A 57,671-nucleotide genomic window follows, 5' to 3' on the forward strand; every position below is an offset into this window, starting at 1 on the left:
CCAAAAGTGAATCCTACAATGATAGGAACCAGTAATGCTATCGCACCAGGCATCATCATTTCCCGAATAGAAGCTTTGGTTGAAATAGCAACACATTTGTCGTATTCCGGTTTTGCTTTATATTCCATAATACCAGGAATTTCACGAAACTGACGTCGAACTTCTTTTACCATTTCCATAGCAGCTCGACCTACGGCAGAAATACAAAGAGCAGAGAAAATGAAAGGGATCATTGCACCAACAAACAAGCCTGCTAATACATCTGCATTATAAATGTCAATTTTGTCTATACCGGCCAATCCAACAAAGGCAGCAAATAAAGCAAGAGAAGTTAAAGCTGCAGAAGCGATAGCAAAACCTTTTCCTGTTGCTGCTGTAGTATTTCCAACTGCATCTAAATTGTCAGTACGATTTCTTACTTCATCAGGTAATTGACTCATCTCAGCAATACCTCCAGCATTGTCAGCAACTGGACCAAAAGCATCAATAGCTAATTGCATAGCAGTAGTAGCCATCATTCCGGCTGCAGCTATTGCAACGCCATAAAACCCTGCGAAATGATATGAACCGTAAATACCCCCGGCTAAAACTAAGATAGGTAACACGGTTGATTCCATTCCCACTGAAAGTCCGCCAATTATATTGGTTGCATGACCGGTAGAAGACTGTTTAATGATTGATAATACAGGTCTTTTCCCCATAGAGGTGTAATATTCTGTAATGATGCTCATTAAAGCACCTACGATTAAACCTACTATAATAGCTGAAAAAACATCTGTACTGGTAAACTCATAACCTCTTAATACCATATTTTCTGGCATAATCCATTTAACGGCGAAGAAAGAAGCTATTGCAGTTAATATAATGGATGACCAGTTTCCTAAATTCAATGCATTCTGAACGCTATCAGTCTCTTGTTTTATACGAACAAAAAATGTAGAAATAATAGAAAAGATAAGACCCAAACCGGCAATAACCATAGGAAGTAAAATAGGAGCGATTCCACCAAAGTTGTCAATTGATTGTATCTCGCGGCCTAAGACCATTGTGGCAAGTAATGTAGCAACAAATGATCCGAATAAATCAGCTCCCATTCCTGCAACATCACCTACGTTATCACCAACATTATCTGCAATGGTGGCTGGGTTCCTAACATCATCCTCCGGAATTCCAGCCTCAACTTTACCCACTAAATCTGCACCAACGTCGGCAGCCTTTGTATATATACCACCACCCACACGTGCAAAGAGTGCTATTGATTCAGCTCCTAATGAAAAACCCGCTAAAACTTCTAAAGCTTTTTGCATGGCGAGTCCGTTTACTTCTCCACCGGTATTGATAACATAAATCTGATAGAAAACAATAAACAACCCTCCGAGGCCTAAAATGGCTAATCCTACCACTCCGATACCCATTACGCTTCCAGCAGTGAATGAGACTTTAAGCGCTTTTGAAAGACTTGTTCGGGCAGCTTGTGTTGTTCTAACGTTAGCCTTAGTTGCTATATTCATCCCAATATAACCTGCTAAAGCTGAAGTAAAAGCTCCAATAATGAAAGACACTGCTATTACCCAACTAGAGGTTTCTATTAAAGTACCGGAGTAGGCAAGTAATACAGCTGCTATAACTACAAAATATGAAAGTACTTTCCATTCCGCTTTTAAAAAAGCCATTGCTCCGTCTGCAATATATCCTGCAAGAGTTTGCATATTTTCGTCTCCTGCGTCTTGCTTGTTTATCCAAGCACTTTTTGAAGCCATTATCAATAGGGCGATAATGCCGATAATTGGGATAAGGTAAATAAGGTTGTTTTGTAAGAGTTCCATCAATCGATTATTATTTAGAGTTAATATTGTAGGATAAATTGTTGTTCATAACTTCCATCAGGAATTAGTCAAAAGTAGCACGGTTATTCTAATTATCAAATTTATTTTAAACTAAATGTTATTAAATCATTTTTCCTATCATGTTGACCATTAAAAGGTAATGAATTTAGAGTAGTTTCTTTATTAGAGTAGTTTCTTTAGGGGGTTCTTGAGTTTATTCCTTAATAAGGAGTTGGTTTCTATTAATATTTTATTTTATGCTTGCTATATAAAAGGATTTGATATATCTTTGCAGTCCTAAAAAAGTATAGAATTAATAAATTAAAAAAACACTAAATGCCTACTATTCAACAATTAGTAAGAAAAGGTAGAGTAGCTTTGGTTGACAAGAGTAAGTCGCCAGCCTTGGACAGTTGTCCGCAGCGAAGAGGTGTATGTACACGTGTGTACACCACTACCCCAAAAAAGCCTAACTCGGCAATGCGTAAAGTTGCACGTGTACGTTTAACAAATGGAAAAGAAGTGAATGCGTATATTCCAGGAGAAGGGCATAACTTGCAAGAGCACTCCATTGTATTAATTCGTGGTGGTCGTGTGAAGGATTTACCAGGAGTAAGATATCATATTATTCGCGGAGCATTGGACACTTCCGGAGTAGCAGGTCGTAATCAACGTCGTTCAAAATACGGAACGAAACGTCCAAAACCAGGACAAGCAGCAGCGGCGCCAGCTAAGGGTAAAGGAAAGAAATAATTAAATTAGGAGATATTAAAAAATGAGAAAGTCAAAACCAAAAAAACGAATCATTTTGCCTGATCCGAAATTTAATGATGCTCAGGTAACACGTTTTGTAAATAATATGATGTATGACGGTAAGAAATCTATCGCATATTCAATATTCTATGATGCTGTACAATTAGTTGAAGAAAAAACTAGTGAGAATGGCTTAGAAGCTTGGAAAAAAGCTTTGAACAATGTAATGCCTGCAGTTGAAGTTAAATCTCGTCGTGTTGGGGGAGCTAACTTTCAGGTTCCAACTGAAGTGCGCCCTGAACGTAAAATTGCTTTAGGCATGAAATGGTTAATCACTTATGCACGTAGACGCGGTGAGAAAACTATGCATGAAAAATTAGCAGGTGAAATTATTTCAGCTTCAAAAGGTGAAGGTGCAGCTGTTAAGAAAAAGGAAGATGTGCATAAGATGGCAGAAGCTAACAAAGCATTCTCTCACTTCAGATTCTAAGATTAATACCATGTCTGATATAATTACACCGATAGTTTTTCACTGAGAATAACTATCGGTGTAATATTTTTGACGAAAAACGATAAAATATAAATAATGTCAAGAGACTTAAAGTATACTAGAAATATTGGTATCGCAGCCCATATCGATGCCGGTAAAACCACAACTACGGAACGTATCCTGTATTATTCAGGGACGAATCACAAATTGGGTGAAACCCACGAAGGGTCGGCGACAACTGACTGGATGGCGCAAGAGCAAGAACGCGGTATTACAATTACCTCTGCTGCAGTAACTGTTGATTGGAAATACAGAAACAACTTATACCATATTAACATTATAGATACTCCTGGACACGTTGACTTTACGGTTGAAGTGAATCGTTCTCTTCGTGTATTAGATGGATTGGTGTTTTTGTTTTCTGCTGTAGATGGTGTAGAGCCTCAATCAGAAACCAACTGGAGACTTGCAAACAACTATAAAGTTCCTCGTATTGGTTTTGTTAATAAAATGGACCGTTCTGGAGCAGATTTTCTTAAGGTTGTAGGGCAAGTAAGAGAAATGCTTGGTAGCCACGCAGTCCCTCTTCAATTACCTATTGGTTCTGAAGATACCTTCAAAGGAGTTGTTGATTTAATTAATCACCGAGGTATCGTATGGAATGAAGCAGATAAAGGAATGACCTTTACTGAAGTGCCTATACCTGATGATATGTTAGAAGAATCGGCGCTTTGGAGAGAGAAATTATTAGAAGCAGTAGCTGATTATGACGACACATTGATGGAGAAATTCTTCGATGATCCAGAGTCAATAACTGAACGTGAAATTCTAGATGCGCTTCGTAAGGCAACTTTAGACGTTAAAATCGTACCTATGGTTTGTGGTTCATCTTTTAAAAATAAAGGTGTACAAACCATGTTAGATTATGTGATGGAGTTACTGCCTTCACCTCTAGATGTTGAAGGTATTACAGGAACAAATCCTAAAAATGATGAAGAAATAGTTCGTCAACCAGATGTAAAAGAACCTTTCGCCGCATTAGCATTTAAGATTGCAACCGATCCATTTGTTGGACGCCTTTGCTTTATTCGTGTATATTCTGGAAACCTTGATGCTGGATCATATGTTTATAATGCACGTTCGGAAAATAAAGAACGTATTTCACGTATTTTTCAAATGCACGCTAATAAACAAAATCCGATTCCTAACGTTGGAGCAGGAGATATTGCTGCAGTTGTAGGTTTTAAGGACATTAAGACTGGAGATACTCTTTGTGATGAAAAGAATCCTATTATTTTAGAATCAATGGATTTTCCTGATCCGGTAATTGGTTTAGCGATTGAACCAAAAACGCAGGCTGATGTTGATAAGCTAGGTATGGCTTTATCGAAATTAGCTGAGGAGGATCCAACTTTCCAAGTGAAAAGTGATGAGGAGACTGGACAAACAGTAATCTCTGGAATGGGTGAGTTGCATCTTGATGTATTAATTGATCGCTTGAAACGTGAATTTAAAGTTGAGATTAATCAAGGAGCTCCGCAAGTAGCTTACAAAGAAGCAATCACAGGAACGGTACAGCATCGTGAGACCTACAAGAAGCAAACTGGAGGTCGTGGTAAATTTGCTGATATACAAGTTGTAATATCACCAATAGACGAAGGAAAAACCGGTCTTCAATTCGTTAATGAAATTGTTGGTGGTGCTATTCCTCGGGAATATATTCCATCTGTACAGAAAGGATTTGAATCCTCTATGAATAATGGTGTTTTAGCTGGATATCCATTGACTGATATGAAGGTTCGCCTAATTGACGGATCATTCCATGCGGTCGATTCAGATTCTTTATCATTCGAAATTGCTGCTCGCTCTGCATTCCGTGCAGCATTGCCAAAATGTTCGCCTGTGTTAATGGAGCCTATAATGAAGATTGAGGTACTTACACCAGAAGAAAATATGGGTGATGTAATGGGTGACTTAAACCGTCGTCGTGGTCAATTACAAGGTATGGATACCCGTAATGGTGTTCAAGTAATTAAAGCGCTAGTTCCTCTTTCAGAAATGTTTGGTTATGTAACTCAGTTACGTACTATCACTTCCGGTCGTGCAACTTCTACTATGGAGTTTGATCATTATGAAGCAGCACCTAGAAATGTACAGGAAGATATCGTTTCTAAATCAAAAGGAAAAGTTAGCGCTTCTGAATAATAAGTAAAATTAACCATCGGCTATTAAAAATAGCTCTAATAGCTGATATAACTAAATAATAAAATGAGCCAAAGAATTAGAATTAAATTAAAATCGTACGATTACAACTTAGTTGATAAATCGGCCGAAAAAATTGTAAAAACTGTAAAACCTACAGGAGCGGTTGTTAGTGGACCTATTCCATTGCCAACGGAGAAAAAGATCTATACAGTTTTGCGTTCTCCACACGTAAATAAGAAAGCGCGTGAGCAATTTCAATTATGTGCATACAAACGTTTATTAGATATTTATAGTTCAAATTCTAAAACTGTTGATGCTTTAATGAAACTTGAATTACCTAGCGGTGTTGAAGTAGAAATTAAAGTTTAACTACAGGAAAATTATTAAGAAAGAGGCCAATTGTGTAATGCATATTGGCCTTTTTTGTTGCCTATTATTGCGAAAAAAATCTACTCATTTTTCGTTCTTCTATTATAAAAAACCGACTTTTGTAATTGTCCCATCATATTTTATGTAAAGCCCAAAATTACTTCGTATGGATGAAATGAAAGTGTTGACAGATCAAATCGAATTGTTGATTGCCGAAGGAGACCCTGTTAAGCTTAATGAGTATTTAGATAATCTAAACATTTCTGACGTAGAGGGTTTAATCGATGAACTTCCCGAGTACGCTGACACATTTATTTCAACGTTAAGTATTAATCGTGCCGTCAATGTTTTTAGAATTCTTGATTTTCCTACTCAAGAAAGAATTGTTAAAAAATTATCAGGACCTAAGCTTGCAGAATTAATTAATGAGTTACCTCCAGATGATAGAACATCTTTTTTTAGTGAATTGCACGGAGATGCCGTAAAAAAGATGATTATTCTGCTTCCTCCGGCAGATAGAAAGGAGGCTCTTTCTTTATTAGGTTATCCCGAAGAAAGTGTTGGAAGGCTAATGACACCTGATTATATTACTGTAAAGGAGCATTGGAGTGTTGGGAGAGTTTTGGATCATATTAGAAAATATGGTAAAAATTCCGAAACGATTGATGTACTCTATGTAATTGATAGTAATGGAATACTCTTAGATGATATTAGAATTCGAGAGATTCTATTGGTTAAACCAGATATTCTAATTAGAGATCTAATGGATAATCGTTTGATTTCTCTTAAGGCTAATGATCCCCAAGAGGAGGCCATCAATATTTTCCGAATGAACAATCGAGTTGCTTTGCCAGTAACCGATGATCAACAGATTATGCTGGGTATTGTAACTGTTGACGATATTCTATGGGTCGCCAATGAAGAATATACCGAAGATATGCAACGTATCGGGGGTACTGAAGCATTAGATGAACCTTATATGGACATGTCCATTATTAACCTTGTCAGGAAGCGAGCTGGCTGGTTGGTTCTGTTATTTTTAGGTCAATTGTTTACTGCTTCTGTAATGGGTCATTTTGAGGCTCAGTTAGCTGGAGCCTTAATTTTGGCAATCTTTATCCCACTAATTATGTCGAGTGGGGGGAATAGCGGTTCTCAGGCTTCTACACTAATTATACAGGCAATGGCATTGGGTGAAGTTTCATTGGTAGATTGGTGGCGGGTAATGAAAAGAGAGATACTGTCAGGGTTATTACTCGGAGTAATTTTAGGTGTCTTAGGCTATTTAAGGTTATATGTTCAACATGTAGCATTTGGAGATTTAGGGGAGCATTGGAATTTAATTGCTCTTGTAGTGGGACTATCATTATTAGGAATCGTAACTTGGGGTTCATTAATGGGTTCGATGCTGCCTTTTATTCTTAGAAGGTTTGGAGCAGATCCGGCAACATCATCAACTCCATTTGTTGCAACTTTAGTAGACGTTACTGGATTAATTATTTATTTCTCGGTAGCAACCTATATTCTCAAAGGTACCCTATTTTAACTTTTTTAGTAGTCGGATTGAGGAATAATATAACTTAGTTTTTTAATTGAATTTGTATGGAAACGGAAAAGCGAAGGATTGCAGTTATTGGAGGTGGAAGTTGGGCAACTGCAATCATTAAAATGCTAAATGATAATATTTTACCCAAAAAGATATTTTGGTGGATGAGGAATGAGGAAACTATTCGAATTATCCAAAAAGACCACCGCAACCCCAATTATTTAAGTGCTGTAAAGCTGAACTTGGAACCAGATAATATCAGTACAGATATTCATTATATTTTAAAGAATTCTGATATCGTTATATTGTGTGTTCCGGCGGCTTTTTTAAGGGATGCTCTCACAGGAATTACAAACGAACAATTAGTGGATAAGATTATTATTTCTGCAATCAAAGGGATTGTTCCTGAAGATAATCAGATTGTTGGAGAATTTCTGCAGGTTAATTATAATGTGTCTGTAAATGAAATTGCTGTAATAAGTGGTCCTTGTCATGCAGAGGAGGTTTCCCAAGAAAAGTTATCCTTTCTGACAATTGCCTCTCAGTCACTTGAGGTAGCAGAGTTTGTGGCTTCCTATTTAAATACCAATTATATTAAGACGAATATCTCTGACGATATATACGGAACAGAATATGGAGCTGTTTTAAAGAATATTTACGCGGTAGCAAGTGGTATCTGCCATGGAATAGGATATGGAGATAACTTTCAAGCTGTTCTGATATCGAATGCTATCCGCGAAATGGCTCGTTTTCTTTCTGTAGTTCATCCAATTCAACGAGATATTAAAGAATCTGCTTATTTAGGAGATTTATTAGTTACCTCATATTCTCAATTTAGTAGAAATCGAACTTTTGGAAACATGGTAGCCAAAGGTTATACTGTGAAATCAGCGCAATTAGAGATGAATATGATTGCAGAAGGTTACTATGCTAGTAAATGTATTCATCAAATTAATAAAAAACACAAAGTAGATCTTCCTATTTGTCGGGCGGTTTATTCTATTTTATATGAAAAACACTCCGCCCTATTAGAAATTAAACTCCTGTCAGATTTATTATCATAATATGAAGCATTTTCGGTCTATATCCTTTATTAAATCAACAATTCTGATTTCCTTGATATTTACGAGTACGTCTTGTTCTCTTTTTAAGAAGTTGGAAAATGCTTCGGTTGAACCTTTATCTGAAGAACCATCCATAAATTATAAAAACGGTTTAGTTGTATCAGCGCATCCAATTGCCTCCGAAGTTGGAGTGCAGATTTTAAAAAAGGGAGGGAACGCTATTGATGCAGCTGTTGCTGTACAATTTGCTTTAGCCGTTGTATATCCTGGTGCAGGAAATATTGGAGGAGGAGGTTTTATGGTATATCGTTCTGCAAAGGGTGAAGCGACAAGTTTAGATTTTAGAGAAACTGCTCCTTTAGAAGCAAGCCAGAATATGTATCTTGATATGTACGGACAGCCAATAAACGATCTTTCACTGCAAGGGCGATTGGCATCAGGTGTGCCGGGTTCTGTAGATGGAATGGTAAAGGCACATGCAAGATATGGTAAGTTAGACTGGAAAGTACTGATACAACCGGCTATTGATTTGGCAAAGAATGGGTTTCCAATTACTGCTGCTCAGGCAAGCGAGCTCAATTCAAAAATTGGAGTTTTCTTAGAGTATAACCCTCAGGGAGTTTCTTTTACAAGTAAGACATCTTGGAAAGCTGGAGATATTTTAATCCAGCAAGATCTTGCCACTACACTTGAATTGATTCGAGATAAGGGTCGTGCAGGCTTTTACGACGGAGAAGTAGCTGCAAAGTTAGTTGCTGAAATGAAGCGTGGTAATGGAATAATTAGTTTAGAAGATTTAAAGAACTATGAAGCGAAATGGCGAACCCCTGTATTAGGATCTTATCGTGATTATAAAGTTATTTCAATGCCTCCCCCTTCTAGTGGAGGCATAGCATTAATTCAATTACTGCACAGTGTGGAAGAATTCCCGTTAAAGAAATGGGGATTTCAGAGCGATTCCTCTGTTCAGGTAATGGTTGAAGCAGAGCGAAGAGTTTATGCCGATCGTTCTACCCATTTAGGCGATCCGGATTTTTATCAAGTACCTCAAAATGCGCTATTGAACCCCAAGTATAATGCAATTCGTATGAGTGATATGAATTTTGATTATGCAACACCAAGTAGTTCTATTAAAGCAGGAGACGCAGGCAGCAATATAGAAAGTGAAGAAACAACCCATTTCTCAATCGTTGATAGAGAAGGAAATGCTGTTTCAATAACAACAACATTAAACGGTTCTTATGGTTCCTTGGTTGTTGTGAATGGTGCAGGATTTTTGTTGAACAATGAAATGGATGATTTCTCTGTAAAACCGGGTTCTCCAAATATGTACGGTTTAATTGGAGGTGTTGCCAATAGCATTGAACCAGGGAAGCGAATGTTGAGTTCAATGACGCCAACTATTTTAGAGAGAAACGGGAAGCTTTTTATGGTTCTTGGATCACCGGGAGGAGCCACGATTATTACTTCAGTTTTTCAAACAATATTGAATGTTATTGATTGGGATATGGATATGCAGGAAGCTGTTACCCGGCCGCGTTTTCATCATCAATGGTTTCCAGATGAAATTGCCGCTGAAAGAGAATCGTTCAATTCAGAGTTGCGCAATAAATTAAAGGCTAAGGGGTATTCTATTGTTGATCGGAGTGCTATTGGAAGAGTAGACGCAATTCTTGTTTCTCCATCGGGAGAGTTAACAGCAGGTGCCGATCCTCGGGGTGATGATGCAGCAGCTGGTTATTAATACATTTTATATATATAATAAAGAAGGGATCTCAATTTGAGATCCCTTCTTTATTATATATATATTTAGCTTACCAACGTTTTTTAGATTCGCTTCTGCTTCTTCCCGAGAAGTCGCGAAATCCTGAATCTTGTTTTTCACGTGGGCGACGGCTGCTGCTATCGCTTGAACCAGCACCACCCCTATAATTACCATTGCTTCCTCCAGTACGAGGTCGTGAATGGTTTGAGCTGCTGCTACGGTTACGGTTACCGCTTCTGCCACCAGATTCTCTTTGTCTGGCTCCTGCATTTTCTATACGAACTTCACGACCGTTGAACTCTACCGTTTTAAAGCCGGTATATACTTTTTCAACCAGATCATTTTCTACTTCAAAGAAAGAGAAAACACCTTTTAAATCGATCTTTCCGATAGATTTTCCACTAATTTGCGTGTTGTTGCAAATAAAGCCTAAAAGGTCACCTCGGTTAAATTCATCAACTGAACCAACATTAATAAATAATCTTGTATATCCAGCTTCAGTTTCATCACGTCTTGAACGCTCAGGTCTTCCATTACGTTCGTTAACAATGTTATTAGTATCTACGTTTAAGTCTTTCGAGTTTTTATAGTACTCTAAAAAGCGATTGAACTCAACAGAAGCAAATTTCTTTATTAGTTCTTCCTTGCTTAATTCACCAAATTCTTGCATGATACGTGGCATATAAGGAGCAATTTGTTCCTCATTTACTGTAACGCTATGCAATTTGTTAATCATTCCGAATAACTGTTTTTCAACAACATCAAAACCGCTAGGAACAACAGCTTTTACAAACTTTTTGCCCAATGTGCGTTCTATCTGACGAATTTTACCTAATTCTTTCAGGTTAATGATAGAAATAGAAACTCCAGACTTCCCTGCACGAGCTGTACGCCCACTACGGTGAGTATAGCTTTCAAGTTCATCGGGTAGAGAATAGTTAATAACGTGAGTTACGTCCTTAACATCAATTCCACGTGAGGCTACGTCTGTTGCGATTAACAATTGAATGCTTTTATCACGATATTGCTTCATTACTTTATCACGTTGTTGTTGCGATAAATCACCATGTAAAGCATTGGCATTGTAACCATCTTTAATTAAGGCTTCAGCGATATCTTGTGTTTCAATTTTTGTACGGCAAAAAACAATCCCAAATATTCCGGGAGTGAAATCAACAATACGTTTAAATGTTGCAAATTTATCAGATGCGCGGACAACATAGTATTCGTGATCGATGTTTGCATTTCCAGTATTTTCAGTACCCATGGTTAATTCCACGGGGTCAGTCATATACTGTTTTGCTATTTTGCGCACTTCACGTGGCATGGTTGCAGAAAATAACCAAGTTTTCTTTGTGTCTGGTGTGGTAGACAGGATATTGTTGATATCCTCTTGGAAGCCCATATTTAACATTTCATCGGCTTCATCCAACACAACGTATTTTACATGCGAGAAATCAATGGCATTACGGCCAAGGATGTCAAGCATTCTTCCTGGAGTTGCAACAACAATTTGCACACCACGACGAATTTGACGTAGTTGATCGCTAATGCTTGCACCACCGTAAACGGATACAACATTAACATTGTTCAGATTCTTTGCGTATTTCTTAATATCGTTAGATATCTGAAGACACAATTCACGTGTTGGACACAAAATTAAGGCCTGTGGGTGTTTTTCTGAAAAGTCGAGTAATTCTAATAAAGGCAGGCCAAAGGCTGCTGTTTTTCCGGTACCGGTTTGGGCTAATCCGACAAAGTCGTTGCTGCCTGCAAGTAAAACGGGAACGGACTGTTCCTGAATGGGAGTAGGTTTTTCAAAACCTAATTCTGTTAAGGCATTAACAATATCATGACGGATCCCCAGTTCAATAAATGGGTTCATGATGTAATAAATACGATAGGCCTAATTGCCTAAGGCGGCGCAAAGATAAGACTATTTTTTGTAATTATTATTAATTAGTTATTTTTATTTTATTTGTTGTCTGTCAGTTTATCCGCGCAGACGGTCCACAGATTTGATGAGTTTTTCATCATTTCGTATGCCTTTTGCTGCTAAAAAAAGGAAGACAATATCTAATGGTGCCAAAAGCGCTCCAATCCCGATATTCTCTAATACTAAATTTTTGTTTAGCTCTATTACTGCATTGTTGGAAGATACATAAAACCAAACAGCTAAAAGAATTACAAGAAAAATATTCAGATAGATTGTTTGAAGCTGCTTCTTTCGGTTTTTGTAATAAAAGATAGTTACAAGTGGTACTAAACCTAATATTACGGTTACGATGGTTTGTAGAATAAATGATTTGACTTGTACAACGCCTTCTGAAACACCTTGATAGATTCCGGTGACTTTTATACTCATCGCTGTCCCGAAATTATCGAAATACTGTAAGTATGGAAATAAGAATAATAAAAAAAGCGTTATGCTGGCAAGTAGCAACCAAACTGTTTGAATTCTCTGAATCATTCTATTTTAATTTTTAACAAATATACATAAATCCCCTAATTCCTTATCTTTGCTTTAGTGGGAAATGCAAATCAAAGATATTTTATCGAGTTAATTTTTAATGGAACCGGCTATCATGGCTGGCAAATCCAAAAGAATGCTATTACAGTTCAATCAGTGGTAGATGAGGCATTAAGTATGATTCTGCGACAAGAGATAAAAACACTTGGTTGTGGACGTACAGATACAGGAGTTCATGCCAAACAGCTTTATGCACATTTTGACTGTCCAAAGACAGATGTAGAAAAACAGTCAAAAACCATTATAAAGAGTTTAAATGCGGTTCTTCCCGATGATATCGCAGTTAAAAGAATAATCCCCGTGTCCAATGATTCCCATGCCCGTTTCACGGCTCTATCTAGAAGCTATGAATATTATATACATTTTGAAAAGAACCCTTTTCTTCAAGATTTGTCTTGGCAATTAAAAGACAAGCCGGATCTCATTAAAATGAATGAAGCTGCAAAAATTATGATGGAATACCGAGACTTTAGTTGCTTTAGTAAATCACACACTCAGGTCATGACTAATAACTGTGAGATTTATCAAGCTGAATGGAGTTGGATCAATGATGAGCGCTTAGTGTTTAATATTTCTGCTAATCGTTTTCTGAGAAATATGGTTCGTGCTATTGTAGGTACATTAATTGAAATTGGTAATGGAAGGAATACAATCGAGTCGATTCGTTCAACGATAGGAAGTAAAGATCGCTCCGAGGCAGGAACATCTGTCCCAGCGTGTGGCTTATATTTAAGTCAAGTAGTATATCCTGATTTAACTTTTGAAAAATGAGTCAAGATAAACCAAGCGATAGCTCATACGATATAAAATTACTGAAACGGATATTGGTTTATGTGAAGCCCTATCGTAGCGCTTTTCTATGGTCAGTTATCCTAACTGTAACGATGGCTGCAACAGCTCCGCTAATGCCTGTGCTGATTGAGTATACATTGGATAATTATATTTTAAAAGGCGATACCAGTGGCTTAGGGATGATGGCTTTATTGATGTTAGCCTTTTTGGTATTAGATACCATGGTTCGGTATTTTCAAACTTTATACACAAACATTTTAGGTCAATCTGTAATCCGTGATTTACGAAGCAATGTTTTCGATCATATTAGTCACTTGCGTTTAAAGTATTTTGACAGAACACCTCTTGGCCGCCTTATTACCCGAACTGTTTCTGATTTGGAAACCATTTCCGATATTTTCTCCCAGGGAATTATTCAGATTGTCGGAGATATTCTGCAGTTAGTAGTGATCATGGGCGTTATGTTCTATACAGATTGGCGTTTAACGTTAATTGTGCTTTCATTGATGCCGGTTATGTTAATTGCCACTTACTTTTTCAAAAGAGCAATGAGGTCCTCTTTTCAAGATGTACGCACCTGGGTCTCTCGTTTAAACACCTTTCTTCAAGAGCATATTTCAGGAATTAGTGTTATCCAGTATTTTGCCAGAGAAAAGCAGGAGTATAATAAGTTTATAGGAATTAATGCGCAACACCGAAATGCACATATACGCTCTAACTGGTATTTCTCTATCTTTTATCCCGTTATAGAAATTATCATGGCCCTTGCTTTGGGACTTGTGGTTTGGTATGGTAGTAGATCAGCATTAGAGGGCCATACTACTTTGGGAGTAGTAGTTGCCTTTATAATGTATATTAATATGATATTTAGGCCTTTACGAGAATTGGTCGATAAGTTTAACACTTTGCAAATGGGCATAATTGGTGCTGAACGAATATTTTCTGTATTGGATACCGACGAGAAAACTGTTAACGAGGGTACAGCGAAGCCTGTAAAGTTAGAGGGTAAGGTAACTTTTGAAAATGTCTGGTTTGCTTACGATGATGAAAACTGGGTGTTAAAAGATATTTCTTTTACACTCGAAGCCGGTCAAACTTTGGCACTCGTGGGTGCTACCGGTGCAGGTAAATCCTCTATCATTAATCTTTTGAGCAGGTTTTATGAAATTAACCGAGGAGTCATAAAGATCGATGGGATGGATGTTCGCAAGTTCGATTTAAATTATCTGCGTAAAAGTATTGCAGTAGTTCATCAAGATGTATTTCTATTTTCTGATAGCATTACCAATAACATTAATTTATTGGATACAGCGATTACAGATGAGCAGATAGAGGCAGCTGCTAAATCAGTTGGTGCTGATGTCTTTATTGATCAATTGCCTGACAAATATAATTATCAGGTGCAGGAAAGAGGAGCGACCCTTTCTTCCGGACAAGCCCAGATGATCTCTTTTATCAGAGCTTTGGTGCATGACCCCAAAATTCTTGTTCTGGATGAAGCAACCTCTTCCGTTGACACTGAAACGGAAGAACTAATTCAAAAAGCAATCGAGAAATTAATGCAAAACCGAAGTGCAATCGTAATTGCTCATCGGCTTTCAACCATCCAAAAGGCTGATAAAATAATCGTACTTGATAAAGGTGAGATAAAAGAGATTGGAAGCCACCAGGAACTATTGAAAATGAATGGTTATTATAAACGTCTATATGATCTTCAATTCCACTCAGTTGGTATTTAGTTAGTTTTCTTACTAGCTGATAATCCTTTAGATTATATTTGATACTCTCTCTGCTATTCATTACTTTTGCAAAACAAAAAAATAGCCCATGAGTGTACTTGTAAACAAAGATTCAAAAGTTATCGTTCAAGGATTTACCGGGAACGAAGGCACCTATCATGCATCACAAATGATTGAGTATGGAACTCAGGTTGTGGGTGGTGTAACACCTGGAAAGGGTGGTCAAACACATTTAGATCGACCTGTATTCAATACTGTTCAAGATGCTGTTGAGAAAACCGGAGCCAATGTATCCATTATATTTGTTCCCCCTGCTTTTGCTGCCGATGCAATTATGGAAGCTGCAAGTGCAGGTATAGCAGTAATCGTTTGTATTACAGAGGGCATCCCAACGAAAGATATGATTCAAGTAAAATCGTACCTAAGTGATAAAAATTCTCGTCTAATCGGACCAAATTGTCCAGGAGTTATAACTGCAGATGAAGCTAAGATTGGTATTATGCCAGGCTTTATATTTAGAAAAGGAAAGGTTGGTGTAGTTTCAAAATCTGGAACTTTAACATATGAAGCGGTTGATCAAACCGTAAAAGCTGGTTTAGGTATCAGTACGGCTATCGGAATTGGTGGCGACCCAATCATTGGTACTACTACAAAAGAAGCTGTAGAATTGCTTATGAACGATCCTGAAACCGAAGGTATCATTATGATCGGTGAAATTGGTGGTGGAATGGAAGCTGAAGCTGCTAAATGGATTCAGGCAAATGGAACAAAACCAGTTGTAGGATTTATTGCCGGACAAACAGCTCCTGCTGGTCGTCGTATGGGGCATGCTGGGGCAATTGTCGGAGGTGCTGATGATACAGCAGCAGCAAAAATGAAAATCATGCGTGAGTGTGGTATTCGTGTTGTTGAATCTCCTGCAGAAATTGGAAAAGCAATGGCTGAAGAATTAAGCAAACTTGTAAAATAGTTACAATATTTTTACAATAAAAAATGCCTGATGAAAAATAACGTCAGGCATTTTTCGTATATTGTTATATGTCTTATTGATTGTAAGATTGTTAATAGAACGAAATTCGCAATATACTCAAGAAATAAATGAAACGTTTAATTCAATTAAGTTTAGCAGGCATAAGTTTCCTCATTATTATAAGTGCATGTGGCTATACAAATGCCAAGGTTGCTCCACAGGAAGAAACTAATAAAAGTTTAACAACATATAATACAACGAAAATGGATACTACCAAGTACAATACATTAACAGCTGAAGAAAAGTATGTAATTCTTCAAAAGGGTACAGAACGCCCTTTTACAGGTGACTTATTAGAAAATAAAGCAAAAGGAACATATACATGTAAACAGTGTAATGCACCCTTATATAGATCTGAAGATAAATTTGAAAGCGAATGCGGATGGCCGAGTTTTGATGATGAAATTGCAGGTGCAGTAAAACATATACCTGATGCAGATGGTGTGCGTACTGAAATTGTATGTGCAAAATGTGGAGGTCACTTAGGTCATGTCTTTGTTGGAGAGCATTTTACAGATAAGAATACACGTCATTGTGTGAATTCAGTGTCTATGAACTTTGTTCCGATGCAATAGCATAAGACAATTACAGAGAGATACACAGCTTATCTTTTTTAAAGAATTCCGTACTTTTAGAGATCTAATAAGTACGGAATTCTTTTTTTTAGCGTTTTGTTTTAATTGTAATAGATAAAATAAATTTGTTTTGAGATATACACTCCTCTATTTTATAATAAGCCTTTTTGTTTTTAATAGCTCTCTTGCTCAGGAAAAACTGACATCTTATGTTAATCCGCTTATTGGAACCGATGGTCAGGGCTATACTTTCCCCGGTGCAATGGTACCTTTTGGGATGGTCCAGTTAAGTCCCGATAACGGACAAACTACAACTTCACCGAGTGGCTATCTTTACAGTAATACTGAGATCGCAGGATTTAGTCACATGCATTTAAGCGGTTCTAATATCAGCGAGTGGCTCGATATTTCTGTAATGCCATTGCTAAATCCATTAAAAGATCAGGATACCATTTTTAAAGCAGCAAGTTTTTCTCATCAAAATGAACAAGCTTCACCAGGCTATTATGCAGTTAAATTAGATAATGGAATTCAGGTAGAGTTAACCGCAACAGAGCGTGTTGGCTATCATCGTTATACTTTTCCTGCTCAGGCCAATCCTACAATCCGTTTCGATCTTGCTTTTCATCAAGGACTCGATTTACCAACAGAAACATTCATTGAAAAGGTGAATGATTCAACAATTGTAGGTTACCGATATTCTAAAGGTTGGTCTAATAACCAAAGAGTTTATTTTGCAGCAAAAACTTCTGAACCCGTAAAAGAGGTTTACTTAAAAAGCGAAATAAATATAGAAGTAGGCGACATAAGTATCGGTCTCAAATCAAATGAAGAAGGAGAGGGTGTTGTTTCTCAGCTAACCTTTGATCATACCGAGATGCCTAAAACTATTGAACTAAAGGTAGCACTTTCTATGACTAGCACAGACAAAGCTTTGCTTGCCTTAAATGAGATACCTGAATGGAATTTCAATGCAATAAAAAATCAAGCAGATACAAAGTGGGAAAGAGAACTCGAAAAGATAAAAATAACAAGCAATGATTTACCATTAAAGCATATTTTCTATACGGCTTTATATCATACCTCACTTGCTCCAACTTTGTATTCAGACGTAGATGGCGAATATAAGAATGCGCAAGGTGATACAATACGGATGGCTAATGGGGAGATGCGATACACATCTTTTAATTTAGAGGATACTTACAGTGCGTTAAATCCATTGTTTACCATTATTCAGCCAACGCGTTATACGGCAATGTTAAATAGCATTTTGGCCTTCTATGATGAAAACGGATCGTTGCCTGTCTGGGATCTAGGTACATCAGAAGTTGATACAGTTGCTATATTTCCATCTATACCCGTATTGAGTGATGCAATACTGAAAGATTGGCCAGGATTAAATGCAGAAAAAGCTTATGAAGCTATGAGAAAAAGTGTCTTACAAAGAAGAGATACCCTCAAGTTTGCTAAACAATATGCCTTTTACGATTGGAGCATAGGAGCTGTGGCAAAGAAATTAGGAAGGCTTAGCGATTTTCAACAAACCTTTAATCTGCCAAGAGATACTACTTTTAAATCAAGCCTTCAAGGTAAGCCCTGGGAAACTCAAGTTTTGGTACGTCAGTTGTTTAATGCCAACTATCGGGATGGGGTAAATGGCTATGCCGACAAGTTAAGTTCTGCGCAGACCAATGCTTGGATAGTTTGGAATGCCATAGGACTTTATCCTGCTAATCCTGTTGGTGGCGAGTATATGATTGGGAGCCCTTTAGTAGACGCAGCTACATTGCAATTAAAAGATGGTGCAAAATTAGAGATTGAAGTAATTAACAATAGTGCTGTAAATAAATATGTTCAATCTGTTAAGTTAAATGGCTTGATCTATAAAAAGAGCTACTTTTCTCATAAAGATCTTATCCATGGAGGTAAAATCACAATTCAGATGGGGCCGGAAGCTAATCTCGAATGGGGTTCAAATAAATCATGGTTACCAGCTTTTACTTCTCAACCTGCAGATGTTAGCTCGGATAAAGGTGCAGCCAAAAAGGATATATTTGAAAGTATTTCAGAATTCTTTAAGAACCTTTTTTAATAAGAGCTTTCACCAACCAAGATAGAATAAGCTAAACCTTTGTTAAGAGTGGTAAATCTTCGATGAACTGATAGGTTTTATTTTCGAAATCAACCTTGCAGTAATAATGGGTTAAGCCATTGCTTACTAATAATAGAGGGATTTTATAAACAAAATTATAGCGCGCAATTTGGTCAAATACAGATTGTGTTATTTTAATCTCAGGAGCTTTAAATTCTGCGATCAAAACACGTTCTCCTGTAGTATCAAATACCACAAGATCCGTTCTTTTTTGTAGGTCATTTAACTTGAGCCCTCCTTCTGATTGGATTAGTCCCTTTGGAACTCCTTTTTGATTAATTAAATGCTGTATCCAATGTTGGCGAACCCACTCTTCCGGAGTAACAAGAAGGTACTTTTTCCGTAGTTCATCAAAAATATAAATTTTCTCATCCCTCTTTTGAAGTTGAAAAGGGTACGGTGGTAGATTTAACGGAGTTCCTTTAAACATCTTTCAAAAATATGCTTAATTTTGAAAGATTCCATACATAAGAAATCAACATTCGATTATTGACCCATATGACTTTTCAACAGCTAATAACCGATTTAAAAAACCGAAAATTCAGCCCCATTTATCTTTTGCACGGCGAAGAGTCCTATTATATCGATGCTGTAAGTAATTATATTGAAAAAAACGCCCTTTCAGAAGCAGAAAAGGGTTTTAATCAAACGATTCTTTATGGGAAGGAAACAGATTTTATAACCATCGTCAATAATGCCAAACGTTATCCGATGATGGCAGAGAAGCAGGTGGTTCTGGTTAAAGAAGCACAAAATTTAGAGTGGAATAGAGACAGTGCTGAAATACTACAGGCCTATCTGGAAAACCCGCTGCATAGTACCATTTTAGTGCTATGCTATAAATATGCAAAGTTTGATAAGCGGAAGAAAAGCTATAAGTTAATGGATAGCAAAGGTGTTGTCCTCGAATCAAACAAGATTTATGATAATAAGGTAGCCAGTTGGATTACAGATTATACACAGAGTGCCGGACGTAAGATCCATCCTGCGGCTGCTTCCTTAATGGCCGAATACCTGGGTACGGATTTGTCAAAATTGGTCAATGAACTGGATAAAATCTTTTTAAATGTTCCGCAAGAACGTGAAATAAATAACGAGGACATTCAAAATAACATTGGGATTTCAAAAGACTTCAATGTGTTTGAGCTAAACAAAGCATTAGCCTACAAAGATGTACTTAAAGCAAACCAGATTGTTGATTACTTTACGGCAAACCCACGTTCCAATCCTGTACCTTTAGTATTTGGTGCTTTAGGAACCTACTTTATAAAAATATTGAAATGCCATTATGCTGATGATAAAAGCAAGGCAGGCATTGCCAAACTAATTGGAGTAAATACCTTCTTTGTAGAAGAATACCTGGTTGCCGGTCGTAACTATAACAAATGGAAAACTTTTCAAGTTATCAGTCTTTTGCGTGAGTATGACCTGAAATCAAAGGGTGTTGATACAGCAAATAACGATATAGGCCCTTTGTTAAAAGAACTGGTATATAAAATATTGCACTAATTTAATTATACTTCGAGTATGTAAAAAGGAAGATTTGTATTGACTGCGTTTAATACAGGTAGGGCAACATTGAACACCTTAACTCCGCCAGAAGTTGCTCCTTGAAATTTTCCAGCATGCGCATGACCATGAAAAGCTGCAAATACCTTTCTTCGATGCAGTGGTTCAACCAGTCTCGATGACCCTAGAAACGGATAGATTTGCTCAGGTTCTCCAATAACAGTTTCTTTAATTGGTGAATAGTGCAATAGTACGACCTTGATAATATCAGGAAACTCTTGTTCCAATCTTGCTAGTGCACGGTCAAGTTGTAAAGACTCATCTACCGCTTCCTGCACAAAGGCTTTCATTGCATCTTCACCAAACATAGATAGCATGTGATTATCAAAGCCTCCTCCAAACCCCTTAACACCAGCAAAGCCAATATTCTCTATAACAACAGATTCCCCTTCTAAGATCGTTACATTATTTTCTTGAAGAATTTGTCTGATAAGTTTCTGTCTCCCTTTTTCAAAGTCGTGATTTCCAAGAACCGCAAGAACAGGAATGCTACACGCTTTCAATTCTTCAGCCAATACCTGTGCTTCTTCCTCATCACCCGAATCGGTTAAATCACCGCATATCAATAGAACATCAGCTTTCTTCGAAATCTCTGCAAAATGAGCTGTCCATCTTCCTTTATCATTAACCCTGGTATGAAGATCTCCAACAGCCGCTATTTTTATTTTGGTTTTAGCCATAATTAAATTGTTGTTATTGTAGAACTTTTATAATTCCACTCTTTAATATCAATTTCATATTGAGTTTGATCAATGAGAGGACCTCTGCAAACCTTTTCTACGGGTGGTGGTAAATCATATTGTTCATTCGCACGGCGCATGAGTTCATCAAATAACCACTTCGGAATAATTTCTCTGTAATCTGCTGGGTACACAAATTGGAAGGTTAATATCTGGGACAGTAAAAGATGCCAGTGTTGATCTAATCTTCTTAATAGGAGATGCCAATCCAGGTGTTTCCCATACTTTAACAGCGTATGATTAATATCTGCATTATCATTCCTTTCCCGGTTTTGCACATAAATTTTACACCAGATCAATTCTTCTGGGGGTATAAATTTGACAGGAATACCAATAAACTCTCCAATAGAGGCCCGTTCATACCAGGTATCATCTACCGTACAGATATTATTAACAGTATCGAATATAATATCAATAAAGTAATCTCCCTTAAATATTTTGGCCAGCCACCTTACATCGGTTACCTCGGTTTTATAACCATGTTTTGCAAAGTGCTTGAGTATTTTAGGAAACTCGTTTGATTTACAGAAAATATCTAAATCTTTAGTGTTTCTAAAAATTCCCGTATAATTAAACATGGCAAAAGCACCGCCCAACATAAAATCAGACTCGCTGCTATTAAGTAATTCAAGAGCCTCCTTGAAAAAGGCATTCGAGATATCCTTTTGTTCCTGAGTTTCGATCATAAATAATTAAATATATCACTAACACCTATTGTTGAAGAATAGTTAATCCCCCTTCACGATATTCTTTCAAACACATATTTTTCTTTTATTTTTCGATTAAAATAAATACCCTTCGACCTTGATGCTTTCATTTCTTCATAAATATTAACAGGTACATCGGAATAGATATATTTCATTCCTGAGACAAAAAGAATCTCTAGTTTCGACTTGTTTCTATCATAATGAAAGGACGCAATTACGGATGAAGGCACAATGATTTCAATTAATTGTGTATTACATTATACATTCATACAACACTCTGTATACTTTTTTGTTTATAATGGAAATCTGCACTATGATGGGAAAACTACAACATTCTGTATACGCATTGTTATTTATTTCTTTAAGCGTTACTATATTATATGTCTCTCGCGAATTTCTAATTCCTTTAACTTTAGCAGGCATTCTCGCTATGCTGTTTGTCGGTTTATGTGATAAATTAGAGAAAAAAGGAATAAGTCGAGCACTTTCGGCCCTCATTGCAGTAATTTTATTACTACTAGGAATTGGTACCATTGTTTTTTTGCTTACCTGGCAGCTTAATGACTTAACTACCAATATAGATGGTATGAAACAACGATTGATATCACTCTTCCAAAATTTGAAAGATTGGATCAATGAGAGTTTCGATATATCTTCAAACCAACAAGATGAAATCATCAAAGAACAGGGAGGCAGTTCTGAGGGAGCTGGAAGTATGCTGGCTAGTTTTGCAACGGGTATGCTTGATGCCTTAGTTAATATGATATTGATAATAGTATATATTTACTTGTTCTTATACTACCGTTCCCGTATTAAAAAATTTATATTAAAACTTGTACCTTTTAATCAAGAACAAAAGGCTAAGAAGGTACTTCAGCAATCTACCCGGGTTTCTCAACAATATCTGAGTGGATTAGCTCTTATGATCCTTGCTTTATGGATTATGTATGGCATCGGATTCACTCTTGTAGGTGTAGAGAATGCATTGTTCTTTGCAATTCTATGTGGCATATTAGAAATTGTTCCCTTTGTAGGCAACATAACCGGTACATCTATTACTGTTCTTGCAGTTATAGCGCAAGGCGGACAAACTGATCAGATTATTGGTGTTATTGTAGTATATTTAATTGTTCAGTTTCTTCAGACTTATATATTGGAGCCATTAATAGTTGGTGAACAGGTAAATATTAATCCACTTTTTACGATTATGGTTTTAGTATTGGGAGAATTAATCTGGGGTATTGCAGGAATGGTATTGGCTATTCCTTTGCTTGGTATCGTTAAGATAATTTGTGATAATATCCCTGCTCTAATGCCTTATGGCTATTTGATAGGTACAGATAGGAAGAAGAAAACAAATCTTATCGATAAGATAAAAAGTAGCTTTTCGAAGTAGGAGTTATTACCTTGTCCTATCTACTAAACCTTCAATCAAACTCTTCCATTGAGAGAAAGATAATCCGAATTTAGCAGCTAAACCCACAATAATATTTCGAAGTCTATTTGTCAGTTTGCTTGCATCTTCATTTATTAACTCGTTTCTGCCATGGTATTCTGCCTTCACAAGTAGGTTCTGCCGTTTAACTAATAATGTAGAAGTTGCCATACTTTTAAAAAAATGCGCTATTTCATCATTATCCTCTTCTGGGTTTGAAGTCGGACGCAAAGTTATTGAGCAAAGCTCCTCATTTTGCAAGGCATTTTTTTCTTCTGTTATTTCTTCAACTTTGACCCAATCAAAACCACTACCTGATGAGTTTCCCGGCCCGGGTATATCAATGCGAATCAAATCGTTTTCCCGCATTTCTCGTAATATTTCTCGACCGATACCATCTGTTAAAACAAAAGTAGCCGCTGGTATTTTAGCAATATCATACCATTCAAAAGACCTTAATAAACGTTTTCTAACGATTTTAAAGAATTCCTTTGATTCCTGATCATTATCAAATGACGTTTCAGCATGAAGGTCTAATTGTTTTCCTGTGTATTGTGGTGGAGTTGGATCTTCCATTGTAAATAAAATTATATTAATTCCTCATTATGAGATTTGGTTCTTTAATAACTTGTAAAGAAGGGTTTGGTTTCTCTTTTTAAATAAATTAGGTATTTATAAAAAATGGTACAGTATTTTATACTCATCCATGTGGTAAATACCCCTTTTTGAATATTAATATAACCTATTGATACAATGCGTGTTACTAATTTATTATTAATTTAAAACTAAATAAAATGAAAAAATTAGTCTTATGTGCAGTAATTGCTGCTTTTGCCTTCAGTATACAAGCATGCAATAGCACAAGTCAAAATGATGATGGAATGAATAATTCAGATAGTCTTTATAATAATGATAACATGAATGTGCCGCCAGCGGATACAACCGGTATGGGCTCTATGCAAGATTCAATAGACAGTACCAACCAATTGGATACAATTGGAAGGGGCTTGTAGGGTTGAAGATGAAGAAAACAGAATAAAATTGGAGAAAGCAATCTTTCCATGTTTTATTCTGTTTTCTTATTACGATAAAACATTCTTACATGGAGATTGTTCATTACCTGTGAATAAAAACAATCGTTTTTAAAAATCAGGAGTGGCTAAACAACGTAATATTTCAGCAGAGGAAATTAGGGCTATGTTATTAAAGAAGTCCGAAAATAAAGAACATAACCACACTGCGGTTGGCAATATAAACAGGATTTTATCAGAAGAGGAGATTTCTGTACTTTTAAAAAAGCTTAATGTTTATCAGGTTGAACTAGAAATGCAGAATAGTGAACTCCAGGTTTCCTATGATACACTTGATGCCGAGCGTGAGAAGTTTGCTAGTTTATATGATTCTGCTCCGATAGGCTATTTTATTATAGATCATTTAGGGATGATAGAGGAGGTTAATCAAACAGGCATTAATTTTCTTGGTCTTTCTAAGTTTATTTTAAAAAATAAACGGTTTCAAAGCTTTGTCTGCCCTCAGCATCTCGAAAAGTTTTATGACTTTTTGAATAAAATGCAAAATTCAAATGAGAAGATAAACACTGAGGTTAAATTAATGTTGGCTAACCAGCGAGTTTTATATGTCCGGTTAGAAGGAACAATTATCCCGAATGTTACTACTTCCACTATTAAATATTATATAACCGTAATTGATATTACTGAAAGCCGCAATGCTCAACAATTGTTAAATGAAACAAAAGAACGGCTAGAGATGGCTCTGAAAGCCTCCTCAATGGGAATCTGGAGTATTAAGAATGCTAGCGGTAGAATTGTACTGGATGAATACAGTCATAAAATATTAGATTTAGACCCTTGGCAATTTAATGGAACATTAAAATCATTCTTTTTATTAATTCATCCTGAAGATCACCAAAAGGTTAGTAATAGTTATATGTACTGTTTGAATAACTCCACCGAAATGGATCTTGAATTTCGGGTAATTACACAAAATGGTACTATAAAGGATATAGCAACCAAAGGTCAGCAAATAATTGTTTCTGAAGAGAATAAATTTTTTGCTGGTATTATCATGGATATTACCGAGCGCAAGCGATTGCTAAGAGAAGCTGAAAATTTAAAATTAGAGCAACAAAGAACGATACTTTCAGCAACATTAGATGCACAGGAAAGAGAGCGCTTCAGAATTAGCAGGTCACTTCATGATAGTGTTTGTCAGGTACTGTATGGTATCCGGTTAAACTTACAAAGTCTGGAGTATTATAAAAGGCATAAAAAGGAATTCGAAAATGTAGATCAGCTAATAGATCAGGCTATACGGGAAACTCGTGAGATTTCCTATGAACTCACCCCGTCTGTGCTTAAAGACTTTGGTTTCTACGCGGGTATCAAAGAAATGACTACTCGCTTAAGTACACCGGAGTTTTTAATCAAAGCTAACATCAATAAAAATATCGATCAAAGTCATCCAACTATTCAGTTGTATGCCTTTCGAATTATACAGGAATTAATAAATAACTGTATAAAGCATGCTCACGCAACAGTAGCAGAAATAGCCGTTCGTCAGCGGAATGATTTAATAACTATCGTTGTATCCGACAACGGAGAAGGTTTTACAACTGATTTAGCAGATGCCTTAAGAAATGGCTCAGGTCTACGAGGAATTAAAAATCAGGTATTCCTTTTAAACGGTAATATAGATTTTAAAACAACTGACAGTGGTACAACTATAACTATTGTATTTAATAAAAACATTTACCTGTCTGAATAGGTATATTAAAGAGGGTTGCACGAACTACAAAATATAGAAGAAAGATGTTAAAAATTATATTAGCAGAAGACCACAATATTGTTCGTAACGGAATAAGAGCTTTATTAGAATCCGAGGGCGGTATTAAAGTTGTAGGAGAAGCAACAAACGGCCAGAAGGTTCTTAATATAATCGCAAAAGAGGACCATATTGATCTGGTGCTGGCAGATATTAATATGCCTGTGATGGATGGGATTGAACTGATTAAAAATCTGAAAGCAAACTATCCTAAAATTCGATTGGTTATTCTATCTATGCTTGACAATGAAAAATATGTGGCTCAAGCATTTTCCGAAGGAGCCTGTGGATATCTGCTTAAGAGTGTAAGTGCAGATGAATTAATTTTTGCTATAAAGCATGTAAGTGGCGGAGGTAGGTATTTATGTTCAGAATTATCCATAAAAATGCTCGAAAGGTTGATGCATTCTCCTTTATCTAACCAAACAGTATTTGAAGATGCAATAGATTTTTCTTCCCGTGAAATTGAAGTTTTAAATTTAATTGCAGAAGGCTTGACCAATCATGAAATGTCCGAAAAATTGTTCCTTAGTAAACGAACAATTGAAGGCCATCGGCAAAGCTTGATAGAAAAAACCGGTTCTCGAAATACGGCTGCACTGATTCGCTATGCTGTGTTAAACGGATTAGTCCAATAAATACGTGCATCACTGAGTTTTTCACCCGTATTTTCTGTAATAAATACGTGAAAACACACCATTAAAGCCTTTAAATAATGTTTTCAGCGCTCCGTTAATTGCTACGGCATAATCTTTGGTATTTATAATCTTGTAAAACCTAAATTATGAGAGTTCAAACTATCAAGGATTCAGAAGTATCAGAAAAGAAAAAAATAGCCATTGCGGCGAGTCTTACAGCTGTGGTTGTTATCCTCGTTATAGCCTATAAAAAATTTCAACCTAAACTTCTTAAATTTCTTGGAACTAAAAAATATCATAGTAATAAAAGAAACCGAGCTTTTAATGACGAAGTAGACTATAATGAATACATCGAAATGATGCTTGAAAGACAGGAAAATTATGAAAACCAGGCAAGTTTATGGATTTAAGCTTTGGTGTTAATAGGTATAATAAAATTGAAAGTTGAACCTTGATTCACTTCACTCTCAATGAACAACTTCCCTTGGTGACGTTTTAAAATCTCAGTTGCGATAAATAAGCCAACCCCCAGTCCGGGAAAACGCATGGTGTTATCTATCCGGTAATAGCGTTCAATAAGACGTTCCAAAAATTCTGCAGGAATTCCGATACCATAATCTTTCACTGAAACTATTAGATTATTCCCTTCTTTTACTGATTTAACTTCCACTTTATCAGCATCAGGTGAGTATTTTATCGCATTGGTCAGTAAATTATTCACCACCTGTTCTAATCGTACTTGGTCTCCCAATAGCAATACATCAGCTGTGTCTTTAACAATGATTTGATGAGTACTTGATAGGAATTGAACATTTCTGACGCTTCTTCTTATAATATCATTAAAGTGGATAAGCTCCATATTATAAGGAAGTTTTCCCGCCTTAATTTTAGAAACATCCAATAGATCGTTTATTAGGTTCTCTAAACGAGAAATGCTTTGCAAAGCGCGTTTTAGAAGATCTTCTTCTCTGGGACTAACATCTAAAGCTTTCCCAAGAAGCTGTATATAGGCTTTTGCACTTGTTAAAGGTGTTTTTAACTCATGGCTGGCAAGGCCCATAAACTCATCTTTCTGTTGATTAAGAATCTCAAGTTCCTTAGTATATTTCTTTATTTTGTTTCTTGAAGCAATCTGTTCGCTGATATCGCGCGCAATTTTAGAAGCACCGATTATCACTCCTTCACGATTTTTTATTGGAGAAATCGTAAGCGAAATTTTGATGATCTTTCCGTCTTTTCGTAGCCGGTCGGTTTCATAATGACGCACCTGCTCTCCTCTGCTTATGCTTGCAAGAATCTCATCCTCTTCATTGTATCTATTCTTGGGAATTAGTAATTTAATGGATTTGCCAATGATTTCTTCAGGTTCATATCCAAACATTTTTGTTGCTGATTCATTCCAGCTGGTAACTATTCCCTGTAGAGTTTTACTGACTATAGCGTCATCTGAAGAAGTAATGATATTGGCCAGCATGGATTGCATAGCCTCGTCATTTTTTTGTTTTGTAATATCTACCAAGGTATTATTGGCACCAATAATATTATTGTTGACATCAAAAACAGGTTGAGGGTATACTAAAACATTGCGAAAGCTATGATCCGGACGTTCTATAATGATTTCTACATCTTTATAAGTTTCTCCCAAATGGAGACACATGGCCATCGGGCAAATTTCCAATGGCATGGAAGTGCCGTCGGGGTAATATTTTTTCATTGAGCCGCACCACATATCTACTCCAATTTCAGGAGTTCGGCCCCAGAGCTCTACAGCTGCTTGGTTAAAAAAAGTAATGTAACCCTCAGCATCACATGTGTAGAAGGCTATTGGTAGATGTGAAAATAAAGATATAGGTTGTAAACCAGCAAATTCTACAGTTTGTGGTTTATGACTCGGTCCATCTTGACTGATTTTGGCATCTTTTTCCATGTATAGACATCTTCACGTAAGTTTAAAAAATATTATCAAAAGAAAAAAATAAATTTAACATCGTGTCAACCTTCATCTTCTCCACGATCGCTCAGATCTTCTCGATTACGTTCTGCATCCTTTAAATTGGACTCTCTACCCTTAGCTGTACTTTCTTGTCCATTCTCACCATCCTCATTAAATGGTTCAGTTTCATCCTCCCTTTTGTTTAAACTTTCTGTTGCATTCATGTCTTGATTGCTGATATTACGTTCTTCTTGATCATCCCATTCCTGTTTTTTCTGTTCCATAAATTTGTGTTTATTGTTATTTAAAAAGGAACACGTATGGGAGAATGAAGTTTTAAGTTTTAATTTCTTTTTTATTCACTCAATAAAGCCGTTCCCAGATAAATGCTATCTGCTTGCCTGCTTCCATCCATCGCAAAAGGTGCTGTATAAACATGATAATAAGATTTGCTTTTCCGGAATGAAAAAACAAAGCAGTTAAGCTGTTGTTGTTTTTTTAATAAATGAAGATTATCATGGCAAAAGAAAATAAACAACCACAAGAATCACATGGACGTGATATACGCTTACCTAAAAACCCGGAATCAAGGGAAGAACAACATGAAAAGTCTGTTAAAAATACTGAAAAAAGATACGAAGCGGAGAGTCCGGCCGATCCTTATGAAGAGCCTTCAGAAGAAATTCAAGATAGAGCGCAGGATAATATCGACTATGTAGAAAATGATATGAATGAAGACGACCTTCCGTAGAATAGATTAAAGACTAACAAATATTAAAATTGTGATTGATTATCTAACTAAATTATCTGTTAGAACGCCAGATCTGCTTTGGAATACAGCGATTATTGTATTTTCCATATTGGTAGGTGTTCTTATAAAAAGTATTCTTGAACCCATTATAAAGAAGTATTCGAATACAGAGCAAGGCTATTCTATTATAAGGTCCTCTATTAAGCATTTTCGCTTAACTTTTACTTTCTTTATACCCTTGCTTATTTTCAATGCATTATTGCCTTTAATGAAGATTGAGCCAGCAACACATACATTTTTTCAAAAGGCCATCGAAATAGCATTAACTGTCTGTTTTGCAGTTATACTAATACGTACTATACGAATTGTTGAGGATTATCTTTATTATCGGCATGATTATACGAAGGCCGATAATTTAAGGGAAAGAAAGTTAAGAACGCAGATCCAGTTTATCAGAAAGCTGCTGGTAGCAATCATTGTTATTATCACCATAGCCATTATTCTTTTGAGTTTTGAAAGTATGCGGAAGATTGGTGCAGGTCTGTTAACTGGTGTTGGTGTTGGTGGTATTATCATTGGTTTTGCCGCTCAGAAATCCCTTGGAAATCTTTTGGCAGGTTTTCAAATTGCCTTTACTCAGCCAATGAGAATTGATGATGTTTTGATTGTTGAGGGTGAATGGGGAAAAGTTGAAGAAATAACACTTACCTATGTGGTTGTTAATATATGGGATAAGAGGCGGCTTATTCTTCCTATTCAATACTTTATAGAAACACCCTTTCAAAACTGGACACGAACAACGGCTGAAATATTGGGAACTGTATTCATTTATACAGACTTCACGATTCCGGTCGGCAATTTAAGACAGGAGCTAAGTCGGCTATTGAAAGAAAATCCCTTATGGGATGGCAAAGTAGATGTTTTGCAAGTGACCGATTTTAAGATCGATGTTATGGAAATTCGTTGTTTAATGAGCTGCCGTAATTCGGGAGATGCCTTTGATCTTCGTTGTTATGTAAGAGAGAATATGATTAACTTCATTAAGAATAACTATCCAGAAAGCCTGTCGCAGACGCGTGTCGTGTTAAAAAATGCACCCTCACAAGTATAAATCCTTTACCTTTCATTCAATAGTGTTATTCTTCCCCGAACGTTGTTATAAATACCTATATTCTAATGAATTAAATACCTGATTTGTAGAAACAGGAAATCAAAAAGGAATACTTAACCGTTAAAGATCATACAAAGATTAAGAAATGTCTATTTGTATCATCTATTAAATCGTACGGAAATGGTTAATTATGAATTTGAATCAATGGTTTCACAACAGGCCTTAACGTTAAAAGCACATGCTTTAAATTTTACCCGTGATGAGCAAGATGCGGATGATTTAGTGCAAGACACGATATTAAAAGCAATTACCTATCATGAAAAATTTCAGGATGGTACCAATCTCAAAGGATGGTTGTATACCATTATGAAGAATACGTTTATTAACAATTATCGAAAAGTAGTAAGAACCAATGGTATTGTTATTAAATCTGAAGAAATCTCCTCTTCCAATTTGATGTATAGTTCTACTGAAAACAGTGGTGAGAATAGCTTTGTAATGGATGACATAAAAGAGGCTTTAAGCAAACTATCTGAAGACTATTATGTTCCTTTTACGATGTACTTTGAAGGATATAAATATCAGGAAATAGCAGATTATTTAGGTATACCCATAGGAACCGTTAAGACCAGAATTCATATGGCTCGTATTATGTTAAAGAAGTCTCTCAAACCTTATAGTGTAAAAGCCAATCCCTTTTTGTTTTCAATACGCTAAGGTTTATTTCTCCTGAAAAGTGCAATCAGATTTTTCATTTCATTAAATGAAATATGATTCAATTTAGATCAGAAGGAATTTTTTGTCCGCAAGCAGATGTTTATATTGACCCATGGAGTCCTGTAAATAAAGCAATTATCACACATGGACATAGCGACCATGCACGACCGGGCCATAAAGAATATTTATGCCATACACTTTCAAAGGAAATTCTTAAATTAAGATTAGGGAGCGAAATATCTATTCAAACCTTAGCTTATGATGAAACTATCTTTATAAATGGTGTTAAAATCAGTTTGCATCCTGCCGGACATATTATTGGTTCTGCCCAAGTGCGTTTAGAATATCAAGGAGAGGTTTGGGTAATATCAGGCGACTATAAAGTTTTTAATGATGGGGTTTCTACACCTTTTGAAGTGGTTAAATGCAATAGTTTTGTAACAGAAAGTACTTTCGGCTTACCCATTTATGATTTTGATCCTTTCGAAAAGATATATACCGATATGAATGATTGGTGGCAAAATAACTCGAAGGATGGTTTTAACAGTGTAATTATCGGTTATTCTTTGGGCAAGGCGCAGAATATTTTACAGCACCTGGAAACAAACGATACCAGAATATTCTTGCATGGCGCCGTAGCGAATATAAACGATGCGCTCCGCTTTTCCGGTTTTGATTTCAAAGGTGAAAGATTGGGAGAGAATTTTGATCGTAAGAAGCTGCTTGGAGATATTATTGTTGCCCCGATGAGTGTCATCGGTTCTCCCTGGTTACGTAAGTTTCAACCTTATAGAATTGCTGTTTGCAGCGGATGGATGGCCCTTCGAGGTGCACGACGCCGTTACGGTGTTGATAAAGGAATTGTGCTGTCAGACCATTGTGATTTTAAGCAGTTAAATTATGCTATCAGGGAAACAGGTGCAGAGAACGTTTATGTGACGCACGGTTATCAATCGATTTATGCAAAATGGCTTCGCGAATCCTATGGTCTTAATGCTGTTGAAATTAAAACCATGTTTGAGCCCAATCAAGCAGAAGAAATAGAGGAAGGGTTATGAAGTATTTTACAGAACTTTTTCAGGCAATTGATGCTTCAACAAAAACGAACGATAAGATAACCGCTTTGGTAGAATATTTTAGGAAGGCAGAAGATCAGGATAAGGTTTGGGCTATTGCATTGTTAACCGGTAATAAACCCAAAAGACCTGTTAAAACAACCGATTTACGTTTATGGGCATCAGAAATTGCAAAACTTCCACTATGGCTTATAGAAGAATCTTACTATGTAGTAGGCGATCTGGCAGAGACCTTAGCACATATTGTGGGGAATAGTGATGCTGTAAAAGGTGAGGAAATTCCACTTCATGTTGTTATAATGCAATTAAAAGACTTGCTTACTGCTCCGATAGAAGATAAAAAGGATTTTATCCAGACCTTTTGGTTAAAGGGGAATAAAGCTGAAAACTTTGTTTTTAACAAGCTAATTACCGGGAATTTCAGAATAGGATTAAGTAAACAGTCTGTAATAAGGGCCTTATCTATTTATTTGGAAAAGGAAGAAAAGGAGATCGCTCACCGTTTAATGGGCAAATGGAATCCTGCAAAAGAAACTATGAATTCACTTTTCTCTGAAGAGTCGTTGGTTTCAAAAGATTATTTACCCTATCCCTTTTTTCTGGCTTATCCCTTAGAAGAAAGTCCATCGTCGTTTTTGGGTGATATTAATGATTGGTTTTTAGAGAAGAAATACGACGGTATCCGCGGACAGATTATTATTAGGAACTCACAAGTATACGTATGGAGTCGGGGAGAGGAGTTGCTTACAGATAAGTTCCCGGAGTTTCATATCTTGAATGGCTATCTGCCGGATGGGACGGTAATAGATGGAGAAATTATTCCATGGAAGGAAGGCACGCCCTTACCTTTTGGCATTATGCAAACAAGGATTGGCAGAAAGAATTTATCAGCCAAAGCATTGGCAGAAGCTCCATTGGTAATGGTTTGCTATGATTTGATGGAATATGAAGGTGTAGATATCAGACATTGGCCATTGGAGGATAGGCGTAAGAAGCTTTTGGAACTAATTGGCTCGGAGGTTTTAGAGACACTTTTGATTCCGTCTCCTTTAGTAAAGTTGGATACATGGGAAGAGGTAGCTCATTTTAGGAAGAACGCCCGTGAAGAATTCTGCGAAGGGTTAATGATTAAGAAGAAGAATAGTCCTTATGAAACCGGCAGAAGGCGAGGGAGTTGGTGGAAATGGAAAACTGACCCGATGACGATAGATGGGGTGCTGATTTATGCACAAAGTGGTTCAGGCAGGCGGGCTAATCTCTTAACCGATTATACTTTTGCAGTTTGGGATGGCGATTTGCTAGTACCTTTTGCGAAAGCTTATTCAGGACTGAAAGATAAGGAGATCTTAAAGCTGGATAAGTGGGCACGCAGAAATACAGTTGAGAAATTTGGGCCGGTCAGGAGTGTGAAACCGGAACTGGTTTTTGAAATCGCATTTGAAGGGATTAATAAAAGTACGCGGCATAAATCGGGTGTTGCTTTACGCTTTCCGCGAATAGCACGATGGCGGGAAGATAAGCCTGCTATTGAAGCAAATACAAAAGACGATTTAGTAGCTATTTTAAACTCAGTACACAGTGAATGAACTAGCAGAACATTGGTTTAAACTTAAAAGCTGGGAACCCTATGCTTTTCAAAAGGATAGCTGGGAACAAATGGCAAAAGGGAAATCGGGCCTATTAAATGCTCCTACTGGTTTTGGGAAAACAATGGCTATCTGGTTTGGTATATTGGAGCATTATTATCTAAAAATTGAACCACAATATACCGATAAGAGAAAAGCAAAGAAGTTACACTGTTTATGGATAACGCCTCTAAGGGCTCTGTCGAGAGAGATTCATCAGGCTACCAATGCTGTAAGCGATGATTTAGGCCTGGATTATAATATTGGACTCCGGACTGGAGATACTCTTGCAGCTGAACGCAAGAAGCAAAAAACGAAACCACCAAGTGCTTTAATCACTACTCCGGAAAGTGTTCATATTATGCTTGGGACAAAAGGTTATTCTGAATATTTTGCGGGCCTTTCTGTTATTGTAATCGATGAGTGGCATGAATTAATGGGCAGTAAACGCGGAGTATTGGTTGAATTGGCTTTAAGCAGGTTGAAAGCTTTAAATCCGAAATTAATTATCTGGGGAATATCGGCTACTATTGGAAATTTAAAGCAGGCTAAAGCTATTTTGCTCGGCAACAGGAATCGAGGTGTACTTGTACGGGCAGAGTTGGATAAGAAAATCGATATCCATACCATACTGCCTGATTCGTTAGAGAAGTTTCCCTGGGCTGGCCATATGGGTTTAACATTGGCTGAAAAGGTTTTACCTTTAATTCAAAAAGGCAGCAGTACCTTGCTTTTTACCAATACACGTGCACAAGCAGAAATATGGTATCAACATTTGTTGGATATTGCTCCGGATTTAGCTGGTGTGATGGCTTTGCATCATGGCAGTTTAAGTCAGGACTTACGGAATTGGGTAGAGAACGCATTGCATGAAGGATCATTAAAAGTGGTAGTTTGTACGAGCAGCCTCGATTTAGGAGTAGATTTCAGACCTGTCGATACAGTTATACAAGTCGGTTCGCCGAAAGGGGTGGCGCGATTTTTACAGCGTGCAGGCCGGAGTGGACACCAACCCGGTGCATTAAGTACAATCTACTTCCTTCCAACGCATTCACTTGAAATTATGGAAGGTGCAAGTTTAAAGTATGCGGTTGCCAAGGGAATGGTGGAAGAGAGGATTCCTTTTATCCGATCTTTTGACGTGTTAATACAGTATCTGATTACACTGGCTGTATCGGAAGGTTTTTCAGCCGATGAGATCTTTCAAGAAGTAATAAAGACGCATTGCTATGAGAGCATTACTCGTCAGGAGTTTGATGATTGTCTTTTGTTGATTTATAAGGGTGGGAGAACGCTGGATGCGTATGATGAGTTCCACAAGGTTAAAATTATAGATGGCCTGTATAAAGTAACAGATAAGAAGATAGCATTACGTCATATGATGTCTATCGGAACGATTGTGAACGATGCTATGATGCAGGTAAAGTACCTGAATGGCAAATACCTTGGTTCCATTGAAGAGTGGTTTATTTCGAGGCTTAAGCCTGGTGATACGTTTTGGTTTTCAGGTCGCAGCCTGGAATTGATTATGGTAAAATATATGCAGGTTATTGTACGTTCTTCCAATAAGAAGCGTGGTAAAATTCCTTCGTGGATGGGCGGGCGTTTTCCGATTTCTGCGAATCTTGGTGCAGCTATTCGTTACACATTTAAAGAGGTTCATTATAAAGCTATTCAAAATAAAACTCCCGAAGTACAGTTCTTAATGCCTTTGTTTAATGAACAGGCCAGGCGGAGCTATCTTCCTAAAGAAAATGAATTATTACTTGAATATATACATACCAAATATGGCTATCATTTATTTATCTATCCATTTGAAGGAAAATTAGTTCACGAGGGGATGGCTGCTATATTAGCCTACCGACTTTCGAAAATAAAGAAATCTACCTTTAGCATAGCTACCAATGAATATGGTATTGAGCTTTTGAGTGATGAGAAGATTGCTGTCAATGAGCTATCTTTGGAGGATCTGTTTTCTACAAAAGAACTTTACTCCGATATTCAGGAAGGTATTAACACGATGGAGATGGCTCGTCGTCAATTTCGTGAAATAGCAGGAATTTCCGGACTGGTTTTTAAGGGTTTTCCTGGAAACCAGATAAAAGCCAAGCATTTACAGGCGAATTCCGGTTTGTTTTTTTCCGTATTTGAAGACTATGACAGGGATAATCTGCTGCTTCGGCAGGCTTATGATGAAGTGTTTATTTTTCAGCTAGAGATTGTTAGAATGAACGCAGCATTTCAACGAATTGAAACGCATAAAAAAGTATTAAGATCTTTGGAGCATCTAACACCTTTTTCCTTTCCACTCTTTACAGAATCTTTCCGGGAAAAATACTCGAATGAAGATTGGTTATCGAGAATTGAGAAAATCAAACAGCAATTGGAAGAGCTATGATCATTACCATAAGGGATACGCAGATTCAATTATTAGCACAAAGAGCTATTTATCTGGAACAATATAAAATATTGGTTATTGCTGACATGCATCTGGGTAAGCTGCTTCATTTCAGGAAGAAAGGATTATTCGTGCCCGCTATTACTGTTAATGAGGATTTAGAACTAATGAAAAAGTTGATTGAGGAATATAATCCTCACGAGGTTGTTTTTCTGGGTGATTTATTTCATAGTGAACAAAATAGCGAATGTGGTAATTTTTTAGAGGTGATTGCTTTATTTCCTCAGATTAAATTTATCCTTACAAAAGGGAATCATGATATTATTCCCACAGATTTTTTTAGTAATGCACAGGTAGAAATTGTTAAAGAAAGAGTTCTTGAGAATAAAATAGCCTTGAGGCATCAGTTACCGCGAAAGCCAGAACCGGATACTTTTTACATGATCGGTCATTTTCATCCGGGTTATTTGATTCATCGTAAAGCAAGGCAAACTTTTCGTTTGCCTTGCTTTTATCAGTATGGAAATGTTCTTGTTCTTCCTGCTTTCGGGAAATTCACTGGACTATTTATACCGGAATTTTCAGAAGAGGGTACCAATTATGTAATTATTAATGATGAAGTTATTCATATAGCTAAATAGCAATGTGAATTTCTGCTGTATGCTCACTACCATCATCTACCAAAGGAATGCTGTTTCCTTCACCTTGTGTATCTTCGGTTTTCCACCAGGACTTTCCATCTGTTATTTGATAAACTGTGATTTTATACGTTGAACTCTTGTAACGGTAAACGATAGAGATGGACGGCCATTCTAATGGAAAGCAAGGTTCAAAATTTAGTTTGTCTACCTGTAAGTTTATCCCCAGCATTGAATCTGTAATAAATTGATACATCCAGCCTGCAGATCCTGTGTACCAGGTCCATCCTCCTCTTCCTAAATGTGATTCGTTTGCATATACATCTGCAGCCATTACATAAGGCTCTACTTTATAAGTTTGTACAGCCTTTACATCTAAGGCATGATTAATAGGCTGAATCATGCTGAATAGTTCGTAAACCTTTTTTCTGTCCCCTAAAGCAGCGAAAGCCATGAGTGTCCAGATAGCGGCATGTGAATATTGACCCCCGTTTTCCCGAACTCCTGGAACATAACCTTTGATATATCCCGGACTTGGTTTTGCCACATTAAAGGGTGGGTCAAGTAACTGGATAATTTTCATATCCTTTTTTACGAGGCGCTTATCTAAAGAATCCATGGCTGTATTTCTTCTTTCTTCAGGTGCAGCAGAAGATAATACTGACCAACTTTGTGAGATCGCATCAATACTACATTCTGTGTTTTCTTTGGATCCTAAAGGGCTGCCATCATCAAACCAGGCCCGTTTATACCACTCTCCATCCCAAGCTGAAGCTTCAATATTAGCTTTTAGCTTAGCAGCTTCGCTTTTACAAGTTTCGGCGAAGGCCTCATCAGCATGGTTTATTGCGGTATCGGAGAATTCGATGAGAACCGTGTATAGGAAGAATGCAAGCCATACACTTTCACCTTTCCCTTTATTTCCTACCAGATCCATCCCATCATTCCAATCGCCTGATCCCATTAATGGTAAGCCATGCTTTCCAAATCTCAGGCTATGTTTAATCGCCCTGATGCAATGTTCGTATAAATCGCCACTCAGGTTGCCACTTGTTGGCAGATCGTATAAGGAGTCTTCTCCTTCGTGAAGAAGCCTGCTTTCAAGGAAGCCAATGGTTTCAGCTAAGATCTCTTTATCTCCTGTAGTTTTGACATAGCGAGAAGTTACAAAAGGTAACCAAAGCAAGTCATCAGAACAATTTGTACGAACACCCCTTCCTTCAGGTGGATGCCACCAATGTTGAACATCTCCTTCTACGAACTGTCTGGATGCATTCATAAGTATCTGCTCACGAGCGAGTTCAGGCTTATTATGCAATAATGAAAGTACATCTTGCAGCTGATCCCTAAAACCATATGCTCCACCTGATTGATAGAATCCGCTACGTGCAAATAAACGGGATGCAATGGTTTGGTAGGTCAGCCAACCGTTGGTCAGTAGATTAAGCGACTGGTCAGGCGTATCTACCTTCAGCGTATTTAAAGTTTCTTTCCAATATTCCTTTACCTGTTGCAATGATTCCAATACGGTGTCCTGCTCAGCGAATTGTTGGACAAGATCCAAGGCTCTGGAGTCGCTGGATTCATTACCTATTTGAAATATGATTAGCTTTTCTCCACCATCCAATAAGTTAAACCGTACTTGCAGGGCAGCGCAAGTATCCATATCAGAACCGATTCTGCCAGAAAGTTTCTTGCGATTCAGAGCCTGAGGGTTCATTAGATTCCTGTTTCTGCCGATAAACTCAGAACGATCAGATGTAAAGCTGAAATTATTTCCTCCATTCACTTTGAAGAAGGCAGTTTGCTCTGAAAATGCTGTATTATATCGGTTCTTGAACAGCAATGCTCCACTTGATGTGTCGTGCTTTGAAAGGATATGCATATTCGTTTTTGAACGTACATCTCCCAGAATAATCTCTAAGAAGCCGGTTGAAGATAGTTTGCGAACCTGACCCGACTGATTCTTTACCTTTAGAACGACAAACTTTATCGGTAAATCTTTATCTACAAAGACAGTCATTTCTGAGTGAATGCCATTCTCGATGTGCTCGTAGCTACTATAGCCGAACCCATGTGTGGTTATATAAGGTGTTTTCCCACCTGCAGGAAATGGAGAAGGTGACCAGAATGATCCGGTTTCTTCGTCGCGAAGGTAGAATGCTTCTCCACTGATATCACTTACCGGATCATTACTCCAAGGAGTAATGCGGTATTCGTGGGCATTAATGGCCCAAGAATAGGCCGAACCGCTTTCTGAAATTACTGTTCCAAGGATAGGGTTTGCAATGATATTTGTCCAGGGAGCAGGAGTGCCTTTCTTTCTATCTGTTATTATTTTGTATTCATCACCTTTTGGTGTAAAACCACCTGTGCCATTAAAGAAAAGTAAATCAGCTGGCAGAGCCAACTCTTGTTTAGAATCACTCTCCTGTGTGATGATTGATTTCAGTTCTAATAGGGGAGGTAATATTTTTTCTGAATTGTGCCGGTTGATTTGCTCAGACAGTGTTCCTCCATCATCTCTGATTATTACCCTTGCAACACTTTCAAAAAGAATGCGGTCTTCTGATGATATTTGATCAGCTGATTTTACAAATACTTTACCCGGATTGCTATGAGTAACTGTTGTAATGGCTGCAGAAGAAATCATTCCCATAATGTGATCCTGCAATTCATGTCTGTAAGAACCATGATCCTCATTCCAGATCACAAGATCGACAGCCAGTCCTTTTAATTGCCAGTAGGCATGGGCCTGAATCATCTGACTTACTAATTCAATGCTATCCTGATTGTCTATCTGGAGTAGAACGATGGGTAGATCGCCCGAAACAGAATGGCTCCATAAGCCAGATTGGCCCCTGAAGTTACTTTCAATTGTGCTTGAATCTGCTCTTAAATTCGGATTTGCATAAATGATTGAAGCAGCTAATCTGGCATACAATTGGGCGTCTGCCTCTGTTGCATTAATTTGTCGTAGCAATACCTGGCTGTGTGTCCATGAGAGTTCAAACGCACGTTTCTTTAAGTTTCGATCTCTGTATTTATGCATTAAGGCATCGCTGCTTTCCTTGGTTTCACTGATACCATAAATCAGATCAATTGTCGCTACCTGATTTGGTTTTATGGTTATCCGATAGCGAATAGCCATAATCGGATCTAATACAGATCCTTGATTTCCCGCCAGGGTGCTTATTTCCATGGCTTGAGGATGAGCTAAGTTTTTTCCGCGGCCAATAAACTCCATTCGATCAGTTTCAAAAGATACTTCCTGAACTTCTACTCCATGAACATCCATTAAATGGAATAAATGAGGAGGATGTTCGTCTTCAGAACGCGCACGGCGAGTACTGAAAATAGCATTGTACTCTGGTTTTATTTCAGTTTGTACAAAGAGATTACTGAATGCAGGATGTGCTTCATCAGATGCCTGACTTGCCACTACAATTTCTGCATAGCTCGTAATTTCCAACGTTTTTACAGACTGTGATTTATTGCTTATCCGTATCCTTCTCATTTCAGCATCATCTTCGGGAGACACCACAATTTCTGTCTTGGTATCTATTCCATAATCCTGTCTGAAGAACTCTACATGCCCTTGCGAGTAAGTCACCTTATAATTTGTTGCCGGATGCATGGTTGGATGATGCGTATTTGACCAGAAATTACCGGTATTAACATCTTTGATGTAGCAGAATATTCCATAATCATCTTTGGTGATATCTTCTCGCCAGCGTGTGATTGATAAATCTTTCCATCTGCTATATCCTCCTCCCGAATTGGTAACCATTACCTGATAGTGGCCATTGCTTAATAGCTTAACCTCCGGAATTGCCGTGTTTGCTGTGTTGATAGTTCGAACCTGTACATCGGTATCAATGGTGCGGATTTCGCTGATATCTGCAGTGTGGGCATAGAAAATGGAAGTCTTAGGAATACGTTCCTGTAATAATAATAGCGTAGCCTGGAATCGAAGTTCCGATACAAAGCGCTGCTGCATAGGTTTATTTAACAATACATAAGCCAGCGACAGGAAGCTCATTCCTTGGTGATGCGCCATATAGGAATTGATGATAGCATAATCTTTGCCTCGCGGAAGTCTGCTGGCTGTATAATCAACGGCTTCATAAAAACCATACTCACCTTCGAACCCTTCGAGTGACATAAACTGTAAGTTAGCACAAGCTTTACTTGGCAAGATCATTAAGGCTAACATGGTAGCGTAAGGCGCTATTACCAGGTCTTCTTCCAAACCACGTTTTAAACCTAAGCCCGGTACACCGAAAGCCTGATATTGGTAATTTAAGTTAACGTCTACATTGTTGTAGCCAGATTCTGATATGCCCCAAGGGGTTCCGCGTTTTTTGGCATATTCTATCTGCCTTTTTACAGTAGCTATGTTTGTTTGATAGAGTAGCGTGTTTTCGTAAGATGGCATTATTAATTGTGGCATCAGGTATTCAAACATAGATCCACTCCAGGATAATAGGATAGGGCCGGCATTGGAATTAGTTAGTAAACGACCCAATGAGAACCAGCTTTTCTGAGGTAGTTTTCCTTGAGCAATACCCACAAAAACTCCTAAGCGGGCTTCAGATGCCAGCATATCGTAATAACTCTCGTCTTTTCTTTGTTCATCAACATTGAAACCAATCCTTAGCAAGTCGGTCGATTTATCGAATAGGAAGTCGTATTCTACATTGCTTAGCTCTTCACATTGTTCTGCCAGTTGTTTTAGGAAGATCAGTTTTGAAACAGCAGCCGTATAGCCCTTGGTAAAAGATGATTGCAGTTTAATTAACCATTCTTTGTCTTCTGTATTATTATCCTGTGCTTTATAGTGATTAATATATTGTATAAACTCATCCGAAGTTTCAATGATAGACGTAAGAGAAAGGTTATAGTCTAACAACGATAGTTGAATGAATTGACTTGGAACAGGTAACATATCCAACCAAGGGATGTTTGTTGCCAAGTCATCTCGTATACTTTTTATTTGAAGCGACAGCCTGTTTGTCCATTTAGGTAGGTCAGTTTCATTTTCTTCTTCCCATAAGATCAGTTCATCACTTAAAAGAGCCAGATTATCGAGGTGTTTTTTTATGGTACTTAAAGAATGGCTGTTTTCTTTGATAATGGTATTCAGGAGGTTCTGAATCTTTTCTATAAGTTCGTTTTTCTGAATTTTAAGCAGATCGTTGATGATGTCAACGGTTGTTCTTATCCCTTCAAAACTCCTGTAATTAAAGATTGGATCGTTTGGAAGTGAAATAAAGCCTTGTTTAAGCGTTAATAGATTACCTAAAAGATTACCACTGTCAACAGTTGATACATACCTCGGCTGTAGAGTTAGTAGGGAGGTTGTCTCGTACCAATTATAAAAATGTCCTTTATACCGATCCATGCGTAACATGGTTTGCAGCGTATTATTACTTCTCGCTACGAATTCTCCGGCAGGAATATACCCAAAATCGTAAGCAGCTAAATTAGCCAGTAAGGCCAACCCGATATTGGTTGGTGAGGTACGATGTGCGATAACCATATCCGGATGTTCCTGCAGATTATCTGGTGGTAACCAGTTTTCTTCTGCATTAACGAACTGCTGGAAGAAAGACCATGTTTTGCGAGCAGATTTGTGTAAGAACAATGTCTGTTCTCCGCTTAGTTCAGGGCTCTCTTCTTCTTCTGGAATGCTTAAACGCCATGCAAGTGCAGGTGATATTAGCCAGAGTATCAGAATAGGCGAAGCAACATAGAAAGCCGGATAATTAGAGTACAGAAATAAAACGGTACAAACAGCGGCTAGTACAGGACCGATCCACATAGAAAGGTAGTTGGATAGGATCGTATTCTTTGAAAGGTAAGAGGATTGAGCAGAAGGTGTCCATTCCAATAATTTCTTGCCGGTAACTATCATACGCCAATTGGTAAGTATGATGGCATGTGTATAGCGGTATGTTTCATAAGGTAAAACTGCCATATCAAACATAAATCGGATTAATACATCCCTTACAGAGCGACCAACATCTGATATATGTGCCTTTAAATCGATATCTTCAGGTCTGTGAATTAATCGCAATGCTGCAGCTGCCATAACGGGCAAAAGGACAATAATAGTAACCGCTAAAGTCCAGAACCATGGATATGGCAGAATTGACCATCCTAGTAGTAATATTAGTAATAGGGAAAGAGGTAAAATACTTCGGCGAAGATTATCGAATATTTTCCATCTGGATAGGGTAGAAAGGTGGTTTTTGGTAAAATGGCCATTAGCTTTGGTAACATACGGCATAATCCATGCGCCTATCTGCCAGTCACCTCTGATCCATCGATGGTGCCGACGGACATCAGTTTCATATTCAGCCGGATTTTGTTCATATAATATAACGTCATTTAATAATCCGGAACGAGTATAACAGCCTTCCAGCAAATCATGGCTCAGGATGCGATTCTCTTGAAAGGTATTGTTTAATGTGCGTATAAATACATCGACGTCATAGATTCCCTTTCCAATAAAAGAACCTTCATGGAATATATCTTGATATACATCCGATGAAGCACGTGTGTATGGATCAATACCTGAAACGTCTCCTTGCATACGAAGATAGAGAGATGTGGCTCCTTTCGGAAAGTTTGAAGCTACTCGTGGTTGTAAGATTCCATAGCCTTCAGTAACCCGTCCGAGTTCAGGATTGTATACCGCATGATTTAGCGGATGTGCCATAGAGGCAATAAGCTTCCATGCCGCTTCGCGGGGAAGTTGGGTGTCTGAATCAAGTGTGATTACATATTTAACATTGGTTAACACTTGATAGTGACCTACGATATGAGAAAACTCTTTATTATCCTGGTTTCTTAACAGGGCATTCAGTGCAGCTAATTTTCCTCTTTTACGTTCATAACCCATCCATTTTTTTTCTTTTGCATTCCACTGTCTTGGGCGGTGGAAAAGAAAGAAGATATCAGGTTCCTCAGGTTGATTGTATTTCTCATTAAGTTCTTTAATTCGTTCACTGGCAAGTTCTAATAATGCATCATCCTGTGGTGTAGTTTCAGTATTTGCATCCGTAAAGTCGGTTAGCAATCCAAAATGTAAATTAGCTTTACGATTAGCTAAAAAACGTACTTCCAGCGCTTCAATCAACTCGTCAATATATCCTTTACCGGATAGCATGGTTGGAATAATTACCAATGTTCGATATTCATTGGGAATTCCTTTTGAAAAATCCATTCTTGGCAGAAGCGTTGGCTTTACCCAAATAGTTGCTAACCAATTTATAAAGGAAATTGCCAATTGAGCGGCTCCTGCAATGGATAGGAGAGCTACCACTGTTAATATTTTCCAATCGAAATTACCATAATTATAGGCAAGCGAAAACATGGAAGACGCACCGAGGAGAGTTAAGAAAGTAATGGAAAGAAAATAAATTGATACCGGTCTTTGTTTTGTGAAATTAGTGATCTTTTGCTTAAAGGTATATTGCATTCCGGAAGCTTTTTCGGTTTGCCTTCTTCCTTTATCAATTAAATAGTACCCTACGTGACTGCGTCTATTATCTTCTCCTTCAGAGATAGCCTGACTTTGTGCTAAATCCAACGCTTTCTGTGCAACTTCAGCCTCAGAAAGGCGAGTACCCTTGGCTATGGTTTCTACCGCATGTCTATATCTGTCACGTGTTGCAAAGTTCATTTTCGGATAGATACCGGTTACATCCTGACGAAGTATTTGGTCTACACTGCTAAGAGTTTCGACAAACTCTCGCCAGTCTGTTTTGCCAATAAACCTTAATGTTCCTATGCTGTTTCTTACAGATACCTGGTCGGTTGCTTGCTTTTGATTTTCCTGCCATACTAAATCATTGCTGGCGATGCCCATTCTTGATAGTTGCTGCTCCATCCAATTAAGCGGCAATGCCAGCGCAGGCCCCTTACCTTGTAATTTACGTGTAAAGCTGGCAACAAACGGACTGTCGAGAACAGGTTTAGAACGTGCCATATCCGCAATGGTTAACACCAGGTTAGCTGGTTCTTCCTTTACGGTATTCATCATCTTTTCTGCCCAGTAATCTGCTAGGTTATTGTCGATCATGTCCAGAGCTATTCGTTCTGAAACTCTACGAAGATTTTCAAGAACAGCAAGCCTCACCATAATTGGAATTGCCCAGAGTTCTCCTAATGTTAAAATCTTCTCTGTTTGGTAGGCGGCTATAAAACCACTCAAACTTTTTACATCTACCCGGCCATCACTGTGCGATATAATTTCCAGTACAACATCATATACGCGTGGCATGTCGGCTGAATTTCCATTCGCCAGATAGGGCAGGCCTTCACTGTATCCTTTTGGTAAATGCTTTCGTGCGATTACCACTTGCTCTTCTATCAGATAAAAGTTATCAAGTAACCATTCGGCACCCGGAGTTATCGTTTGTCCAGATCGTATACTTTCAACTAGCAGGTTTCTTACATCTAAGAGTATTTTCTCATTGTTTCCTAATCTCTTCAATAGCTTGTCAGAAGACTTCCCTTTTGATAATTTGTGAGATCTGGCTACAACTTTAGCATGATTCTCCATTTGATCAGAGTTATATAGATCTGATCGGAATGGTTCCTCATTACGTGAATTTCCAATTGAGTTGTTTCCTTGGAAATATACGCGCATGCGTGACAAGATGTCGAGAACGGTACTGGTTTTAACCTTCATAGTGATATAGAAATTGAATATTCTGATAGAAAGGGAATATCCGGAAATGTTAATAGATGAATATTGTGTGTCGGGATACTAAAGATAGTCATTCTTATTGATTAATGATAATATTCAAAGAACCCTTGAATGGTCCCACAGTTGATAACAAACCAGAAGGGGAAATAGTTAGGGGAATAGTAAAAAAAAGTAGTCAATAAAAAAGGGGCAGATATATTTGCCCCTTTTTTATTGACTATAGCTCCTATTTAACAATAAGAACATGGTTACTTTAAGCATAGATATTGGCTTTTAACCATTTTACACTGTTTGCTATGTCATTGATAGATTTAGCACCGTCTTGCTCAATAAAGGTATGTTGTACGCCTGAAAGCTGAGAGTTGGAAAAGATACGTTTGAAGTCAACTTTTCCTGTACCTACAATAGCCGGACGATTTGTGGTTGGGTCAATATCTTTAACGTGCCATAGAGGGAAACGTCCCGGATATTGTTTAAACATTTCTACAGGATCCATACCCGCTTGCGTAGCCCAAGCTAAATCGACTTCCATAAATACTTCATCTTTATTAGTTTGACCCAATACATATTCGTAGGCACTTGTACCTTCAATTTTGTCAAACTCTGATTGATGATTATGGTATGCGAATTTCATTCCGTTCTTTCTGGAAGCTTCTCCTGCTTTTGCAAAGATTTCGGTCGTTTTTTTGATTTCATCCATGTTTGATTCTGCAGAACTTGCACAGATAACCCATGAACAACCAGCCTCTGCAGCTTCATCTACAATTTGTTGTAAATTATCTCGTAAGTTGGTACGTTGTCCTGCAGCAGCCATTGCAGCTGCAACTTCCGGACTTGGTGCTGGACGAGCAGGTGCACCTGGCCTTGGAGCCATGGTACGCGGTAAACCACCAACGTGGTTACCAATCCATTTCATACCTAAGTCGTTTACCATAGCAGCAAATTCTTTAGCTTTATGACCATAGTAAAGTCCTGTTGTACTTCCTGTTGCAGTTTCTAATTCTTTGACACCGATATCGGCGATTTGTTTTAATACATCTTTTGTACTCAGTTCTTTGTTGTTAAATAAAACATTTAAAGAATAAGTCTGTAAACCTACAGCAGGATAGTTAGCTGCAAGTCCGGCAAATAGTGTGTTTCCTCGGCTTAATCCGGGTAACATACTGGCGACAGCTAGTGCGCCAGTAGTTTTTAAGAACGATCTTCTGTTCGACATAATTTATCGGTTAATTGTTTATGGTTTTATTGATCTAATATTTAATATTGTTATTTTCCCATTGCATATTGAATACCAGCCCAAAGATGTCTAAGGAATAGAGGCTCTGAGAAACTCTCATCTGTATGACCACCTGCAGTGTAGAATGCACGACCGCCATCAAATTCATGAAACCATGCCATTGGGTGATTATCGCCATTGGTTCCACCACGGTAAGTTGTTTCATCTATTTTTAATAATACATGGATGGCGTCGCTAATACCTCTAAATGAATAAAATTCATCTACTCTTTCCCATCTTTCAGGCAAAAAGCTAGTTGCCGGATTGTTTTTATCAACAACAACGAACGTTCCTTTTTGTACGTTATCCGGATTCGGGTGACCTGCAAATCGTGCACCTGCTAATTGACCGTACCATGGCCATTGGTATTCAGTATCAGTAGCAGCATGTACACCTACATAACCTCCCCCAGATTTGATGTAGTTTTCAAAGCTTTTTTGTTGTTCCTCATCTAAAACATTACCCGTAGTACTTAGAAAAATTACAGCTTTATATTGTTTAAGGTTTGCATCAGTGAATTTACTGGCATCTTCAGTTGTTTCGACGATAACGCCATTTTCTTTACCCAATTTTAGCAATGCTGCTTGGCCAGCCTCAATAGAAGTATGTCTAAACCCTGCCGTTTTACTGAACACTAATACTTTTGGAGGCGTTTGAGAACTGAAAGAAGAAAAGCTTACGATTACTCCAACTAATAAGACAGGAAGTAACCAGTTTTTTGACATTTTTAAATAATTTTTCATAGTTAATTTTTAGATTTTTACAATGGTCATTTTTTAGTTTAATGCTTTAATCGGTAGATCTGAAAGGCAGAAAATCTAAGGCCATTCCAAATATAGGAAACTATAAGCCATTTTTTTATATTTTATTTCGATAATAATATTAGAAAAGTGAATTGGCTCAACACGGAGGTAATGTTGATGAAAAGGCCTTTGCAGATGTTTTTTTTGTAGGTTTGTATCGGGCTTAGAAAATGTATTTTATTATTAATTAGTTGATAGTCAGTATAATATTATTATATGTTATTGTTGTTGTTTTTGTAGCAACACTGATCCGTTCGATATTTGGATTTGGAGAATCATTGATAGCAGTGCCATTACTTGCTTTTTATACACCTATTGAAGTTGCTGTTCCTTTATCTGTTTTGATTTCTATTACTATTGCCGCTGTTGTTGTAATCCAAGATTGGAAGAAAATTCATTTACAGAGTGCAGGAGGTTTATTTGTCTTTACTTTATTAGGAATACCACTTGGCCTTTTATTATTGATATATGCGAATGAGGAGCTTGTAAAGATTATTTTAGGTATTGTTATTATTGCATTCTCAATCTACTCTTTATTTAAGCAGTCAATAGAGTTAGAATCGAAAAGTTGGTTATGGCTCTTCTTATGTGGTTTATCTGCCGGAATATTAGGCGGTGCATATGGATTAAACGGGCCACCTTTAGTAGTTTATGGAACTATGCGTCGGTGGACAGCACAGCAGTTTAGAGCAACTTTGCAAGGATATTTCTTACCTGCAAGTGCAATTGGCATGCTTGGCTATTGGATAAGCGGACTTTGGGTTCCTGCTGTTACTTATTATTATTTATGGAGTTTACCTTTTCTGTTTCCTGCCATTTTCTTAGGTCGAATAATCAACCATCGCTTACAGGGAGATGGGTTCCTTCGGTATGTTCACTATGGTTTAATAGCGATCGGTATTTTGCTTTTAATCAATCCCTAAAACAATTCTGACTTAACTACTTCTACTTAAAAGCCGGTTTCATTATTTTTATAATCTTCTTTGCTATTGCTTGATTTCCCTTGTCTGAGGGGTGTAATCCATCATAGGTCATATTAATTGCTTCCGTTGGATAAGGGTATTCGTCGGTTTCAGGATTAAAGGGGATATCAACAAAATCCGGATATTTATAGTCTTTATAATTCCCTGTTTGCGGATCTTTCAGCCTTTTAAAATTAACAATGTTCTTATAGTTGAAATCGTTAGAATTGTAAAGATCAATTAATTTATAGCCTTCAAACTTTGCAATTTCAGCCACTGCATTTGCAAATTCAGCAAGATCTCTTCCATTCTTTGTTTTATAAGAACCAAAAGCATTGTTTTTCATGTTGTTATAGTACACAAAATCCAATCTCTTTAAGGGAGTGATTAAAATAACCATCGCTTTAGAGTTTAAATCCTTTAGCTTATCTGTAATTACCCGATAAGAACCATATACGGTTGATGTTCCTGTATTATTTTTATAATCATCCATCGTCCCTAAATTCTGACTTCCCCACCAGTCATTGGTTCCCAAAAACACCGAATATACATCTGCCGTTTTCAGGTTAAGTTTATCGATTTCTTTAGCTATACGCACGGCGGTCCAGCCATTATGCCCTTGATTCTCATATTCTAAATTCGGCATTTTATTTACTACTAAAGACATATATCCTTGCGTAACCCTGTTGCCGGTCTCATCTAGATCGTCGTTAAGATACGTGATGGAATCACCAATAGCCACCCACTTTGTTTTCGATTGAAATGTGAATGCTGAAAGAGTGATACATAGGAGGATAACGAATAATGTTTTGAATTTCTGGTTCATAATACAAGCTTTTATTGAGGGTATTGGTTGTTATTGATCTTAATTGAATAGTACCCTTAAAGGTATTATTTATTTTAGTTAAAAATTAAATGAAATATTCTGAAATATTTTAAAGTCTCATCCGTCTTATTAATAGTAGAGGTTGTAAAATGAGACTGACTTTAGAAAGACCGATGGCTGATAAAAAGCACAATGTAATCTTAACAATTATAAAATCGTATAGTAAAGGTTTATTGGGCTTTATTAGAAGAAGGGTTGATAATGAAGAAGATGCTGAAGATATTTTGCAGGACGTTTGGTATCAGTTAAGTTCGGTTATAAACTCGCAGCCTGTAGAGCAGGTCGGCGGCTGGCTTTATCGGGTAGCGAACAATAAGATCATTGATAAACATCGAAAGAAAAGTGAATCATCCTGGATATATGGTGAAGAGGAGCAAGAAGAAACGAGCTTCTATGATCAATTTACAAAGACGGAAAAAACACCGGAAAGCGAATATCAGGATCGCGTTCTATGGCAGGAATTATACAAGGCTCTTGAAGAGTTACCAGCAGAGCAGAGAGATGTTTTTGTCAGGCATGAATTAGATCGAGCATCTTTTGCGGAAATATCAGCCGATACCGGAGAGCCTGTTGGCAAATTGATATCGCGAAAGCATTATGCTGTTTTACATCTACGCAAACGTTTAAAGATGTTTTATTCAGAGTTTAAGGAATCACAATTTAAAAGCATATAAATTAATATTGAAATATCATGGAGAAAAATTTTAGATATAGAAAGCGATTTATTTTTATACCCTTTTTAGTAATTGCTTTTGGGTTTTTGGTAAGTTTCTTGGTTATGGTTTTATGGAATTATACCATGCCATCTATTTTCGGACTTACAACCATTACCTTATGGCAAGCAATGGGACTCTTTATCCTCTGTAAGCTTTTGTTTGGTTTTGGGAAAGGTCCGAAACGTGGGGGACCCCCATGGAAGAGGCGATATGCGAATAGAGACTTATGCGAACTTAGCGAAGCTGAGAAAGAGAAATTTCAACAATACGTTCATAATGAAAGGTGTTTTTGGGAAAAGCCGACAGTGAGATCAGATGAAGAAAGACCAGGTCACATCGATTCATAAATGCAAACCTATAGATCATGACGAATAAAAATTGTTTAAACGAGGCATTGACCCTAAGTTTCAATGATGAAAAGTTTAAAACTACCGATTCAGCTCTTAATAATTTTTCAGTAATCGAAGACTTTTACGTTTCTAAAGAGACTTGTTTGAAAAGTGAATCGGGCCCTGATGCAATGTCTATTTTTATTGTAACCAAAGGAAGTGGAAAAGCAAAGCTTGATTCAGATGAAGTGGAGATTCAAGAAAATAGTATGGTTCAGCTTACAAGTAATATCAATGAGGTATCGATGAAGGGACAGTCATTCTTAATTTCAGGAGTTAGCTTTACCAGTGATTTTATGGAAGAAATGGAGGTCATGACAGAGTCTTTACCAAATATCTTCAGTTTTTTATCTTCAGGATCTTTTCTTGTATGGAACTTAGAACCCAGAGATACCTATACAATCAAACATCAAATCCGTTTACTGGCCGAGTACGCTAAGAAGTTTACATCGCATCCCTACGGAAAAGAAATCCTTGTTCACGCTTTTCATGTCTTTCTTTTTGAGATTGAAGCTTTGCGTACAAAGCACTCAAGTCCAACTTACTTTTCTTTCTCCCGTCAGGAGATTCATGTCAATAAGTTTATACACCTTGTTCAGCAACAGTTTCGAAAGGTTCGGGCTATTAAAGATTATGCCGCACAGCTTAATGTATCGGCAAAACATCTTACTGAAATTGTAAAGCAGTCTACCGGGAAAAATGCAAGTGAAATGATAACAGAGCAAGTCATAAAGGAAGCAAAGTTTCTATTGAAAAACTCCCAACTCACTATTGGAGAGATTGCTTACAAGCTTTATTTCAGCGATCAGTCTTTTTTTGGCAAATATTTTAAAAGACAGACCGGAATTTCTCCTAAAAATTACCGTGAATCTGTATTCCTGAATAAACATACTGACAGGAGCCCTGCATATAATCAGGTAGAGTTTTCATATAGCGGATAATCTATCCTTGCTGATATTGTAATTGGACCTTAGCCGTTTTTTGGCTACAACAAGCATAGATTTGACTACATCTGTTCTTTTGTTTGTGCGCAACTTTGGATTAACAAAAGAAGGAAAAATGAAAATTATAATTACAGGTTCATTAGGACACATCAGCAAACCACTAACAAAAGAGTTAGTAGAAAAAGGACATTCTGTTACCGTAATCAGCAGCAAGCCCGAAAAGGAAAAGGATATTGAAGCACTGGGTGCAAAAGCAGCAATCGGTTCCTTAGAAGACGTTTCATTTCTAACAAAGACGTTTACCGGGGCAGATATTGTTTATCTTATGGAACCCCCTGTTCATTTTTTAAACCCCACAGCAGATCCTGAAAAGCAATGGGGCGGCATTGCAGAAAGCTATTTACAAGCTATTCAGCAATCGGGCATAAAGAAAGTGATACATCTTAGCAGCATTGGTGCACATACCAACAAAGGCAACGGAATGCTGAGTGCTCATTATTATGTGGAAAACATTTTAAAACAACTGCCGAGCAATGTTTCTATTAAATTTATGCGCCCGGTTGGTTTTTACTATAATATGTTTGCCTTTTTGCCAAGCATCAAGGCACAAGGTGTAATTGTTCAAAACTATGGAGGGGATGAAAAGGAGCCTTGGGTTTCACCGCTGGATATTGCAGCTGTAATTGCCGAAGAAATTGAGAAACCATTTACTGGCAGAGAAGTTCGTTACATCGCAAGCGATGAAGTTTCGCCAAATGAAGTAGCAGAAATTTTAGGTGAGGCTATCGGCAAACCAGATCTAAAATGGCTTGTTATTTCTGATGAACAATTTAAAGAAGGATTGATATCGGCAGGATTTAGTTTAAAAAGCGCAGAAGGTTTTGTAGGAATGAATGCTGGCAGAATTAACGGTGTGTTGTATGAAGACTATTACCACCGTAGACCTGTGTTGGGAAAGGTGAAGCTGAGAGATTTTGCGAAGGACTTTGCCGATACTTTTTTTAAATCGTAGTACCTTTGAAAAAAATACACCATGGTAAACAAACAACCATATCGGATTGAAACCATCAGTGAGTTTCACCAGTTTAGAGGATTACCCAAGCCAGAGCATCCATTAATCAGTGTAATAAATGTTATAGATATTAAACGTTTACACGACGATGAACCAACAAATTTCATCTATGATTTTTACTTCATTGCATTAAAAGAGAATTGCAACGTCAAATATAAATACGGTCAGCAGCAATACGATTTTGATGAGGGTACAATGTTCTTTATATCCCCTAAGCAGGTTTTCGGAATTGAACAAGATCATGGTGAACCTTCTAAGAAATCTGGATGGATGATGCTCATTCATCCAGATTTCTTATGGAATACTTCTTTGGCCAAAAACATAAAGCAATACGAATATTTCGATTATACGGTTCATGAAGCCTTGTTTCTTTCTGATAAAGAAAAAACAATTATCGCTGATATCATACAAAACATTCAGCAGGAATATCATTCCAATATTGATAAATTCAGTCAAGGTATCATCATTGCTCAGCTAGAACTGTTGTTAAATTATGCAGACCGGTTTTATCACCGCCAATTTCTCACAAGGAAAATAACCAACCATCAAATCCTGAATCGTCTGGAAGAAATTCTTTCAAGGTATTTCGAAAATGATGATTTAGTGAAGAAAGGATTGCCCACTGTACAACACATTGCTGAAGCATTAAACGTATCACCCAACTATTTAAGCGGATTGCTAAAAGTACTGACCGGACAAAGCACACAGCAACATATCCACAATAAATTGATTGAAAAGGCCAAAGAAAAACTATCAATCACAAATCTGTCTATAAGTGAAATTGCATATGACCTAGGTTTTGAACATCCACAGTCGTTTAGTAAACTATTTAAGACAAAAACTGATATATCTCCTCGGGACTTCCGCGAGGCATATAAGTAACTGGTAAAGGATTACAGTGTTCTTTAGGTATTATTAGAGTGCTATGTCTACGCTTTTTCAGGCAAAAAAGCGTAGACATAGCACTCTAATACCACTGTAAAAATGCCTGGATGTATTACGAGGGCCTTACTTGGTATTTACAAGGTATAGAGATATTGTCTTTTTTAGGAGTTTTGATTCTACTCGAGTTCAATATCCATTCTTCGTAACAAGCCGTCTTGTAAAATGTAAACGTGTTTTACTATTCCATCAAACAATGAATTGCCTTCTAAATCTTTCACTAGTTGGTGAACAACAATTTCTAATGACCCGTTCTCTCTTTCGTTAATTTCTTTAGGTTCAACGATGGGGTTTATTTCTGTCCACTGTCTTGTCCAATATTCTCTTATTTCTGAGTGCCCACTGACATAGCCCCCTTCGAATGCCTTTGGCCATTGGATATTTGAATGCATGGTTGAAAGGGCAGTATCGATGTCTCTTGTATTGAAAGCATGATATGCTTTCTTGATTAATTCTTGAATTTGCTTTTCCATTTATGGGGTTGTTAATTGTGCTTTCTTGTTTTACGATTTCGTTGATTGTGATAAGCTTATTGCTTGAATGTAAAACTAGAGATTATCCTTGCAAGCAACAAGGATAGGATAGAAGGTAATTGTTTGATTTGGGTAATTTTTGTTTGTTGGGATGCGCGGATTTAGGAGGAAAACAACCTTGGGCATAAAGAGGAATGTAGGATGGAGGAGTTGGGGAAATGGACCTTTTAATATTTTTTTCGCTCCCACCTGGGCTCGAACCTTGCGCTATAAATAGCTATTAATCAGTATTCTGTAAGAATCAGAACATTGCAGGTAGTCGGTTTGGTAACCACCTATTCGACTGGTGTAAAGGTAGGGTTTTTTGAGGGGAGGTGCAAGCTTTTAATTAACCCCGTCATTGGCACTTGATAACTACTTCTGCTTCCAAATCTTCTCATCCCAAGGCTGTTTTACTATTCTCTGTATTGCTCATCTTCAATGGCAGAGCTAATAAAGATGCGTTTCTTTATTTCCGTGCCTTAATCTTCTTCATCTTCAAAGAGAGTTTTCAAAAGGAGAGCAATTGCACCGCACCATGTATTACTGGCTACATACATATTCGATTTGTATTTATTTTTTTTATCATTCACTAGAATGCTTTAAGTCTTTCATATTCTTCAATATTCTCAGCAGCTATGTTTGACCTATTGTCATGATCGACCATGTTTTCATTCCAAATCCGTGAAATTCTGTTATCTATATCTTTTTCTTTATTAGATATTTGAACCTTCAAATTTTCAATGTCTTCTAATTTTTTTTGAACTTCTGATATTATTTCTTTTTGTAAACTTATTTCAGGAACAGGGATTAGTAGTTCTTTTAGCACTTTTACAGATGCTACATTTTTAATTGCAACCCCCATTACTGTTTTGTTTAATGCTTCCTGAAAAGATTCACTTTCCATCAAAAGTTTGAGATATTCAGGAAGTATTTTTTCTGTTGGCGTAAGTTTTAGTAAAGCCTGATTGATGATGCCTTTAGGTGCATTTTGTGGTATTATGGCTACTTTTCCCATTGTACCTGAGCAGCTCATTAATACATCATTAGGTTTTACTTCAAAACCTTTCATTTGTTCAAACTTATCATCTGTAATAAAGTATCTGAAATCGTTGAAGTTGTTATTAATAGCATGACTTTGCTCATATACCGCAACCCCTTCATCTACAAATATTTCTTTCTTCAGGCTTCCACCAAATGGGCCTCTTTTAAAATCGCATACATCACCTAGTTTTTTGAAATCTTCGCTACTATAATTTAAGTCTGAAGTACTATATCTTTCACCACTTAAATTGTAAATAACATCTGCCGTGATTTCTGATTTTAAAACTGAATTGGCTATTAAAGAATCTGAAACATGGCCTGTTTTAACAAATTCATGGGTAAGGGCAATGGCTTCTTCCAACTGGCTACCCTTTACTGCTGTTCGCTGTGCTCCAAGATTGAAGCCGTCATTATCAATTTTTATAAACAGAATTTCGTTACGTTGTTTGGCGATGGCTTTGTCCATTAACAAAATGGTGGTCTTTACACCACTATAAGGATTAAAAACGCCTGCTGGCAAACTCACCACTGCATACAGATGGTTTTCTACCAACATTTTCCGCAAGTCTTTATAGGCTGTTCCACTTTGGAAAATAATGCCTTCAGGAACAATGATGCCCGCTTTTCCTTTTGGGTTCAGGTGTTCAGCGATATAATCCACGAAAAGCACTTCGCTTCGGTTGCTGCTAATGGTAAATTTTTTGTGTGGTCTAATACCACCTTTCGGACTCATAAAAGGTGGATTCGCCAATATCACATCAAAGTTTTCATTCCACCGTTCTTCGCTACTTAGTGTGTCGTACTCGTGAATGTTAGGCGTATTAAATCCATGCAAATACAAATTCACCAAACTTAATCGCACCATATCAGGCGAAATATCATAGCCTACAAAATTTTGAATTAGTTTTTTACGGTCGTCAGGTGTAAGCTTGTCGCCCAAATTGTTAAAAGGTTTCTTTTCGAGTTTGTTGTACTCGTAAATATTTAGTCCTTGCTTGTTGTCCTTTGAATATTTGAGGAGAATATGTTTGTAAGCTGAAATTAAAAATCCTGCTGTGCCACAAGCAGGGTCAAGAATTGTGTCCGTTTTATCAGGGTCAATAATGGCTACCAAGAAATCAATGATATGCCGTGGCGTTCTGAATTGCCCTGCATCACCTTGCGAACCCATCACCGAAAGGAGGTATTCAAAAGCATCACCGAGTTTTTCGCTGTGGGTGTATTCAAATTCGCCAATGGTTTTCAGAAAAAGCTTGAGTGTTTCAGGGTCTCTGTATGGCAAGTAAGCATTATTAAAAATATCTCTAAACAGTTGGGGAATGTTTGGGTTTTTCTCCATTCCCTCAATGGCTTCTGAATAAAGCGTGAGCATTTCCGTAGCAGTAACTTTTGGGTGCATCAACCTGCCCCAAGCATATTTACTGAATTCAATTGCTTTATCCATTTTTCGGTCATTGGGAAACTCAGGGTCTGGTACTTTATAATCAGAAAAGAATTTTGCTTGACCACCCAATTCAACAGCTTCTTTGTCCATGTCGTCCATGAACTTGTAAATCAACCCAATGGTAATTTGCTCAATTTGTGCTTTTGGGTCTGGTAGTTTGCCTACCAAAATATCTCTACAATCGTCTATTCTTCTTTTCGTTTGTGTATCTAACATATATTCCTTCTGTTAAGCAGCGAACCGCTCTAAATTGATGTAGTCTTTAATGTAAACAGGAATCACTTCCCTGTACTTGTTGGCAACTGCTTTGAATTGTGAAATGGTGAGCGTTGGATGCGTTTGCAAAGCATGAAAATCTTTGGTTTCAATAATTTTTCTGACGTCTTGGTCAACTATGTATGCTTTGAAAAAGTATTTCAACGCTCTTAAGTTTACATCTTCCTCTGGTGGATAGATAGAAATAAACTTGTCAAACTCTTCTTCAAGTAATTCGTCTTTAGACTTGAATTTTGGAATGATACCAAAGATTTTTTCTACCACTTCACGAATCGAAACTTTTCTGTCAATCTTGGCTGCTTTTCTTATTTTTTCAAGATTGAAGTATTCATGAGGTTTGTCAAAAATTTCATATTGAATGTGACTTGCCACTTGTTCCCAGTCTCCGAGTTCCACATTTTTTTTAATAATGTCGTCCATTATGATACGGTCTTCAAACTTTTTGAAAAGTTCTCTATCAATCCGCATTCCTTCAGAGCCTATTGGTTCTTCAACCAAACTCAAAAGTGGGTCAGGTTGGTAAGTTGTGAATTTGTCAATATCAACGCCACCACCACTGCCTTCACCGTTTCTTTTTCTGGGTTGGGGTAATTTCAGTCTTTCATCGTAATCAAACTTTTCTTCGAAGTATTCGCAGTTGGCAAAGAAGTCGAAAAGCTTAAAAATCTCTT

48 protein-coding genes (2 of these 48 only partly in view) are annotated in these 57,671 nt (G+C 37.3%); 31 read left to right on the forward strand and 17 right to left on the reverse strand.

From position 1 onward, the window contains the following. A protein-coding gene (locus VL047_RS01790; RefSeq protein ID WP_325357905.1) for a sodium-translocating pyrophosphatase crosses the window boundary here: on the reverse strand, positions 1-1,826 show its 5' portion. Its footprint begins 376 nt before the window's first position; the window shows 1,826 of its 2,202 coding nt (coding positions 1-1,826); it begins with the start codon at positions 1,824-1,826; the stop codon falls past the left edge of the window. A 336-nt stretch (positions 1,827-2,162) separates the two neighbouring features. Between VL047_RS01790 and rpsL the strand changes: the two genes are divergently transcribed. The 7 genes from rpsL (at position 2,163) to ggt (ending at position 9,997) form a co-directional block, all read left to right on the forward strand. Beyond that, complete coding sequence (rpsL, locus tag VL047_RS01795; protein WP_132224644.1) at positions 2,163-2,579, forward strand: 30S ribosomal protein S12; 417 nt, start codon at positions 2,163-2,165, stop codon at positions 2,577-2,579. A gap of 22 nt (positions 2,580-2,601) precedes the next feature. Then, positions 2,602-3,069: a 30S ribosomal protein S7 gene (gene rpsG / locus VL047_RS01800; protein WP_325357907.1), complete on the forward strand. Its 468-nt coding sequence runs from the start codon at positions 2,602-2,604 to the stop codon at positions 3,067-3,069. Positions 3,070-3,165: 96 nt separating this feature from the next. Continuing rightward, positions 3,166-5,274, forward strand: a complete 2,109-nt coding sequence (gene fusA, locus VL047_RS01805; RefSeq protein WP_325357909.1) for an elongation factor G — start codon at positions 3,166-3,168, stop codon at positions 5,272-5,274. Between the two features lie 63 nt (positions 5,275-5,337). Continuing rightward, positions 5,338-5,643, forward strand: a complete 306-nt coding sequence (gene rpsJ / locus VL047_RS01810; protein WP_002993539.1) for a 30S ribosomal protein S10 — start codon at positions 5,338-5,340, stop codon at positions 5,641-5,643. A 166-nt stretch (positions 5,644-5,809) separates the two neighbouring features. Further along, on the forward strand, positions 5,810-7,189 hold the full coding sequence (gene mgtE / locus VL047_RS01815) for a magnesium transporter (protein WP_325357917.1): 1,380 nt from the start codon (positions 5,810-5,812) through the stop codon (positions 7,187-7,189). A 56-nt stretch (positions 7,190-7,245) separates the two neighbouring features. After that, positions 7,246-8,253 carry an NAD(P)H-dependent glycerol-3-phosphate dehydrogenase gene (locus VL047_RS01820; RefSeq protein ID WP_325357919.1) on the forward strand — a complete coding sequence of 336 codons (1,008 nt, stop codon included), beginning with the start codon at positions 7,246-7,248 and terminating at the stop codon, positions 8,251-8,253. Between the two features lies 1 nt (position 8,254). Then, positions 8,255-9,997, forward strand: a complete 1,743-nt coding sequence (gene ggt / locus VL047_RS01825) for a gamma-glutamyltransferase (protein ID WP_325357921.1) — start codon at positions 8,255-8,257, stop codon at positions 9,995-9,997. 70 nt (positions 9,998-10,067) lie between these two features. Here the strand turns inward: ggt and VL047_RS01830 are convergent, their stop codons facing one another. Then, positions 10,068-11,903 (reverse strand): DEAD/DEAH box helicase, encoded by a 1,836-nt coding sequence (locus VL047_RS01830; RefSeq protein WP_325357923.1) that lies wholly within the window; start codon positions 11,901-11,903, stop codon positions 10,068-10,070. Positions 11,904-12,011: 108 nt separating this feature from the next. Continuing rightward, entirely contained in the window at positions 12,012-12,488 is a 477-nt protein-coding gene (locus VL047_RS01835; protein ID WP_325357925.1) for a DUF4293 domain-containing protein, read from the reverse strand. A 57-nt stretch (positions 12,489-12,545) separates the two neighbouring features. On the opposite strand from VL047_RS01835, the gene truA reads away from it, so the two are divergent. The 5 genes from truA (at position 12,546) to VL047_RS01860 (ending at position 18,776) form a co-directional block, all read left to right on the forward strand. Further along, positions 12,546-13,319, forward strand: coding sequence for a tRNA pseudouridine(38-40) synthase TruA (gene truA, locus VL047_RS01840; RefSeq protein WP_325357927.1), 774 nt, complete (start codon positions 12,546-12,548; stop codon positions 13,317-13,319). Further along, a complete protein-coding gene (locus VL047_RS01845) occupies positions 13,316-15,079 on the forward strand; it encodes an ABC transporter ATP-binding protein (RefSeq protein ID WP_325357929.1) in 1,764 nt (587 codons plus the stop codon). The genes truA and VL047_RS01845 overlap by 4 nt, the downstream gene beginning before the upstream one ends. Before the next feature lie 88 nt (positions 15,080-15,167). Then, entirely contained in the window at positions 15,168-16,049 is an 882-nt protein-coding gene (gene sucD / locus VL047_RS01850; RefSeq protein WP_325357931.1) for a succinate--CoA ligase subunit alpha, read from the forward strand. A gap of 128 nt (positions 16,050-16,177) precedes the next feature. After that, entirely contained in the window at positions 16,178-16,684 is a 507-nt protein-coding gene (locus tag VL047_RS01855) for a methionine-R-sulfoxide reductase (protein WP_325357933.1), read from the forward strand. Positions 16,685-16,814: 130 nt separating this feature from the next. After that, positions 16,815-18,776, forward strand: a complete 1,962-nt coding sequence (locus VL047_RS01860; protein ID WP_325357935.1) for a GH92 family glycosyl hydrolase — start codon at positions 16,815-16,817, stop codon at positions 18,774-18,776. A gap of 31 nt (positions 18,777-18,807) precedes the next feature. Here the strand turns inward: VL047_RS01860 and VL047_RS01865 are convergent, their stop codons facing one another. After that, positions 18,808-19,266, reverse strand: a complete 459-nt coding sequence (locus VL047_RS01865; RefSeq protein WP_325357937.1) for a type I restriction enzyme HsdR N-terminal domain-containing protein — start codon at positions 19,264-19,266, stop codon at positions 18,808-18,810. Between the two features lie 68 nt (positions 19,267-19,334). On the opposite strand from VL047_RS01865, the gene holA reads away from it, so the two are divergent. Next, positions 19,335-20,345 carry a DNA polymerase III subunit delta gene (gene holA, locus VL047_RS01870; RefSeq protein ID WP_325357939.1) on the forward strand — a complete coding sequence of 337 codons (1,011 nt, stop codon included), beginning with the start codon at positions 19,335-19,337 and terminating at the stop codon, positions 20,343-20,345. Positions 20,346-20,350: 5 nt separating this feature from the next. Here the strand turns inward: holA and VL047_RS01875 are convergent, their stop codons facing one another. The 3 genes from VL047_RS01875 to VL047_RS01885 are packed head-to-tail and all read right to left on the reverse strand — an operon-like array spanning position 20,351 to position 22,082. Beyond that, the gene (locus tag VL047_RS01875; protein WP_325357941.1) at positions 20,351-21,085 is read right to left on the reverse strand and encodes a metallophosphoesterase family protein; all 735 of its coding nucleotides are present in this window, start codon (positions 21,083-21,085) and stop codon (positions 20,351-20,353) included. A gap of 2 nt (positions 21,086-21,087) precedes the next feature. Continuing rightward, a complete protein-coding gene (locus VL047_RS01880; RefSeq protein ID WP_325357943.1) occupies positions 21,088-21,831 on the reverse strand; it encodes a nucleotidyltransferase in 744 nt (247 codons plus the stop codon). Between the two features lie 53 nt (positions 21,832-21,884). Then, complete coding sequence (locus tag VL047_RS01885) at positions 21,885-22,082, reverse strand: KTSC domain-containing protein (protein WP_325357945.1); 198 nt, start codon at positions 22,080-22,082, stop codon at positions 21,885-21,887. Between the two features lie 83 nt (positions 22,083-22,165). On the opposite strand from VL047_RS01885, the gene VL047_RS01890 reads away from it, so the two are divergent. Beyond that, a complete protein-coding gene (locus tag VL047_RS01890; protein ID WP_325357947.1) occupies positions 22,166-23,248 on the forward strand; it encodes an AI-2E family transporter in 1,083 nt (360 codons plus the stop codon). A 6-nt stretch (positions 23,249-23,254) separates the two neighbouring features. On the opposite strand, the gene VL047_RS01895 is transcribed toward VL047_RS01890, so the two are convergent. Further along, a complete protein-coding gene (locus tag VL047_RS01895; RefSeq protein WP_325357949.1) occupies positions 23,255-23,863 on the reverse strand; it encodes a hypothetical protein in 609 nt (202 codons plus the stop codon). Between the two features lie 218 nt (positions 23,864-24,081). Between VL047_RS01895 and VL047_RS01900 the strand changes: the two genes are divergently transcribed. The 4 genes from VL047_RS01900 to VL047_RS01915 all read left to right on the forward strand — a co-directional run bounded on the left by VL047_RS01900 (position 24,082) and on the right by VL047_RS01915 (position 27,176). Beyond that, positions 24,082-24,300 carry a hypothetical protein gene (locus VL047_RS01900; protein ID WP_325357951.1) on the forward strand — a complete coding sequence of 73 codons (219 nt, stop codon included), beginning with the start codon at positions 24,082-24,084 and terminating at the stop codon, positions 24,298-24,300. A gap of 142 nt (positions 24,301-24,442) precedes the next feature. Continuing rightward, positions 24,443-26,071, forward strand: coding sequence for a PAS domain S-box protein (locus VL047_RS01905; RefSeq protein WP_325357953.1), 1,629 nt, complete (start codon positions 24,443-24,445; stop codon positions 26,069-26,071). Between the two features lie 44 nt (positions 26,072-26,115). Then, positions 26,116-26,766: a response regulator transcription factor gene (locus VL047_RS01910; protein WP_325357955.1), complete on the forward strand. Its 651-nt coding sequence runs from the start codon at positions 26,116-26,118 to the stop codon at positions 26,764-26,766. Between the two features lie 146 nt (positions 26,767-26,912). Beyond that, positions 26,913-27,176: a hypothetical protein gene (locus tag VL047_RS01915; protein WP_325357957.1), complete on the forward strand. Its 264-nt coding sequence runs from the start codon at positions 26,913-26,915 to the stop codon at positions 27,174-27,176. Here the strand turns inward: VL047_RS01915 and VL047_RS01920 are convergent. Further along, positions 27,173-28,693 carry a PAS domain S-box protein gene (locus VL047_RS01920; protein WP_325357959.1) on the reverse strand — a complete coding sequence of 507 codons (1,521 nt, stop codon included), beginning with the start codon at positions 28,691-28,693 and terminating at the stop codon, positions 27,173-27,175. The genes VL047_RS01915 and VL047_RS01920 overlap by 4 nt on opposite strands. Before the next feature lie 65 nt (positions 28,694-28,758). Beyond that, complete coding sequence (locus VL047_RS01925; RefSeq protein WP_325357961.1) at positions 28,759-28,983, reverse strand: hypothetical protein; 225 nt, start codon at positions 28,981-28,983, stop codon at positions 28,759-28,761. Between the two features lie 233 nt (positions 28,984-29,216). Between VL047_RS01925 and VL047_RS01930 the strand changes: the two genes are divergently transcribed. The 7 genes from VL047_RS01930 (at position 29,217) to pdeM (ending at position 37,018) form a co-directional block, all read left to right on the forward strand. Then, positions 29,217-29,450: a hypothetical protein gene (locus VL047_RS01930; protein WP_325357963.1), complete on the forward strand. Its 234-nt coding sequence runs from the start codon at positions 29,217-29,219 to the stop codon at positions 29,448-29,450. 31 nt (positions 29,451-29,481) lie between these two features. Further along, complete coding sequence (locus VL047_RS01935) at positions 29,482-30,561, forward strand: mechanosensitive ion channel family protein (protein ID WP_325357965.1); 1,080 nt, start codon at positions 29,482-29,484, stop codon at positions 30,559-30,561. Positions 30,562-30,741: 180 nt separating this feature from the next. Next, positions 30,742-31,278, forward strand: a complete 537-nt coding sequence (locus VL047_RS01940; RefSeq protein ID WP_325357967.1) for an RNA polymerase sigma factor — start codon at positions 30,742-30,744, stop codon at positions 31,276-31,278. Between the two features lie 53 nt (positions 31,279-31,331). Further along, positions 31,332-32,336, forward strand: a complete 1,005-nt coding sequence (locus tag VL047_RS01945) for a ligase-associated DNA damage response exonuclease (RefSeq protein WP_325357969.1) — start codon at positions 31,332-31,334, stop codon at positions 32,334-32,336. After that, a complete protein-coding gene (locus tag VL047_RS01950) occupies positions 32,333-33,940 on the forward strand; it encodes an ATP-dependent DNA ligase (RefSeq protein ID WP_325357971.1) in 1,608 nt (535 codons plus the stop codon). The genes VL047_RS01945 and VL047_RS01950 overlap by 4 nt, the downstream gene beginning before the upstream one ends. After that, positions 33,933-36,377, forward strand: coding sequence for a ligase-associated DNA damage response DEXH box helicase (locus VL047_RS01955; protein ID WP_325357973.1), 2,445 nt, complete (start codon positions 33,933-33,935; stop codon positions 36,375-36,377). Before VL047_RS01950 ends, VL047_RS01955 begins: the two co-directional genes overlap by 8 nt. Further along, positions 36,374-37,018, forward strand: coding sequence for a ligase-associated DNA damage response endonuclease PdeM (pdeM, locus tag VL047_RS01960; protein WP_325357975.1), 645 nt, complete (start codon positions 36,374-36,376; stop codon positions 37,016-37,018). Before VL047_RS01955 ends, pdeM begins: the two co-directional genes overlap by 4 nt. Here pdeM and VL047_RS01965 read toward each other — a convergent pair. The 3 genes from VL047_RS01965 to VL047_RS01975 all read right to left on the reverse strand — a co-directional run bounded on the left by VL047_RS01965 (position 37,011) and on the right by VL047_RS01975 (position 47,753). Beyond that, the gene (locus VL047_RS01965) at positions 37,011-45,716 is read right to left on the reverse strand and encodes a GH36-type glycosyl hydrolase domain-containing protein (RefSeq protein ID WP_325357976.1); all 8,706 of its coding nucleotides are present in this window, start codon (positions 45,714-45,716) and stop codon (positions 37,011-37,013) included. The genes pdeM and VL047_RS01965 overlap by 8 nt on opposite strands. Before the next feature lie 271 nt (positions 45,717-45,987). Then, complete coding sequence (locus VL047_RS01970) at positions 45,988-46,950, reverse strand: TIM barrel protein (protein ID WP_325357977.1); 963 nt, start codon at positions 46,948-46,950, stop codon at positions 45,988-45,990. 50 nt (positions 46,951-47,000) lie between these two features. After that, positions 47,001-47,753 carry a ThuA domain-containing protein gene (locus tag VL047_RS01975; RefSeq protein WP_325357978.1) on the reverse strand — a complete coding sequence of 251 codons (753 nt, stop codon included), beginning with the start codon at positions 47,751-47,753 and terminating at the stop codon, positions 47,001-47,003. Between the two features lie 251 nt (positions 47,754-48,004). Between VL047_RS01975 and VL047_RS01980 the strand changes: the two genes are divergently transcribed. Next, positions 48,005-48,736 (forward strand): sulfite exporter TauE/SafE family protein, encoded by a 732-nt coding sequence (locus VL047_RS01980; protein ID WP_325357980.1) that lies wholly within the window; start codon positions 48,005-48,007, stop codon positions 48,734-48,736. Positions 48,737-48,758: 22 nt separating this feature from the next. Here the strand turns inward: VL047_RS01980 and VL047_RS01985 are convergent, their stop codons facing one another. Beyond that, positions 48,759-49,601: an SGNH/GDSL hydrolase family protein gene (locus VL047_RS01985; protein ID WP_325357982.1), complete on the reverse strand. Its 843-nt coding sequence runs from the start codon at positions 49,599-49,601 to the stop codon at positions 48,759-48,761. Positions 49,602-49,750: 149 nt separating this feature from the next. On the opposite strand from VL047_RS01985, the gene VL047_RS01990 reads away from it, so the two are divergent. The 5 genes from VL047_RS01990 to VL047_RS02010 all read left to right on the forward strand — a co-directional run bounded on the left by VL047_RS01990 (position 49,751) and on the right by VL047_RS02010 (position 53,664). After that, positions 49,751-50,335: a sigma-70 family RNA polymerase sigma factor gene (locus VL047_RS01990; protein WP_325357983.1), complete on the forward strand. Its 585-nt coding sequence runs from the start codon at positions 49,751-49,753 to the stop codon at positions 50,333-50,335. Between the two features lie 17 nt (positions 50,336-50,352). After that, positions 50,353-50,724, forward strand: a complete 372-nt coding sequence (locus VL047_RS01995) for a hypothetical protein (RefSeq protein WP_325357984.1) — start codon at positions 50,353-50,355, stop codon at positions 50,722-50,724. 17 nt (positions 50,725-50,741) lie between these two features. Next, positions 50,742-51,707, forward strand: coding sequence for a helix-turn-helix domain-containing protein (locus tag VL047_RS02000; RefSeq protein ID WP_325357986.1), 966 nt, complete (start codon positions 50,742-50,744; stop codon positions 51,705-51,707). A 118-nt stretch (positions 51,708-51,825) separates the two neighbouring features. Continuing rightward, positions 51,826-52,722: an SDR family oxidoreductase gene (locus VL047_RS02005; protein ID WP_325357987.1), complete on the forward strand. Its 897-nt coding sequence runs from the start codon at positions 51,826-51,828 to the stop codon at positions 52,720-52,722. 21 nt (positions 52,723-52,743) lie between these two features. After that, positions 52,744-53,664 carry a helix-turn-helix transcriptional regulator gene (locus tag VL047_RS02010; RefSeq protein WP_325357988.1) on the forward strand — a complete coding sequence of 307 codons (921 nt, stop codon included), beginning with the start codon at positions 52,744-52,746 and terminating at the stop codon, positions 53,662-53,664. Positions 53,665-53,843: 179 nt separating this feature from the next. Here VL047_RS02010 and VL047_RS02015 read toward each other — a convergent pair whose 3' ends face one another. From VL047_RS02015 to VL047_RS02025, 3 genes are all read right to left on the reverse strand, one after another. Then, positions 53,844-54,197, reverse strand: a complete 354-nt coding sequence (locus tag VL047_RS02015) for a nuclear transport factor 2 family protein (RefSeq protein WP_325357990.1) — start codon at positions 54,195-54,197, stop codon at positions 53,844-53,846. 631 nt (positions 54,198-54,828) lie between these two features. Beyond that, complete coding sequence (locus tag VL047_RS02020; RefSeq protein ID WP_325357992.1) at positions 54,829-56,940, reverse strand: N-6 DNA methylase; 2,112 nt, start codon at positions 56,938-56,940, stop codon at positions 54,829-54,831. Positions 56,941-56,952: 12 nt separating this feature from the next. Next, a protein-coding gene (locus VL047_RS02025; RefSeq protein WP_325357994.1) for a DEAD/DEAH box helicase family protein crosses the window boundary here: on the reverse strand, positions 56,953-57,671 show its final stretch. It continues 1,810 nt past the right edge of the window; 719 of the gene's 2,529 nt are visible here — the last part of the coding sequence; its start codon lies off the right edge, out of view — the gene reads right to left on this strand; the stop codon is at positions 56,953-56,955.

It is taken from the genome of Albibacterium sp. (assembly GCF_035514885.1).
Lineage (GTDB): Bacteria > Bacteroidota > Bacteroidia > Sphingobacteriales > Sphingobacteriaceae > Albibacterium.

Coding starts and splice junctions, on each gene's coding strand:
- VL047_RS01890 (WP_325357947.1), top strand. CDS start 22,166: ATGATGGGAAAACTACAACATTCTGTATACGCATTGTTATTTATTTCT.
- pdeM (WP_325357975.1), top strand. CDS start 36,374: ATGATCATTACCATAAGGGATACGCAGATTCAATTATTAGCACAAAGA.
- sucD (WP_325357931.1), top strand. CDS start 15,168: ATGAGTGTACTTGTAAACAAAGATTCAAAAGTTATCGTTCAAGGATTT.
- VL047_RS01930 (WP_325357963.1), top strand. CDS start 29,217: ATGGCAAAAGAAAATAAACAACCACAAGAATCACATGGACGTGATATA.
- VL047_RS01925 (WP_325357961.1), bottom strand. CDS start 28,983: ATGGAACAGAAAAAACAGGAATGGGATGATCAAGAAGAACGTAATATC.
- VL047_RS01830 (WP_325357923.1), bottom strand. CDS start 11,903: ATGAACCCATTTATTGAACTGGGGATCCGTCATGATATTGTTAATGCC.
- VL047_RS01995 (WP_325357984.1), top strand. CDS start 50,353: ATGGAGAAAAATTTTAGATATAGAAAGCGATTTATTTTTATACCCTTT.
- VL047_RS01940 (WP_325357967.1), top strand. CDS start 30,742: ATGGTTAATTATGAATTTGAATCAATGGTTTCACAACAGGCCTTAACG.
- VL047_RS02015 (WP_325357990.1), bottom strand. CDS start 54,197: ATGGAAAAGCAAATTCAAGAATTAATCAAGAAAGCATATCATGCTTTC.
- VL047_RS01880 (WP_325357943.1), bottom strand. CDS start 21,831: ATGATCGAAACTCAGGAACAAAAGGATATCTCGAATGCCTTTTTCAAG.
- holA (WP_325357939.1), top strand. CDS start 19,335: ATGACTTTTCAACAGCTAATAACCGATTTAAAAAACCGAAAATTCAGC.
- VL047_RS01920 (WP_325357959.1), bottom strand. CDS start 28,693: ATGGAAAAAGATGCCAAAATCAGTCAAGATGGACCGAGTCATAAACCA.
- VL047_RS01895 (WP_325357949.1), bottom strand. CDS start 23,863: ATGGAAGATCCAACTCCACCACAATACACAGGAAAACAATTAGACCTT.
- VL047_RS01865 (WP_325357937.1), bottom strand. CDS start 19,266: ATGTTTAAAGGAACTCCGTTAAATCTACCACCGTACCCTTTTCAACTT.
- VL047_RS02010 (WP_325357988.1), top strand. CDS start 52,744: ATGGTAAACAAACAACCATATCGGATTGAAACCATCAGTGAGTTTCAC.
- VL047_RS01985 (WP_325357982.1), bottom strand. CDS start 49,601: ATGAACCAGAAATTCAAAACATTATTCGTTATCCTCCTATGTATCACT.
- VL047_RS02005 (WP_325357987.1), top strand. CDS start 51,826: ATGAAAATTATAATTACAGGTTCATTAGGACACATCAGCAAACCACTA.
- rpsJ (WP_002993539.1), top strand. CDS start 5,338: ATGAGCCAAAGAATTAGAATTAAATTAAAATCGTACGATTACAACTTA.
- VL047_RS01970 (WP_325357977.1), bottom strand. CDS start 46,950: ATGTCGAACAGAAGATCGTTCTTAAAAACTACTGGCGCACTAGCTGTC.
- VL047_RS01875 (WP_325357941.1), bottom strand. CDS start 21,085: ATGGCTAAAACCAAAATAAAAATAGCGGCTGTTGGAGATCTTCATACC.
- mgtE (WP_325357917.1), top strand. CDS start 5,810: ATGGATGAAATGAAAGTGTTGACAGATCAAATCGAATTGTTGATTGCC.
- VL047_RS01915 (WP_325357957.1), top strand. CDS start 26,913: ATGAGAGTTCAAACTATCAAGGATTCAGAAGTATCAGAAAAGAAAAAA.
- VL047_RS01910 (WP_325357955.1), top strand. CDS start 26,116: ATGTTAAAAATTATATTAGCAGAAGACCACAATATTGTTCGTAACGGA.
- rpsL (WP_132224644.1), top strand. CDS start 2,163: ATGCCTACTATTCAACAATTAGTAAGAAAAGGTAGAGTAGCTTTGGTT.
- VL047_RS01975 (WP_325357978.1), bottom strand. CDS start 47,753: ATGAAAAATTATTTAAAAATGTCAAAAAACTGGTTACTTCCTGTCTTA.
- fusA (WP_325357909.1), top strand. CDS start 3,166: ATGTCAAGAGACTTAAAGTATACTAGAAATATTGGTATCGCAGCCCAT.
- VL047_RS01845 (WP_325357929.1), top strand. CDS start 13,316: ATGAGTCAAGATAAACCAAGCGATAGCTCATACGATATAAAATTACTG.
- VL047_RS01900 (WP_325357951.1), top strand. CDS start 24,082: ATGAAAAAATTAGTCTTATGTGCAGTAATTGCTGCTTTTGCCTTCAGT.
- VL047_RS02000 (WP_325357986.1), top strand. CDS start 50,742: ATGACGAATAAAAATTGTTTAAACGAGGCATTGACCCTAAGTTTCAAT.
- rpsG (WP_325357907.1), top strand. CDS start 2,602: ATGAGAAAGTCAAAACCAAAAAAACGAATCATTTTGCCTGATCCGAAA.
- VL047_RS01835 (WP_325357925.1), bottom strand. CDS start 12,488: ATGATTCAGAGAATTCAAACAGTTTGGTTGCTACTTGCCAGCATAACG.
- VL047_RS01950 (WP_325357971.1), top strand. CDS start 32,333: ATGAAGTATTTTACAGAACTTTTTCAGGCAATTGATGCTTCAACAAAA.
- VL047_RS01945 (WP_325357969.1), top strand. CDS start 31,332: ATGATTCAATTTAGATCAGAAGGAATTTTTTGTCCGCAAGCAGATGTT.
- VL047_RS02020 (WP_325357992.1), bottom strand. CDS start 56,940: ATGTTAGATACACAAACGAAAAGAAGAATAGACGATTGTAGAGATATT.
- VL047_RS01855 (WP_325357933.1), top strand. CDS start 16,178: ATGAAACGTTTAATTCAATTAAGTTTAGCAGGCATAAGTTTCCTCATT.
- VL047_RS01965 (WP_325357976.1), bottom strand. CDS start 45,716: ATGAAGGTTAAAACCAGTACCGTTCTCGACATCTTGTCACGCATGCGC.
- ggt (WP_325357921.1), top strand. CDS start 8,255: ATGAAGCATTTTCGGTCTATATCCTTTATTAAATCAACAATTCTGATT.
- VL047_RS01820 (WP_325357919.1), top strand. CDS start 7,246: ATGGAAACGGAAAAGCGAAGGATTGCAGTTATTGGAGGTGGAAGTTGG.
- VL047_RS01990 (WP_325357983.1), top strand. CDS start 49,751: ATGAGACTGACTTTAGAAAGACCGATGGCTGATAAAAAGCACAATGTA.